The 54,570-nt window shown below is 72.4% G+C and carries 56 protein-coding genes and 3 pseudogenes (2 of these 59 running past the window's edge); 34 read left to right on the top strand and 25 right to left on the bottom strand.

The window, feature by feature from the left end; translation table 11 throughout:
- A protein-coding gene (locus tag AMK26_RS31620) for an SWIM zinc finger family protein (protein WP_073758936.1) crosses the window boundary here: on the bottom strand, positions 1-889 show its 5' portion. 419 nt of this gene lie to the left of the window's left edge; the window shows 889 of its 1,308 coding nt (coding positions 1-889); it begins with the start codon at positions 887-889; its stop codon lies beyond the left edge, outside the window.
- Positions 886-3,816, bottom strand: a complete 2,931-nt coding sequence (locus tag AMK26_RS31615; protein ID WP_073758934.1) for a DEAD/DEAH box helicase — start codon at positions 3,814-3,816, stop codon at positions 886-888. Before AMK26_RS31615 ends, AMK26_RS31620 begins: the two co-directional genes overlap by 4 nt.
- A 259-nt stretch (positions 3,817-4,075) precedes the next feature.
- Between AMK26_RS31615 and AMK26_RS31610 the strand changes: the two genes are divergently transcribed.
- The 4 genes and pseudogenes from AMK26_RS31610 to AMK26_RS31595 all read left to right on the top strand — a co-directional run bounded on the left by AMK26_RS31610 (position 4,076) and on the right by AMK26_RS31595 (position 5,927).
- On the top strand, positions 4,076-5,173 hold the full coding sequence (locus AMK26_RS31610) for a fatty acid desaturase family protein (RefSeq protein WP_073758932.1): 1,098 nt from the start codon (positions 4,076-4,078) through the stop codon (positions 5,171-5,173).
- An 85-nt stretch (positions 5,174-5,258) separates the two neighbouring features.
- Positions 5,259-5,441 carry a hypothetical protein gene (locus tag AMK26_RS31605; RefSeq protein WP_073759351.1) on the top strand — a complete coding sequence of 61 codons (183 nt, stop codon included), beginning with the start codon at positions 5,259-5,261 and terminating at the stop codon, positions 5,439-5,441.
- An 81-nt stretch (positions 5,442-5,522) separates the two neighbouring features.
- Positions 5,523-5,635: pseudogene (locus tag AMK26_RS38170) on the top strand (MOSC domain-containing protein); the annotation flags it as partial.
- 97 nt (positions 5,636-5,732) lie between these two features.
- Positions 5,733-5,927, top strand: coding sequence for a hypothetical protein (locus tag AMK26_RS31595; RefSeq protein WP_073758930.1), 195 nt, complete (start codon positions 5,733-5,735; stop codon positions 5,925-5,927).
- 20 nt (positions 5,928-5,947) lie between these two features.
- Here AMK26_RS31595 and AMK26_RS31590 read toward each other — a convergent pair whose 3' ends face one another.
- From AMK26_RS31590 to AMK26_RS31580, 3 genes are all read right to left on the bottom strand, one after another.
- On the bottom strand, positions 5,948-6,877 hold the full coding sequence (locus AMK26_RS31590; RefSeq protein WP_073758928.1) for a hypothetical protein: 930 nt from the start codon (positions 6,875-6,877) through the stop codon (positions 5,948-5,950).
- Positions 6,878-6,973: 96 nt separating this feature from the next.
- Positions 6,974-7,306: a hypothetical protein gene (locus AMK26_RS31585; protein WP_079277901.1), complete on the bottom strand. Its 333-nt coding sequence runs from the start codon at positions 7,304-7,306 to the stop codon at positions 6,974-6,976.
- 166 nt (positions 7,307-7,472) lie between these two features.
- A complete protein-coding gene (locus tag AMK26_RS31580; RefSeq protein ID WP_073758925.1) occupies positions 7,473-8,072 on the bottom strand; it encodes a class I SAM-dependent methyltransferase in 600 nt (199 codons plus the stop codon).
- A gap of 162 nt (positions 8,073-8,234) precedes the next feature.
- Between AMK26_RS31580 and AMK26_RS31575 the strand changes: the two genes are divergently transcribed.
- The 4 genes from AMK26_RS31575 to AMK26_RS31560 all read left to right on the top strand — a co-directional run bounded on the left by AMK26_RS31575 (position 8,235) and on the right by AMK26_RS31560 (position 12,516).
- Positions 8,235-9,011 (top strand): MHYT domain-containing protein, encoded by a 777-nt coding sequence (locus AMK26_RS31575; RefSeq protein WP_073758923.1) that lies wholly within the window; start codon positions 8,235-8,237, stop codon positions 9,009-9,011.
- Positions 9,012-9,076: 65 nt separating this feature from the next.
- Positions 9,077-11,653, top strand: coding sequence for a sensor histidine kinase (locus AMK26_RS31570; RefSeq protein ID WP_073758921.1), 2,577 nt, complete (start codon positions 9,077-9,079; stop codon positions 11,651-11,653).
- Positions 11,650-12,087, top strand: a complete 438-nt coding sequence (locus tag AMK26_RS31565) for a roadblock/LC7 domain-containing protein (RefSeq protein WP_073758919.1) — start codon at positions 11,650-11,652, stop codon at positions 12,085-12,087. Before AMK26_RS31570 ends, AMK26_RS31565 begins: the two co-directional genes overlap by 4 nt.
- Before the next feature lie 15 nt (positions 12,088-12,102).
- Positions 12,103-12,516 (top strand): DUF742 domain-containing protein, encoded by a 414-nt coding sequence (locus AMK26_RS31560; RefSeq protein ID WP_073758917.1) that lies wholly within the window; start codon positions 12,103-12,105, stop codon positions 12,514-12,516.
- Positions 12,517-12,518: 2 nt separating this feature from the next.
- On the opposite strand, the gene AMK26_RS31555 is transcribed toward AMK26_RS31560, so the two are convergent.
- Positions 12,519-13,187, bottom strand: coding sequence for a dienelactone hydrolase family protein (locus tag AMK26_RS31555; RefSeq protein WP_073758915.1), 669 nt, complete (start codon positions 13,185-13,187; stop codon positions 12,519-12,521).
- 387 nt (positions 13,188-13,574) lie between these two features.
- On the opposite strand from AMK26_RS31555, the gene AMK26_RS31550 reads away from it, so the two are divergent.
- From AMK26_RS31550 to AMK26_RS31540, 3 genes are all read left to right on the top strand, one after another.
- Entirely contained in the window at positions 13,575-14,165 is a 591-nt protein-coding gene (locus tag AMK26_RS31550; protein ID WP_073758913.1) for a GTP-binding protein, read from the top strand.
- 127 nt (positions 14,166-14,292) lie between these two features.
- Entirely contained in the window at positions 14,293-14,706 is a 414-nt protein-coding gene (locus AMK26_RS31545; RefSeq protein ID WP_073758911.1) for a roadblock/LC7 domain-containing protein, read from the top strand.
- 129 nt (positions 14,707-14,835) lie between these two features.
- A complete protein-coding gene (locus AMK26_RS31540; RefSeq protein WP_073758909.1) occupies positions 14,836-15,714 on the top strand; it encodes a DUF6397 family protein in 879 nt (292 codons plus the stop codon).
- Here AMK26_RS31540 and AMK26_RS31535 read toward each other — a convergent pair.
- On the bottom strand, positions 15,711-16,781 hold the full coding sequence (locus tag AMK26_RS31535; protein WP_073758907.1) for a phosphatidylinositol-specific phospholipase C domain-containing protein: 1,071 nt from the start codon (positions 16,779-16,781) through the stop codon (positions 15,711-15,713). The two genes, AMK26_RS31540 and AMK26_RS31535, sit on opposite strands and share 4 nt — an antisense overlap.
- A gap of 320 nt (positions 16,782-17,101) precedes the next feature.
- Between AMK26_RS31535 and AMK26_RS31530 the strand changes: the two genes are divergently transcribed.
- Complete coding sequence (locus AMK26_RS31530; RefSeq protein WP_073759349.1) at positions 17,102-18,667, top strand: ATP-dependent DNA ligase; 1,566 nt, start codon at positions 17,102-17,104, stop codon at positions 18,665-18,667.
- Here the strand turns inward: AMK26_RS31530 and AMK26_RS31525 are convergent.
- Complete coding sequence (locus AMK26_RS31525; protein WP_073758906.1) at positions 18,646-19,176, bottom strand: DUF6328 family protein; 531 nt, start codon at positions 19,174-19,176, stop codon at positions 18,646-18,648. The genes AMK26_RS31530 and AMK26_RS31525 overlap by 22 nt on opposite strands.
- A gap of 624 nt (positions 19,177-19,800) precedes the next feature.
- Here AMK26_RS31525 and AMK26_RS31520 point away from each other — a divergent pair.
- A pseudogene (locus AMK26_RS31520) lies at positions 19,801-20,001 on the top strand (DUF6766 family protein); the annotation flags it as partial.
- A gap of 85 nt (positions 20,002-20,086) precedes the next feature.
- Complete coding sequence (locus AMK26_RS31515; protein ID WP_073758904.1) at positions 20,087-20,800, top strand: HAD family hydrolase; 714 nt, start codon at positions 20,087-20,089, stop codon at positions 20,798-20,800.
- Between the two features lie 16 nt (positions 20,801-20,816).
- On the opposite strand, the gene AMK26_RS31510 is transcribed toward AMK26_RS31515, so the two are convergent.
- Positions 20,817-21,143: a plasmid stabilization protein gene (locus AMK26_RS31510; protein WP_073758902.1), complete on the bottom strand. Its 327-nt coding sequence runs from the start codon at positions 21,141-21,143 to the stop codon at positions 20,817-20,819.
- A gap of 169 nt (positions 21,144-21,312) precedes the next feature.
- Here AMK26_RS31510 and AMK26_RS31505 point away from each other — a divergent pair, with 169 nt between their 5' ends.
- Positions 21,313-21,708, top strand: coding sequence for a hypothetical protein (locus AMK26_RS31505; protein WP_073759347.1), 396 nt, complete (start codon positions 21,313-21,315; stop codon positions 21,706-21,708).
- 41 nt (positions 21,709-21,749) lie between these two features.
- Here AMK26_RS31505 and AMK26_RS31500 read toward each other — a convergent pair whose 3' ends face one another.
- Together AMK26_RS31500 and AMK26_RS31495 are read right to left on the bottom strand one after the other, a co-directional pair.
- Positions 21,750-22,331, bottom strand: coding sequence for an isochorismatase family cysteine hydrolase (locus AMK26_RS31500; protein WP_073758900.1), 582 nt, complete (start codon positions 22,329-22,331; stop codon positions 21,750-21,752).
- Between the two features lie 8 nt (positions 22,332-22,339).
- Positions 22,340-23,311, bottom strand: a complete 972-nt coding sequence (locus tag AMK26_RS31495; protein ID WP_073758898.1) for an LLM class F420-dependent oxidoreductase — start codon at positions 23,309-23,311, stop codon at positions 22,340-22,342.
- A gap of 392 nt (positions 23,312-23,703) precedes the next feature.
- Between AMK26_RS31495 and AMK26_RS31490 the strand changes: the two genes are divergently transcribed.
- The gene (locus AMK26_RS31490; RefSeq protein WP_073758896.1) at positions 23,704-24,141 is read left to right on the top strand and encodes an SRPBCC family protein; all 438 of its coding nucleotides are present in this window, start codon (positions 23,704-23,706) and stop codon (positions 24,139-24,141) included.
- Between the two features lie 53 nt (positions 24,142-24,194).
- Positions 24,195-25,820, top strand: a complete 1,626-nt coding sequence (locus AMK26_RS31485; protein WP_073759345.1) for a phytoene desaturase family protein — start codon at positions 24,195-24,197, stop codon at positions 25,818-25,820.
- Positions 25,821-25,900: 80 nt separating this feature from the next.
- Here the strand turns inward: AMK26_RS31485 and AMK26_RS31480 are convergent, their stop codons facing one another.
- On the bottom strand, positions 25,901-26,803 hold the full coding sequence (locus tag AMK26_RS31480) for a hypothetical protein (protein WP_073758894.1): 903 nt from the start codon (positions 26,801-26,803) through the stop codon (positions 25,901-25,903).
- Between the two features lie 153 nt (positions 26,804-26,956).
- On the opposite strand from AMK26_RS31480, the gene AMK26_RS31475 reads away from it, so the two are divergent.
- Entirely contained in the window at positions 26,957-27,745 is a 789-nt protein-coding gene (locus tag AMK26_RS31475) for a DUF2382 domain-containing protein (protein WP_073758892.1), read from the top strand.
- Positions 27,746-27,940: 195 nt separating this feature from the next.
- Here the strand turns inward: AMK26_RS31475 and AMK26_RS31470 are convergent, their stop codons facing one another.
- A complete protein-coding gene (locus AMK26_RS31470) occupies positions 27,941-28,315 on the bottom strand; it encodes a subtilase-type protease inhibitor (protein WP_241838155.1) in 375 nt (124 codons plus the stop codon).
- A 176-nt stretch (positions 28,316-28,491) separates the two neighbouring features.
- A complete protein-coding gene (locus AMK26_RS36835) occupies positions 28,492-28,755 on the bottom strand; it encodes a hypothetical protein (protein ID WP_143608674.1) in 264 nt (87 codons plus the stop codon).
- A gap of 154 nt (positions 28,756-28,909) precedes the next feature.
- Between AMK26_RS36835 and AMK26_RS31465 the strand changes: the two genes are divergently transcribed.
- Together AMK26_RS31465 and AMK26_RS31460 are read left to right on the top strand one after the other, a co-directional pair.
- A complete protein-coding gene (locus AMK26_RS31465) occupies positions 28,910-29,494 on the top strand; it encodes a carbonic anhydrase (RefSeq protein WP_073758888.1) in 585 nt (194 codons plus the stop codon).
- 83 nt (positions 29,495-29,577) lie between these two features.
- The gene (locus tag AMK26_RS31460; RefSeq protein ID WP_073758886.1) at positions 29,578-31,083 is read left to right on the top strand and encodes a SulP family inorganic anion transporter; all 1,506 of its coding nucleotides are present in this window, start codon (positions 29,578-29,580) and stop codon (positions 31,081-31,083) included.
- On the opposite strand, the gene AMK26_RS31455 is transcribed toward AMK26_RS31460, so the two are convergent.
- A complete protein-coding gene (locus tag AMK26_RS31455) occupies positions 31,056-31,256 on the bottom strand; it encodes a hypothetical protein (RefSeq protein WP_073758884.1) in 201 nt (66 codons plus the stop codon). The genes AMK26_RS31460 and AMK26_RS31455 overlap by 28 nt on opposite strands.
- A gap of 193 nt (positions 31,257-31,449) precedes the next feature.
- Between AMK26_RS31455 and AMK26_RS31450 the strand changes: the two genes are divergently transcribed.
- The 3 genes from AMK26_RS31450 (at position 31,450) to AMK26_RS31440 (ending at position 35,820) form a co-directional block, all read left to right on the top strand.
- Entirely contained in the window at positions 31,450-31,917 is a 468-nt protein-coding gene (locus AMK26_RS31450; protein ID WP_073758882.1) for an SPW repeat protein, read from the top strand.
- A 162-nt stretch (positions 31,918-32,079) separates the two neighbouring features.
- Positions 32,080-33,360 carry an MFS transporter gene (locus tag AMK26_RS31445; protein WP_073759343.1) on the top strand — a complete coding sequence of 427 codons (1,281 nt, stop codon included), beginning with the start codon at positions 32,080-32,082 and terminating at the stop codon, positions 33,358-33,360.
- A gap of 183 nt (positions 33,361-33,543) precedes the next feature.
- Entirely contained in the window at positions 33,544-35,820 is a 2,277-nt protein-coding gene (locus tag AMK26_RS31440; RefSeq protein WP_073758880.1) for a catalase, read from the top strand.
- A 148-nt stretch (positions 35,821-35,968) separates the two neighbouring features.
- On the opposite strand, the gene AMK26_RS31435 is transcribed toward AMK26_RS31440, so the two are convergent.
- Genes AMK26_RS31435 through AMK26_RS31425 form a run of 3 tightly spaced genes read right to left on the bottom strand, consistent with a single transcriptional unit; the run spans position 35,969 to position 38,947 of the window.
- Positions 35,969-36,541, bottom strand: coding sequence for a cupin domain-containing protein (locus AMK26_RS31435; protein WP_073758878.1), 573 nt, complete (start codon positions 36,539-36,541; stop codon positions 35,969-35,971).
- Positions 36,538-37,770: a cytochrome P450 gene (locus AMK26_RS31430; protein WP_073759341.1), complete on the bottom strand. Its 1,233-nt coding sequence runs from the start codon at positions 37,768-37,770 to the stop codon at positions 36,538-36,540. Before AMK26_RS31430 ends, AMK26_RS31435 begins: the two co-directional genes overlap by 4 nt.
- A complete protein-coding gene (locus AMK26_RS31425; protein ID WP_274536140.1) occupies positions 37,763-38,947 on the bottom strand; it encodes a type III polyketide synthase in 1,185 nt (394 codons plus the stop codon). Before AMK26_RS31425 ends, AMK26_RS31430 begins: the two co-directional genes overlap by 8 nt.
- Positions 38,948-39,190: 243 nt before the next feature.
- On the opposite strand from AMK26_RS31425, the gene AMK26_RS31420 reads away from it, so the two are divergent.
- The 4 genes from AMK26_RS31420 (at position 39,191) to AMK26_RS31405 (ending at position 42,119) form a co-directional block, all read left to right on the top strand.
- Positions 39,191-39,445 (top strand): acyl-CoA carboxylase subunit epsilon, encoded by a 255-nt coding sequence (locus tag AMK26_RS31420; protein ID WP_073758874.1) that lies wholly within the window; start codon positions 39,191-39,193, stop codon positions 39,443-39,445.
- Positions 39,446-39,466: 21 nt separating this feature from the next.
- Positions 39,467-39,991, top strand: a complete 525-nt coding sequence (locus AMK26_RS31415) for a metallophosphoesterase family protein (RefSeq protein WP_073759339.1) — start codon at positions 39,467-39,469, stop codon at positions 39,989-39,991.
- A gap of 18 nt (positions 39,992-40,009) precedes the next feature.
- On the top strand, positions 40,010-41,179 hold the full coding sequence (locus tag AMK26_RS31410; protein ID WP_073758873.1) for a hypothetical protein: 1,170 nt from the start codon (positions 40,010-40,012) through the stop codon (positions 41,177-41,179).
- A 127-nt stretch (positions 41,180-41,306) separates the two neighbouring features.
- Entirely contained in the window at positions 41,307-42,119 is an 813-nt protein-coding gene (locus tag AMK26_RS31405; protein WP_073758872.1) for an SAM-dependent methyltransferase, read from the top strand.
- 9 nt (positions 42,120-42,128) lie between these two features.
- Here the strand turns inward: AMK26_RS31405 and AMK26_RS31400 are convergent, their stop codons facing one another.
- Both AMK26_RS31400 and AMK26_RS31395 read right to left on the bottom strand, forming a co-directional pair.
- Positions 42,129-43,031 (bottom strand): helix-turn-helix domain-containing protein, encoded by a 903-nt coding sequence (locus AMK26_RS31400; RefSeq protein WP_073758871.1) that lies wholly within the window; start codon positions 43,029-43,031, stop codon positions 42,129-42,131.
- An 85-nt stretch (positions 43,032-43,116) separates the two neighbouring features.
- Complete coding sequence (locus AMK26_RS31395) at positions 43,117-43,332, bottom strand: DUF397 domain-containing protein (RefSeq protein ID WP_073758870.1); 216 nt, start codon at positions 43,330-43,332, stop codon at positions 43,117-43,119.
- Positions 43,333-43,544: 212 nt separating this feature from the next.
- On the opposite strand from AMK26_RS31395, the gene AMK26_RS31390 reads away from it, so the two are divergent.
- Both AMK26_RS31390 and AMK26_RS31385 read left to right on the top strand, forming a co-directional pair.
- Positions 43,545-44,003 carry an ATP-binding protein gene (locus AMK26_RS31390; RefSeq protein WP_241838154.1) on the top strand — a complete coding sequence of 153 codons (459 nt, stop codon included), beginning with the start codon at positions 43,545-43,547 and terminating at the stop codon, positions 44,001-44,003.
- 428 nt (positions 44,004-44,431) lie between these two features.
- Positions 44,432-44,722 (top strand): hypothetical protein, encoded by a 291-nt coding sequence (locus AMK26_RS31385; RefSeq protein ID WP_073758868.1) that lies wholly within the window; start codon positions 44,432-44,434, stop codon positions 44,720-44,722.
- 21 nt (positions 44,723-44,743) lie between these two features.
- Here the strand turns inward: AMK26_RS31385 and AMK26_RS31380 are convergent, their stop codons facing one another.
- Positions 44,744-45,439 carry a maleylpyruvate isomerase N-terminal domain-containing protein gene (locus AMK26_RS31380; protein WP_073758867.1) on the bottom strand — a complete coding sequence of 232 codons (696 nt, stop codon included), beginning with the start codon at positions 45,437-45,439 and terminating at the stop codon, positions 44,744-44,746.
- Between the two features lie 95 nt (positions 45,440-45,534).
- Between AMK26_RS31380 and AMK26_RS31375 the strand changes: the two genes are divergently transcribed.
- The 3 genes and pseudogenes from AMK26_RS31375 (at position 45,535) to AMK26_RS31365 (ending at position 47,661) form a co-directional block, all read left to right on the top strand.
- Entirely contained in the window at positions 45,535-46,026 is a 492-nt protein-coding gene (locus tag AMK26_RS31375) for a hypothetical protein (protein ID WP_073758866.1), read from the top strand.
- 71 nt (positions 46,027-46,097) lie between these two features.
- Positions 46,098-47,114, top strand: a complete 1,017-nt coding sequence (locus AMK26_RS31370) for a DUF3048 domain-containing protein (RefSeq protein ID WP_073758865.1) — start codon at positions 46,098-46,100, stop codon at positions 47,112-47,114.
- A gap of 65 nt (positions 47,115-47,179) precedes the next feature.
- Positions 47,180-47,661: pseudogene (locus AMK26_RS31365) on the top strand (GNAT family N-acetyltransferase).
- Between the two features lie 118 nt (positions 47,662-47,779).
- Here AMK26_RS31365 and AMK26_RS38165 read toward each other — a convergent pair.
- Positions 47,780-48,184, bottom strand: coding sequence for a helix-turn-helix domain-containing protein (locus tag AMK26_RS38165; protein ID WP_073758864.1), 405 nt, complete (start codon positions 48,182-48,184; stop codon positions 47,780-47,782).
- A 317-nt stretch (positions 48,185-48,501) separates the two neighbouring features.
- Here AMK26_RS38165 and AMK26_RS31355 point away from each other — a divergent pair, with 317 nt between their 5' ends.
- Positions 48,502-49,983 carry an MFS transporter gene (locus AMK26_RS31355; protein ID WP_073759337.1) on the top strand — a complete coding sequence of 494 codons (1,482 nt, stop codon included), beginning with the start codon at positions 48,502-48,504 and terminating at the stop codon, positions 49,981-49,983.
- Between the two features lie 571 nt (positions 49,984-50,554).
- On the top strand, positions 50,555-51,730 hold the full coding sequence (locus AMK26_RS31345; RefSeq protein ID WP_073758862.1) for a MalY/PatB family protein: 1,176 nt from the start codon (positions 50,555-50,557) through the stop codon (positions 51,728-51,730).
- A gap of 8 nt (positions 51,731-51,738) precedes the next feature.
- Here the strand turns inward: AMK26_RS31345 and AMK26_RS31340 are convergent, their stop codons facing one another.
- The 3 genes from AMK26_RS31340 to AMK26_RS31330 all read right to left on the bottom strand — a co-directional run.
- Positions 51,739-53,628 (bottom strand): transglycosylase domain-containing protein, encoded by a 1,890-nt coding sequence (locus AMK26_RS31340; protein WP_241838152.1) that lies wholly within the window; start codon positions 53,626-53,628, stop codon positions 51,739-51,741.
- 85 nt (positions 53,629-53,713) lie between these two features.
- Positions 53,714-53,980, bottom strand: a complete 267-nt coding sequence (locus AMK26_RS31335) for a hypothetical protein (protein WP_073758861.1) — start codon at positions 53,978-53,980, stop codon at positions 53,714-53,716.
- Positions 53,981-54,097: 117 nt separating this feature from the next.
- Positions 54,098-54,570: the 3' portion of a sialidase family protein gene (locus AMK26_RS31330; RefSeq protein ID WP_073758860.1), read on the bottom strand. The gene runs 1,753 nt beyond the window's last position; 473 of the gene's 2,226 nt are visible here — the last part of the coding sequence; its start codon lies beyond the right edge, outside the window; its stop codon occupies positions 54,098-54,100.

Raw genomic sequence — 54,570 nt, 5'->3', positions numbered from 1 at the left:
CGCCCAACGGCACCTCCATGGGCCGGTGCTCGTGGCCGTCCGCGAGCGCGTCCGCCAGCAGCCGGTACGCCCGTGCCGCCGCGTCCGCCGCCAGTAGCTCCAGCGCGGCCGGGTCGACGCCCGGCGCGGGACCGGCCTCCGTGTCCAGCGACGGCGGCTCACCGGGTGCCTCCGGCAGCGGGGGCGGCGCGGGCAGCGGCGGGAGGATGCCCGCCGCGGCGAACGCCTCGTCCGCCCGTACCCCCTCAGGTCCGGGAGCGGCCGTCTCCTGCCCGTCCTGGAGCGCCCGGTCCGCCCGGTCCGCCTTTCCCGCCCGCGCCACACTGCGCACCTGCAACTCGTCCAGCAGCCGCCGCTCCCCGCGGCCCCGCATCAGCAGCAGCACGAAGGGATCCTGGTCCAGCAGCCGCGCCACCTGGTAGCAGAGCGCCGCCGTGTGCGGACAGTGGTCCCACGCGTCACACGTGCACTCGGGTTCCAGGTCGCCGATACCGGGCAGCAGCTCGACGCCCGCCGCCGCCGCGTCCTCCACCAGGTGCGGCGGCATGTCCCGGTCCAGGAGCGCGGCGATATGACCCGCCCGGTCCACGGCCATGTCCAGGAACCGGTCCCACTCCTCCTCGGTCAGCTCCTGCAGCAGCACATCACTGCGCTGCGCGGTGCCGTCCCGGTCCTTCACCACCGCCGTGATCCGCCCGGGGCGCACCGACACCGCGCCCACCGCACCGTCCCGGGCCTGCTTGCGACCCTTCTTCAACTGCTGGAGGTCGAGCGCCGTGTCCTCCAGCGCCTTCAGCCACGCCCGTCCCCACCAGGTCTGCGCGAAACCCCGGCCCCCCGCGGGAGGCAGCGCCGCGAACGTACGCTCCATGTCCTCGTCACGACTCATCGCGCGTCCCCCCGCACCTCTCGCACTCCACGCAGTTCCACCAGTTCCGCCAGTTCGGCGTCGGTCAGTTCGGTCAGCTCGCTCACGGCGTCGCCCTCGCCGGCGCCCAGCACGGAATCGGCCAGTTCCTTCTTGCGCGCGAGCATGCCCGCGATCCGGTCCTCGATCGTGCCTTCCGCGATCAGCCGGTGGACCTGTACCGGCTGGGTCTGGCCGATGCGGTACGCCCGGTCCGTGGCCTGCGCCTCGACGGCCGGGTTCCACCAGCGGTCGTAGTGCACGACATGACCCGCGCGCGTCAGGTTCAGGCCGGTGCCCGCGGCCTTCAACGACAGCAGGAAGACGGGGACTTCGCCGGCCTGGAAGCGGTTCACCATGGCCTCCCGCTCGGCGACCGGAGTGCCGCCGTGCAGGAACTGGGTGCGTACGCCCCGGGCCGCCAGGTGCTGCTCCAGCAGCCGCGCCATCTGTACGTACTGAGTGAACACCAGCACGCTCGCCTCCTCGGCGAGGATGGTGTCGAGCAGCTCGTCCAGCAGCTCCAGTTTTCCGGAGCGGTCGGCGATCCTCGGCCGATCCTCCTTGAGGTACTGCGCCGGGTGGTTGCAGATCTGCTTGAGCGCAGTCAGCAGCTTGACGACGAGGCCCCGGCGTTCCATCCCGTCCGCCTCCGCGATCGCCGTGAGGGTCTCACGTACGACCGCCTCGTACAGGCCCGCCTGTTCGGCGGTCAGCGACACCGCCCGGTCGGTCTCCGTCTTGGGCGGCAGTTCCGGGGCGATCCCCGGGTCGGACTTGCGGCGGCGCAGCAGGAACGGCCGTACCAGGGACGCCAGTCGCCGTGTGACCGCCGGATCGGCGCCGCCCTCCACGGCCTGCGCGTACCGGCTCCGGAAGGTGCCCAGGCGGCCCAGCAGACCCGGTGTCGTCCAGTCGAGGATGGCCCACAGCTCGGAGAGGTTGTTCTCCACGGGGGTACCGGTCAGCGCCACGCGCGCCTTGGCGCCGATGGTGCGCAGCTGCTTCGCGGTCGCCGAGTACGGGTTCTTGACGTGCTGCGCCTCGTCGGCGACCACCAGGCCCCAGCCCACCCGCGCGAGCCGGGCCGCGTCGAGCCGCATCGTCCCGTACGTCGTCAGGACGAACTCACCGTCCGCCAGGTCCTCCAGGTCCCGCCCGGAGCCGTGGAAGCGGCGCACGGGCGTGCCCGGGGCGAACCTCTCCACCTCCCGCTGCCAGTTGCCCATCAGGGACGTCGGGCAGACGACCAGGGTGGGGCCGGCGGCTGACACGTCCGTCTGCCGGTGCAGGTGCAGGGAGATGAGAGTGATGGTCTTGCCGAGGCCCATGTCGTCGGCGAGACAGGCGCCGAGCCCGAGCGAGGTCATCCGGTGCAGCCAGTTCAGACCGCGCACCTGGTAGTCGCGCAGGGTCGCGGCAAGGGCGGCGGGCTGCCCGATCTCCTGCCGGCCCGCTTCCGGCCGGCCGCCCTCGGGGTCGGCGAGCCGGTCACGCAGCGCCTGGAGCCACCCGGACGGCTGTACGTCGACCTGGTGGCCGTCCACCTCGGTGGTGCCGGTCAGTACGGCGCCGAGCGCGTCGATCGGCGTGACCTTGCGGTCCTGGTGGTCCCGCGCGCGCCGTGCTTCCTCCGGGTCGATCAGCACCCACTGGTCGCGCAGCCGCACCACGGGCCGCCCGGCCTCGGCGAGCCGGTCCAGCTCCGCCCGGGTCAGCTCCCGGTCGCCCAGCGCGAAACGCCAGTTGAAGGCGAGGAGCGCGTCGGCGGACAGGAACGACGGCAGGGCCGACCCGCGCCTGCCGTGCCGGTCGCCTTCCGTGTGCTCGTCGGCGTGCGGGTCCTCGTCGGGCGGCCCGATCACGGCACGCGCGGTGAGCGAACGGGCCAACTGCCGGGGCCAGTGCACCTGGACGCCGGTGGCGGCCAGCGCCCGCGCGGCCCCGCCCAGCAGCTCGGTCACCTCCTCGTCGGCCAGGTCGACGGCGTCCGGTACGGAGGCGGACATCAGCGGGGCGAGCGGCGGCCACGCGCGCGCGGCGCGGCGCAGCGCGAGCAGCGCGTCCATCCGGGCGCGCGGCCCGAACCCGTCCCCGGCCGTGCCCGACCACACGTCGGCGGCGTCGGCGACGAGCGCGGGGTTGCTGACGCCGTGCATCTGGAGCACGGCGCGGAAGGCCGGGTCCTGGGCCGTGTCCAGCCCGCGCACCTCGACGCGCAACGACAGCCGTACGCCCGCGTCGTGGCCCGCCGCGACGTCCGCCGCCCAGGCCCGCTGCCCGGGCACGTGCTGCGGCTCGTACGCCGCGAAGGCCGGGCTGCCGGTCGCGAGCGGAGCCGCGGGCGTGCGCGGCAGCGTGTCGGCGACCGCGTCCAGGAAGGACCGCAACAGCCGCTCGGGTTCGGGCAGCAGGACCATGCCGTCCGCCGTGGTGCCCATGGGTACCGCGTGGGCGTCCGGCGGCATGGAGGCGGCGAGCGTGCGCACCCGCTCCAGGTCCTCCGCCGCGAGCGGGCCGGCTCGCCACGCGTCGTGGTCGGTGGCGCTGAGGCCCGGCAACAGCAGTCCACGCGCCACGAGTTGGAGACCGAGCAGGGTGGCGGCGCCCCAGAACGCGGCAGCGGGGGAGGCGTCCACGGCGCGCCCGGCGCGGGTCAGTACGGGCAACGCGTCCCGTACGGGCAGCATCAGCGCGCGTACGGAAGCCGGACGCCCGTCCGGGGTGACGACGGACAACTCCTCGACGGAGCCGCGGCCGTCGCCGGACGGGGGTTCGGCACCGTCGGCGAGCAGGAACGCGAAGCGTCCCGTGCGGGGCGGATCGGCGGGCAGGAAGACGGTGGAGCAGCGGGCGAGTCGGGACACATCGGGAGTCTCGTGGGGCGTTGTTTCCGGAAGCCTGTGCACAGCGCTGACGCATTCCTCAAATTTGACTAGCAGGGAGTCGAAGCGCCGAGGGTACCGGAGGACCCCTGTGTGACGTGGGCGAATGCGCCGTGACATAGCCCACGTCGCGGGCGGGGTGCAGGCAGCACCACCCCAGTACCCTGGGAAGCCCCACCCCGTATCGGGGTGGTGGTGCCATGGCTCTGGGCGATCGCTCATCCGTACGTTCATCAGGTCGGCGCACGTCTGCGCACGAGACCTAATCAGACCCGGAGAAGCCATGCCACAGGCCACCTCTGCCCTCACCATCCCCGCACCCGCACCCCCTCCCACACCCACACCCGCTCTCGCGCCGGAGAAGCGCGGCTCCCGCAGCGAGTTCGCACCCCTGCTCCGTACGGTCAAGGACCAGGGGCTGCTGGAGCGGCGCACCGGCTGGTACGCACGGGGTATCACCGCCAATCTGCTCGCCCTGACGGCTGTCGCCGTCGGCCTGCTGCTGTTCGGGCACTCCTGGTGGTCGCTGCTGCTCGCCCTCCCCCTGGCCGTGCTGTCCGCGCGGGCGGCCTTCTTCGGCCACGACGCCGGGCACTCGCAGATCAGCGCCGACAAGGGCAGGAACCGCCTCATCCAGCTGCTGCACGCCAATCTGCTGCTCGGCATGAGCCAGGAGTGGTGGAACGACAAGCACAACCGGCACCACGCGAATCCGAACCACGAGGAGAAGGACCCGGATGTCGCTCCGGACGTCCTCGTCTTCAACGAGCACCAGGCGGTGGGACGCACCGGCTTCCGCGGCTGGCTGGCCCGCCACCAGGCCTGGCTGTTCTTCCCGCTGACCACGCTCGAAGGCCTCGCCCTGAAGGTGTACGGCTTCCAGGCGCTGTTCTCCAAGGACGGGCCGCGCCAGACCCCGCGCCGGCGCCTGACCGAGGGCGGCCTGCTGATCGCCCACGTCGCCGGATACGTGACCCTGCTGCTGACCACCATGCCGGTGGGCCAGGCGGTCGTCTTCGCGCTGATCCACCAGATGCTGCTCGGCCTGCACCTGGGCATGGCCTTCGCCCCCAACCACAAGGGCATGGAAGTGCCCGACCCGGACGGCGAGCCCTGGGGCCACCTGCGCCGGCAGGTGCTCACCTCCCGCAACATCCGCGGTGCGGCACTGACCGACTGGTTCCTGGGCGGCCTGAACTACCAGGTCGAGCACCACCTCTTCCCCAGCATGCCGCGCCCCCACCTGCGGCTCGCGCAGCCCGCGGTGCGTGCCCACTGCCGCTCCCTCGGCATCCGCTACACGGAGACAGGGCTGGTCGACTCGTACCGCCAGGCACTGGGACACCTCCACCAGGTCGGTACACCGCTTCGCACGGCCTGAGCGGCGGATCCTGGAACCGGCAGGCTCGATCACGCGTTCACACAGAAGGAAGCGGCCGTGGCCGGCCGTGAAGGAGGCGTCGAACATGTCGACAAGGACGAAGATCGTCATCGGGGGAGTGGCCGTGGGCCTTCTCCTGTGGCCGTTGATCGGATTCTGGATGTCCCTGCTGGTGCTGATCGGCGTCCCCGCCGTCGCCTACCTGGCACTGGACCCGAGCCAGCGGCGTCGGCTGCGCCGCGTCAGCCGCAAGGAGCTCGGCCGCTGATCGCCCGCCCGGTGCACGGTGGTCAGGGGACGGCCGGAAGGCGGGAGCCACCCGCGCGCGATCATGGATGATGCGCCCGGCGGCGACGTACACGCGGCGTGACGGTCAAGCACCGGTCCCGCGTGGCACAGGACCCGGCGCAGCCCAGCCTCCGGCAAGTGCACCTCATCCATGAGGAGCTGTGCGAGGAGGTCGAGGTCGAGCTGCCGGCAGGCCCGCACCGCCCCTCGAACGGGTCTGATCAGGGCGTCCGTGGGTACCCGCCCGGGCGGAACACCGGAGGGAGACACCATGGACGACAAGCGGTTCGACGGCGCGGGCGAAGCGGGGCCTGGCGTACCGAGGGACCTGCCCGACGAGCAGGCCGGCAGCGGACCCGACCACTGGGACCCGGATCTGACCGAGGAACCGGACGCCGGCGCTGCCGAGCGGACGCCCGCGGAGGACACGCCCGAGGACGGCGCCCCCGAGGAGCCCACCGCCTGAACGGACGGCGGACGTGCTCGTCAGGCCGGACGTACCGCCATGTCGTCGAGCGCGGCCAGCAGGGCGGGAAGGTTCGGACCGCGACCGATCGGCAGTACCTCGCGGGGCAACTCGTCCAGCAGTACGAAGGCGATGTCGTCGGTCCTGGCCACCACGGACCAGCCGGGCCCGTCCGCCCGCAGCGTCCGCGCCCCACCGGGGGCGAAACCCGACCGGACCCGGCCGGGCGGGGGCGGCACCTCCAGGTAACCGCGCAGCTCCGCCAGAACGCGCCGCAGTGCGCCGTGCCCGTCGTCCCCCGGTGCACCGGATGCCGGCGTACCGGGCGTCCGCTCAGGCTCAGCCGGGGGCCGCGTTCCGGAGAGCCCGCCTTCGGGCAGCCGGTCGCCGGTCGTGCCCTGCCGTTCCGCCAACGCGCCGCCGTCGCCGTCCGCCGGCTTGGCGAAGTCGTCCTCGCCGAGCTGGTCACGCCAGGCCATCCACTGGAGGGCGACCTCGTCCGCGCCCATCCGGCGCTGGGCAGGCCCCCATTCGCCGGGGTCCGGCGGCGTCAGCGGCTTCCGCTCGCCGGGCGCCGTCTCGGGATCGTGCGGCGCGGGCACGTGCGGCGCGGCGACCGCGAGGGCCAGCGGCCAGCCCGGCAGGGCAACGACGACGCTGCGCTCGTCGGGGGACAGGTCGTACTCCATGCCGCAGTCCCAGGAGGCGATCGCCACCGCGACCAGTGACACGTCGTCGATGACGACCGTCCACCGGGCGCCGTCACCGTCCTGGCCGAGCACCAGCCCGTACCCCTCGGCATACGGTTCCAGCCCGAGCGCCGCGCAGGCCTCGGGATAGTCGTCACCGAGCAGGCTCGGGAACTGCGCGGGTGTCAGCAGCACGGCGGTCAGCACGTACAGTGCGTCGTCCTCCGCGTCGCCGACGCCCACCGGTTCCGTCCCGGTCATGGCCGCCTCCCGTCCCGCTCCCAACGTTCGTCGGCGCACCTTAACCAGCGAGTAACCTCCTCGTCGAGGGCCCGTCCGCCCCGGACCACGACGACGTCACGCCGCGGGCAGTCCGAGAAGCCCACGGGCGACGGTCTGCGGGGACTCGTCCCGCTCCCGGGCGAGGGCGATGACCGCCCGGCAGGCCAGTTCGCTCACCCCGAAGGACAGGGCTTCGGGCGACACCCAGCCTTCCGCCTCGTCGATCGCCTCCTGGTCGTCGTCCGCGCACGCCGCCACGTACGCCGCGGCCGCCTCGAAGATGTTGTGCTGACGGCCGCCGTGCCGCCCCGCGCCGGCGCCGTCCTCCCGCTCCGGCGCCGAGCGACTTCCACCGGCCCCGAACCAGGACGTGAAGGAGCTGAAGAACGTGCGGAGTCTGCTGAACACCGGGCCCACCTTCCCCCTGCGCGGCGGCGCGCTCACCGCCGGTCTTCCGACTGTGAACCTCCAACGTAGAGTCCGGCCCTCGACCGCAGAAGGGGAGGGCGAGGGCGGCCGGATGTCCATAGGACCCGCGCGGCGACGTGATGTTCGCGGACGTGCGCCCGACGCGTCAGTCCCGGCGTACGGCGAGGGCGAGGAAACGGTCGTCCTCGTCCGCGTACGAGACCATGTGCCAGCCCGAAGCCGCCAGCAGCGGGCGCAGGTTCGGCTCCGCGCGCAGATCGTCGTCGGTGAGCCGGCGCCCATGGCGGGCGGCCAGCGCCGCGCGGCCCACCGGGTGGAACAGCGCCAGCCGGCCACCCGGTCGTACGACCCGGGCCAGCTCCCGCAGGTCCTCGGCCGGCCGGGCCAGGTGCGAGACGAGCCCCGCCCCGAAGACCGCGTCCAGCGCCCCGTCGCGCAGCGGCAGCCGCCCCACGTCGGCGAGCAGCAGCGCCCCGCTGCCGTCCCGCCCGGCCCGTACCGCGGCTGCCAGCATCGCCGGCGTCAGGTCCGCACCGATGACCGTCCCCCGCGGCCCCACGGCCTCGCGCAGCGGCGGCAGCGCGCGGCCGGTTCCGCAGCCCGCGTCGAGTACGGCGTCGCCCGGGCGCAGCCCCATCTCCGCGACCGCAGCGGCGTACGCCGGACCGTCGTCGGGGAACCGCGCGTCCCAGTCCGCCGCGCGGGCCGTGAAGAAGTCCTGCACATGTGTGTGGTCGTCGGCCATACGGACATGATCCCTCACCGACGTCGCCGACCATACGGTGCACATGTTCGAGCGTGACGCGTGCGTGGAGTGATCGTTCAGGAACCTCTCGCTGTCATATTCCGTCTGCTTTCGAAACGCGCCCCTCGTGTGCGCCCCCTGCCGGTCTAGCGTCCCTGAGCCATGGGACACCTGGACCACGCCACCTTCGGCTGGCTGACCCCCGTGCTGTCGTACGCGATGGCCTGCATCGGCGCCGCCCTCGGGCTGCGCTGCACCGTACGAGCGCTCGAAGCGACCGGAGCCTCCCGCCGCAACTGGCTGCTCACCGCCGCCTCCGCCATCGGTACCGGCATCTGGACCATGCACTTCGTCGCGATGCTCGGCTTCGGCGTCGCCGGCACCGACATCCGCTACGACGTCCCGCTGACCCTCTTCAGCCTGCTCGTCGCCATGCTCGTCGTCGGCGGCGGGGTGTTCGCCGTCGGATACGGCCGGGACCGCGTGCGGGCACTGCTGCTCGGCGGGCTCACCACGGGCCTCGGCGTGGCCAGCATGCACTACCTGGGCATGGCCGCCCTGCGCCTGAACGGGACGGTGGGCTACGACCCGCTCCTGGTCGCGCTGTCCGTCGTCATCGCGGTCGTGGCCGCCACGGCCGCCCTGTGGGCGGCCCTCAACATCACATCGCCCCGCGCGGTCACCGTCGCCTCCCTCGTCATGGGCGCCGCCGTCAGCAGCATGCACTACACCGGCATGCTCGCCGTCCGGGTCGATGTCGTCCCGTCCGCGGGCGAGCTGCCCGGGGCCACGGCGATGCAGTTCATCTTCCCCCTCGCCGTGGGCCTCGGGTCCTATCTGTTCCTCACCTCCGCGTTCGTCGCGCTCTCCCCGACGGCCCGGGAGCGCGCCGACTACGCCTCGGCCGAACGGCCCACCGAACCGGCGGCCGCCTCCTGAACACCCCTTCCCAAGCCCCTCAAGGGGACGCCCCGCCACCAGCCCGCACCCGGAACGAGGAGGCCATGCCAACCCCCCGTACGACCCACGGCCCTACGGCCCGCCCCGGACGGCGGCGGGCGCACGCCGGCCCGCCGGCCACGGCACCGGCAACGCACGCACCACGGGCACCACGTGCGCTACAGGCACCACGGGTACCACGCCGAAACCGGCGGTACCTGCGGCCCAGAACCGTACGCGCCAAGATCATTTCGTTGCTGATGGTGCCCGTCGTGTCCCTCCTGGCTCTGTGGGGCTTCGCCACGGTCACCACCGCACAGGACGTGGCCCGGCTGCGCGAACTGCACCGCGTGGACGAGCGGATACGCGAGCCGGTGGCCGTCGCTGTCACCTCCCTGCAGGCCGAACGCCGCGCCGCCGTACGCCAGGTCGCCGCGCCCCGCACCGGGGCAGCCGCGACCGCCACGGAACTCCAGCAGCAGGCCCGGCGCACGGACGCCGCCGTCGCGAAGCTCCGCCTGGACGACCGGCACACCGTCGCGGACGGAGGCGACCTGCCGGCCGAAGTGTCCGGCCGGATACGGAAGTTCACCGACCAGGTCCAGCGGCTGACCACGCTCCGTAAAGCGGCCCTCGCCCGCACGGCACAGTGGGACACCGTCTACACGAAGTACACCGCCACCATCACGGCGGGCTTCGAGGCGAGCGGCGCCCTCACCGGCATCCAGGACGCCACGAACGGGTCCCACGCGCGCGTGCTCCTCGAACTGTCCCGCGCCGGTGAGATGCTCGCCCGCGAGGACACCCTGCTGACCTCCGCCCACCTCACCGACGACTTCACCGCCCAGCGGCTGCGGCTGTTCACCGGCGCCGTCGAGACCCGCCGTACCCTCCTCCAGTCCGCGACCGCCGACCTTCCCGGCCCCGAACGCGACGCCTGGCACCGGCTCTCCGCACAGCGCGCGTACCGGCAGCTCACGGACGCCGAGAACGCGGTCGCCGCCGCCCCGGCGGGCCGCCGGGCCGCCACCGCCGTTCCCGCCACCGCCTGGGACCGGGACCACACCGCCGTACGGGACGCACTGGCCGCCCTGGAGACCGACGCCCGCCGGGGCGCCGCCGACCGCGCCGAGACCTTCGCCGGCGGCCTCCTGACCCCCTCCGGCGCGGCCGTCCTCCTGGGCCTCGCCGCGGTCGCCGCCTCCCTCGTCATCTCCGTACGCATCGGCCGCGCCCTCGTCGTCGAACTCGTCACCCTCCGCAACACCGCCCTGGAGATCGCCCGCCGCAAACTCCCGCACGCCATGCGGCGGCTGCGCGCCGGCGAAGAGCTCGACATCCACGCCGAAGCGCCGCCGGGACGATCCGCCCACGACGAGATCGGCCAAGTCCGCGAAGCCCTCGGCACCGTGCACCGGGCAGCGCTCAGCGCCGCCGTCGAACGGGCCGAACTCAGCCGCGGCATCTCCGGAGTCTTCGTCAACCTCGCCCGCCGCAGCCAGGTCCTGGTCCACCGGCAGCTGAACCTCCTCGACAGCATGGAACGCCGCGTGGACGACCCGGCCGAGCTCGGCGACCTCTTCCGGCTCGACCACCTGACGACCCGGATGCGCAGACACGCCGAGAGCCTCATCATCCTCTCGGGCGCCGCCCCCGGCCGGGCCTGGCGCACGCCCGTACCGCTCACCAACGTCGTACGGGCGGCGGTCTCCGAAATCGAGGACTACGCGCGCGTGGAGGTACGGCAACTCCCCGAGGCGGCGGTCATCGGGGCCGCCGTCGCGGACCTCACCCACCTCCTCGCCGAACTCGTCGAGAACGCCGCCCAGTTCTCCCCGCCGCACACCAAGGTCCGCGTCACCGGCGAACCCGTCGGCAACGGCTACGCCCTGGAGATCGAGGACCGCGGTCTGGGCATGGGCAAGGAAGCCCTGGAACAGGCCAACCACCGCGTCGAGCACTCCGAGGCCCTCGACCTCTTCGACAGCGACCGCCTCGGCCTGTTCGTGGTCAGCAGGCTCTCCGCACGCCATGACATCAAGGTCCATCTCCGCACCTCCCCCTACGGAGGCACGACAGCCGTGGTCCTGCTGCCCACCGCGCTGCTGCAGAGCGCCCTCCCGGCCGGCCGCGCCGAGGCCCCGGCACCATCCGCACCCACACCGCCACCCGGATACGGCAGGCCCCCGCGCGTCCCCGCGCACGCGCACGCCCGTACGGTCCTCCCCACCCAGCACGAGGAGCCCCCGCCCGCACCCGTCGCCACGCTCCGCCCGCCACCCGCCCCGGCCGCGCCCCCGGCCGTCGACCCCCCTGCCGACCCCGCCTCCTCGGGCCCCGCTTCCTCGGGCCCCGCCCCCGGCCCCACCCCGGGCGGCGACCAGGGCGGCCTGCCCCGCCGCGTACGCCAGGCGCACCTCGTCCCGCAGCTGCGCGAGGCGCCCACGGCGCGCCAGGACCCGGCCGCGGACCCCGATCACGACCCGGCCGCCGGCGAGCCCTCCGGACGCACCCCCGAGCAGGTCAGGGCCCGCATGACGGCCTACCACGACGGCTGGACCCGCGGCGCCGCCGCACCCGGCGCCACCCCCGCCCCGCGCACCCGCATCCGTACCCGTACCGGCGAAGGAGACGAAGGATGATCGAGCACGAGAGGATCGCCCCCCACCGCCCGTCCGGCGAACTGGACTGGCTCCTGGACGATCTCGCCTCGCGCGTACGGGACGTACGCCATGCCGTCGTCCTGTCCAACGACGGCCTCGCGGTCGGCTCCTCCAGTGCGCTCACCCGCGAGGACGCCGAACACCTGGCTGCCGTCGCGTCCGGCTTCCACAGCCTCGCCAAGGGCACGGGCCGCCACTTCAAGGCAGGCGGCGTACGCCAGACAATGGTCGAGATGGACGAGGCGTTCCTGTTCGTGGCCGCCGCCGGCGACGGCTCGTGTCTGGCCGTACTGAGCGCGGCGAACGCCGACATCGGCCTGATCGCGTACGAGATGGCCCGCCTCGTCAAACGTGTGGGTGAACACCTGCGCACCCCGCCGCGCGTCACCACCACCCCGTCCTCCGCCGGCTGACCGGAGACACGCGCCATGACCGAGGACAGCGGCACCGGCCCACAGGTGCGCGGCGTCCACTGGTACGACGCCGACGCCGGGCCCCTCGTCCGCCCGTACGCGATGACCGGAGGCCGTACCAAGCCCGGCCCGAGCAACGTACGGTTCGACCTCATCGCCCTCGTCGTCGTCGACGACAGCCCGCACGGCACCGCCGAGGAATCCCTCCTCGGCCCCGAACACCGTGCCCTTCTCTCCCTGTGCCGTTCCGAGACACAGTCCGTGGCCGAACTGGCCGCCGACGCCGACCTGCCCGTCGGCGTCGTGCGCGTCCTCCTCGGCGACCTCCTGGAAGCCGGTCACGTACGGGTCAGCCGGCCCGTTCCGCCCGCGCAGCTGCCGGACGAACAGATCCTGCGGGAGGTGATCGACGGCCTGAGAGCCCTATAGGATCATCCGTCCGGCCCGCTCTCCGGGCTCATGCGGAGGAACCAGTCCCGTGCGGCGCCCGCGGCTTGCTCCAGCGTCCCGGGTTCCTCGAAGAGATGGGTGGCTCCCGGAATCACACGGAGCGTGCACAGGGCGGACAGTTGCCGCGCCGCCTCTTCGTTCAGCCGCAGCACCTCCTGGTCATGGCCGCCGACGATCAGCAGTACGGGCGCCCGTACGCCGGCGAGTGCGGCGCCCGCGAGATCCGGGCGGCCACCGCGCGACACCACGGCACGGACCCGCTCCGGCCTTTCGGCGGCCGCCACCAGTGCCGCGGCCGCGCCCGTGCTGGCACCGAACAGGCCCACCGGAAGATCGCCGGTGTCCGGCCGGTCCTGGAGCCAGTCCACCGCCGCCGTCATGCGCCGGCCCAGCAGCGGGATGTCGAAGCGCAACTCGGCGGTGACCACGTCCACGCGCTCCTCGTCCCCGGTGAGGAGGTCCATGAGCAGGGTGCCCAGCCCCGCCTCCTGGAGGACCTCGGCCACGGCGCGGTTACGGGGGCTGTGCCGTGAGCTGCCGCTGCCGTGGGCGAAGGCCACCACACCGCGGGCCGCGCCGGGCAGGGCCAGGTCTCCGGCCAGGCCGACCTCACCGACACCGATGGAGACCGCCTCCGAAGCCGTTGCCATGGGTGCCACCTCCCGTGCTCGGTCCTGCGTCGCGCCCGTCGGCCCGGAAGCCGCGCCCGCGCGACCCCCGTACGGTCGTGCCACCGGGTACCCATGCCTCTCGGACGGATGCCCTGGATGGATGCCCTGGACGGATGCCCTGGACGGATGCCCTGGACGGATGCCCCGACCGGAGGGCTCTCCCACGCCGACGGCCGGCCGCCACGCGGAGTCGAATCGCGTACCCATGTGAACATCTCATGGGTCGACAACAGTCACATCGTTCAAAAAGCGATCGCATCGCCCGCGACGGCCGTCCCGGTTGCCATACTGCTGACCTCGCCCAGAACGCATGTACTGGTGCCGGCCTTTTGCCGACCCCGAGCCCACTCCTGAGAGGAGTGATCGATGGCCTCCGAGCGGTCCGACACCACCGCCCTCGCCCTCAAGATTCTGGTCGCCGGCGGTTTCGGGGTCGGCAAGACGACCCTGGTGGGCGCGGTCAGCGAAATCCGGCCCCTCCGTACCGAGGAACAGCTCAGCGAGGCCGGGGAACTGGTCGACGACACCGGGGGAGTGGACCAGAAGACCACCACGACTGTCGCCATGGACTTCGGCCGCATCACCATCCGCTCCGGACTGTCGCTGTATCTCTTCGGTACGCCCGGACAGGACCGCTTCTGGTTCCTCTGGGACGAACTGTCCCAAGGAGCCCTGGGCGCTGTCGTCCTCGCCGACACACGGCGCCTGGAGGCCTGCTTCCCGGCGGTCGACTACTTCGAGCACCGCCACATACCGTTCGTCGTCGCGGTGAACTGCTTCCCCGGGGCGCGGGCCTACGGAGCGCACGAGGTGTCGCGCGCGCTCGACCTCGACCGCGGCACACCGGTCGTCCTGTGCGACGCGCGCGACCGGGACTCCGGCAAGGAAGTCCTGGTACGACTCGTCGAGTACGCGGGACGCATGCACACCGCCCGGATGCTCGACTCGGTCTCGTAGACACGCTGTCCTACGCCGACGGGCCAGGCGGCCGCCCTCGGGCGCCGCACGGGGTGCTTGCCCTGCTCACGTCAGTACGCAAGGCTTACCAGGCAGCGGGGAACCTGCGAAACGGGGAGGACCGGACATGGCTCTGGACAAAGGACTCGACTGGCTCCTGGACGATCTGACGCAGCGGGTGGAACACATCCGGCACGCGCTGGTGCTGTCCAACGACGGCCTGGTCACCGGCGCGAGCACGGGGCTTGCACGGGAGGACGCGGAGCACCTCGCCGCCGTCTCCTCTGGACTGCACAGCCTCGCCCGCGGATCCGGGCGGCACTTCCAGGTGGGCAGGGCACGCCAGACGATGGTGGAGTTCGACGACGCGATGCTCTTCGTCACCGCGGCGGGTGAGGGCAGCTGCCTGTGCGTGCTCAGCGCGGCGGAGGCCGACGTCGGCCAGGTCGCCTACGAGATGACACTCCTCGTCAACCGGGTCGGCGAGCACCTCGCCGTCGCCGCCCGACAGCCCGGCGGTGCGGCGCTCACGGACCGCTGACCGGCCCTGACCCGTCGCTGACCAGCGGCGACCCGCGTCCGGCCGAGGTTTTCCACAGGCCGGACGCGAGGGGCCCCGACCGCGCTACCTTCGTGACGCAACGTAATCGAACCTCACGGGGGAGCCACCATGACGGTCAGGGAAGCAGTCACAGCGCACACCGTCGCCTACGGGCGCGCCGCACACCGACTGGAGCTGAAGAGGAACGAGTTCGGCCTCGCGGTCCAACTGGGTCATGTGCGAACCGTGCCCGGAGCCGACGGAGGGCGACGCCGGGTGGCGGAGGAGGAGATCGAGCGGCTGCGCGCCGCGCCGGACTTCCCCACCGGTCTGCGCGAGCGCGTCCGCACCGTGGGTACGGCGAGTGCCGCCGCACTCGCCTCGATCACCGGTGAGCGTTTCACCAAACTGGCCAGGACCGGGCACTTCAGCCCGGTCACCTTCTACCTCAACCGCTATCGGGCCGTTGTCTGGCTCTATGTGGCCTCCGAAGTGAGGGAGTTCGCCGAACGGCACCCGGAGCTGCTCACCGGCAGACTGCCGGCATCAGTGCGCGCCAAGCTGGACGCGGGGGAGGACGCCCGCCCGCGCAACTGGCGGGCACGCCGTCTCGGGCTCCTGCTGCGCCAGGCCGAGGACCCCTGGGCGGCCGCGGCGGCCATCGCGTCCCTCCTCACCGCCGTCCAGGTGGCCGAGGTGGTCGGCGATCCGTACGAGCGGGCGCACCTCGACCGGCTCCGCCCCGAACCTCCGCACGCACGCCCCGAGTCCCTCGCCGCGCGGGACATCGTCCACCGGCTGCTGCTGGCGGACGACCCGGACGAGATCCTCTGGCATCGGATGAGCCTGTCGCTCGCCCTGGACGAGGCGCGAGCGCACCGGCCGGCTCCCCGCCCGGACGACACCGGCCACCGCCCGCCACGCCCGGAACCCCCGAAGCGCGGCCCCGGCCGCACCGGACTGCTCACCCGGCTGCGGCTGGGCCGGCGGAGGGCGGTGCGCGCCTAGGCCCCGCCCCGGGGCAGCACGGTCGACAACACGCCGGGCAGCGGATACCAGTCGGCCGACACGACGCTGGCGTGCCGCCCGGCAAGCAGGGTGACCCGATCCCGGGCCTGCGCCTCGGTCGGGTTGGTGCCGTCGATGGCTGGTGCCACGTTGTGGGCGTCCGTCATCACCACCAGGTAGTGGCGGCTGTCGTACCACGCGGTGTCGATGGAGCCGCCCGCGTAGGCCGAGGCGTCACCGTCGAAGACGACGAACCAGGGGCGTATGCCGGCGTCCGCGTACCGGGTGCGGGGATCGCCCGCGGCGGCATGGTGCACCGCGGGGAACGCGGCCGCCTCCCGCAGCCGGCCCGCGGCAGCCAGGCTCTTCAGATGCGTGGCGTACTCGCGGTCGGTCCACAAGGTGTCCATCGGGTTGTCCTCCTCGACGGTGCCCGGGATGAGTTCGACCACGAACTTCCCCGCCATCGCCGAGCGAGTGGGCCAGCCGTCCGCCCGTACGGCGGTGTCGAGGTCCGGCCGGCCTCCGGCCAGATCGGCCGGCCGGAACAGCGCGTCGCCCAGCTTGGCGGTCAGCAGTGCGTCCAGCGCGGCGGGACCCCGGCCGTTCCTGGCCTGGAAACCGTCCTTCAACTCGATCTTCAGCAGGATGGGCCGGTGCCCCGGGTGGGCGTCGTGCCACGCCCGGATGTCCGCCAGACACCCGCCGAGGTCCTGGTTCCTGGGCTTGCTGCGCAACTCGCCCGGGTGCGAGGCGTTCTCACAGTTGTTGTCATTACCGAGGGGGTTGCTGTGCGAAACGCGCCACGATCTGCCGAACGCGTTCGTCCACACGTCTATCTCCAGCATTCCCGCACCCGAGTCCAACGCGTCAGCGAAGTAGGGGTACTTCGCCTTCTCGTACGCGTTGTGGACGCCGACCCCGGTGGAGTCGGAATAGGCCAACTGTCCGGGGTCGGCGGACGCGGAATCGGCGGACCAGGCCTGGCCCGTGGTGACCCCGAGGCAGAGAGCCCCGGTCAACACGGCGGACGCGGCCGTCATCGCGGTACGCGGCAACTTCATCATGAGCCCCCTGCTTCAGCCGGCATGTACTGGCATGCGCCAAGTCGAGCGAAGCGTAAGGGAGTTGAGTGAATGAAGGGAGGCCCGGGGTGGGCTGTTCGACCAACACGCCATGCGGCCAAGCGGCGACCAAGCGGCGGCCATGCGGCGGCCATGCGGTCGAGGGAGCCGGTGCGGGCAGGGCACAGCTGGATCTGTGTGGACCAGGCACCGGAACCCGAGGCCGACGCGCCGCTCGCCCGCCGCCGATGCCGGGCGGGCGCCGGGCCGGTATCGGCAGCCGTCCGCGTGCGCTGGGCGCGCGGGGCGTGCACCATGGCCGCATGCAGCTGGCCCGACTCGCGGAGGTCTCCCACCAGGTCGCCGCCACCTCCGCGCGCTCCCGCAAGATCGCCGCCCTGGCCGATCTCTTCTCCGCGACCTCGCCCCAGGAAGCGCCGCTGGTCATCGCGTACCTCGCGGGACGGCTCCCCCAGGGGCGGATCGGCGTCGGCTGGAGCACCCTCAAGGAGCCCGTCCCGCCCGCCGCCGACGCCACGCTGACCGTCGCCGACACCGATGCCGCGCTGACCGCGCTCGCGCAGGTCGCCGGTCCCGGGGCCCAGGCGGAGCGGCAGCGGCTGGTACGGGAGCTGATGGGCGCCGCGACCGCCGCCGAGCAGCAGTTTCTGCTCCGGCTCCTGACCGGCGAGGTCCGGCAAGGGGCGCTGGACGCCATCGCCCTCGAGGGAGTCGCCAAGGCGGCAGCGGCACCGGCCGCCGACGTACGCCGGGCCGTGATGCTCGAGGGCTCGCTGCCCCGCGTCGCCCAGGCGCTGCTCGCCGAGGGCCCGGCCGCGCTGGAGCGGTTCCAGCTGCGGGTGGGCAGCCCCGTGCACCCCATGCTCGCCCACACCGCGAAGAGCGTGGCCGAAGCCATCGCCGCCCTCGGCCCGTGCGTCGTCGAGGAGAAGCTCGACGGCATCCGCGTCCAGGTACACCGCTCGGGCCAGGACGTCCGGCTCTACACCCGGTCGCTCGACGACATCACCGACCGGCTCCCGGAGATCTCGGCCGTCGCGCGTGAGCTGCCGGGAGACCGGTTCGTCCTCGACGGTGAGGTCATCGCCCTCGACGCGGCCGGCCGGCCGGTACCGTTCCAGGACATCGCGTCCCGGGTCGGCTCCCGCGTCGACGTGGCGACCGCCGCTGCGGCGCGGCCCGTGTCACCGGTCTTCTTCGACGTCCTGGCCGCCGACGGCACCGTACTCGTCGACCTGCCCGGCCATCAGCGGCACGCGGCACTGGCCCGCCTCGTACCCGAACCCATGCGGGTACGTCGCACCGTCGTCGAGGACCCCGAAGACCCGGCACAGACGGAGGCGGCCGAGGCCTTCTTCACCGACACCCTCGGGCGCGGCCATGAAGGGGTCATGGTCAAGGCACTCGACGCCCCCTACAACGCGGGCCGCCGCGGCCGCTCGTGGCTGAAGGTGAAGCCCGTGCACACCCTCGACCTCGTCGTCCTCGCCGTCGAGTGGGGTCACGGCCGCCGCACCGGCCTGCTCTCCAACCTCCACCTCGGCGCCCGCGCCGCCGACGGCACGTTCGTGATGCTCGGCAAGACGTTCAAGGGCCTGACCGACGCCATGCTCCGGTGGCAGACGGAGCGGCTGCGCGAGCTGGCCGTCGAGGATGACGGCTTCACCGTCCGCGTCCGCCCCGAACTCGTTGTCGAGATCGCCTACGACGGTCTGCAACGCTCCCCGCGCTACCCGGCCGGAGTCGCCCTCCGCTTCGCCCGGGTGGTCCGCCACCGCCCCGACAAGCCGGCCACCGAAGCCGACACCATCGAGACGGTCCTCGCCGGCCACACGGGCGGCGGCGCTCAGTCGTCCAGGGTGGTGTAGCGGATCCGGGCCCACAGCGGCAGCACGAACCAGCACACCACGTACCAGGTCACCACCCCCGCGACCAGCCACGGCACGAACTCGTCATGGGTGGCGACCCGCAGCACCAGGAACAGCGCCGAGACCAGCGTCGCCAGCAGCAGCACCAGACCGGTGAAGGTCAGCCGCGAGGCCCATACGACGGCCTGCGGCTTGATGCGCCGCCCCGAGACGATGCGGTGGAACGACACCGGACCGATCAACGCCCCGGTCGCCGCGGCGCCCAGCGCCACCGTGGTGATGTAGATGGTCTTGTCGGCGCTCGGCAGCTCCGCGAACCTCGGCGTGAACACCACCGTGAGCAGGAAACCGAAGAGGATCTGCACACCCGTCTGCGCGACGCGTATCTCCTGTATCAGCTCGGCCCAGCGTCTGTCCGCCCGCTCGTCCGGGGTCTCGTTGCGCCCCCGCGCCGTCTCCGCCCGCCCGCCGCCGGTCCCCGGCGTACCCCGCTCTCCGTGCTCAGGCATGGTGCTCCTCCCACGATCCGTCCCGCACTTGTCTTCTAACCCGGGACGTCCGGATCAACCGCCGGCCCCGCGCCCGTACGGCACCCGTAGGAACTCGTCGGGTGTCGGGCAGACGGAACGTGACCCGAGATGCGCGCTGCGCCCATGCTCATACGACACCGACACCGACACCGACACCGACACCGACAACGACACCGGGACCCACACCTCCGGAAGAGCCCTGGGACACCAGGTGCCGAAAGGAGCCGCGCCCACGTGCGTGCCACCGCTCTCGCCGCGCTCCTGGTACCGGCCGCCCTGACGCTCCCCGGCTGCTCGGTCCGCAGGAGGAGATCCGGTCCGTCTCCGCCGCGGCCGCCGCCTTCACGGCCCGCGAGCAGGCCGCGGACAGGGCCGCCGCGCGCGAGTTCCTCGCCCCCGAGACTCGCGAGGAACTCGCCCAGGACCCCGGCCCGACCTGCGCCGCGGGGCTTGCCGAAGCCGGCCGGCCTGCCGAACCCGGGCGACCTCCGCACCACCCAGGTGTACGGCCGCCAGGCGCGCGTCGAGCTCGACCAGGACACGTACTTCCTCACCTCCTTCGCGGACGGCTGGAAGATCAACGCGGCGGGCTGCACCCCCCCGCTGGGAGAGCTGCAGGACCCGGTCCCCTGGTCGGACTGCCTCCTGACGGCGGACTTCTGGAGCCGCACGTTGCAGAACTGGCAGTCCGAGCTGCTCGCCATCGGCTCCATGGCGATCTTCGCCGTCTTCCTGCGCCAGCGCGGCTCACCGGAGTCGAAACCCGTGGGTGCCGCCCACACCTCCACAGGAGTTGAAGGGTGAGGCTGAAGTCGAGGGTGAGACTCAGGTCGGGGGAATGCGGAAAGGACGACAAGTGTGGCCGGCACAGACACAGAACGGAGAAGGTATGACACGCGCGGCGGTGTTCGACGTGGACGGCACCCTTGCCGACACCAACCACCTGCATGTGACCACCTGGTGGGAGGCGTTCCGGCAGGCCGGGCACGAGGTTCCCATGCACGCCGTGCACCGGGCCGTCGGCCTCAGCTCGCACGACCTGATCGCGCACCTGCTCGGCGACGACCGGGACAAGGAGCAGGACGACGTGATCAGCGCGGCCCACAAGACCCTCTACGGGACCTACTTCGACCGGCTGCCCGCCTTCCGGGACGCCGGCCGGCTGCTGAAGGCCCTCGCGGCGGACGGCTGGGCGGTCGTCCTGGCCACCTCGGCCGGGGGAGCCGAGCTGTCCGCACTGCGCCGCGCCATCGACGCGGACGACGCCATCACCGCCACCGCGAGCGCGGACGACGTCGAGGAGGGCAAGCCCGCGCCGGAGCCGGTACGGCACGCACTGGAACTCGCGGGGGCGCCGGCCGGGCGCTCCGTGTTCGTGGGCGACACGGTCTGGGACATGGAGGCCGGCGCCCGGGCGGGCGTCACCTGCGTGGGCCTGCTGTGCGGTGGCATCCCGCGGGCGGACCTGGTGGAGGCGGGGGCCGCCGCGTTCTACGACGACCCCGCCGACCTGCTGGCGCGCCTGGACCGCAGCCCGCTGGGTACGGCCGGTCGCAGGCCCCTGGGTGCGGCCGGCGCGGCCGGCGTCGTGCCGAACGGCTGACGGCGCGCCGGGCGCGTCACTTCCCGAGCTCTCGCTGGAGCTCCGACTTGTTCATGGACGACCGGCCCTGGATGCCCCGCTTCTTGGCCTCCTCGTACAGCTGGTCGTACGTCGGGCCCTTGGTGCCGCTGCTGCCGGATCGCTGGCCGCCCCGCTTCGAGGACGACATGTCCTGCTTGGAGGTCTTACTGGCGGTCTTCGACTCCCCGGAGCGCGCCCGCTCCTTGTTCACCGTACGGGCGGCGATCTCCTCGGACCTCTTCTCGCTCGCGCCGCGCTTCTTGGAGCTTTCCTTGATGTGCTCGTACTGCCGTTCACGCTTGGGGCTGGATCCTGCGGGCATTCGCTCCTCCTGACGTCCCCCCTTGCGGACCCCCCTGCTTCTCCACACCCTCGTACCAGGCACCCACCTCCGCAAACGCGCCGGGGAAGATCCTGATTGGCGGGCCGGAGGCGAGGTATTCGTGCCTGTACGGGGAGTGGACCGGACCCCCAAGGAGGAGTGGAGCGACGTGGAGAGCAACGCAACCAGGAACCACCCCGCGGACTGCGACGTCACCGTGCAGCTCAGCGACTGCGGCCGCCAGGACGCCCAGGCCGTCTTCGACACGCTCGACCGCGTCTTCGCGGGCTGCGACGTGCCCGCACCAGGACCGGAACAGGCCCACGACCACGAGCCCACCGTGTGGATGGCCACGTTCGACAGCTCCGCCCGCTCGGGTGAGCTGCCCGGACCGCCGGACCTCAGCACACCCGTCACGGCGCTGCTGACGGGGGACCACCACGCCGTCGCCGAGGTGGAGAAGGCGCTCGGTGGGCTGTTCGAGGTGCGGTCGTCCTCGTCCGTCTCGGGCGAGCACGAGAAGGAGGCGCGGCTGCTGCTCGCGTCACGCTACGTCACGCACTGACGTCAGGAGTCACGGACGTCAGGAGTCACGGACGTCAGGAGTCACGCCCGGACGGTGGAGGCGAAGTCGATCTCCTTCGCCTCCACCGTCCGGGCGCCCATGTTGCGCCGCATCATCTCCAGGGCGGCCCGCGCCAGCGGCTCGTGGATGTGCGCCACCGCGTCCGTCGGCACGGTGACGTCGATGTGCCGGATGTGCGCGTCGAGCGCCGAGTACAGCACGCACTGCTCGGTCACCTGGCCGCACAGCACCAGGTGACCGACGCCGAGCTGCGACAGCAGGTACGCCAGGGGCGTCTCGTAGAAGACCGAGTGGCGTGCCTTGACCACGAAGAGGGAGGAGCCGTCCGGCCGGATCGGCTCCACCAGTTCGGCGTGCGGCCCGGCCAGTGCCGTTTCGAGGATCTCGCCGTGGTGGGAGCGCCACTCGCCGAAGTTGTCGTTGACGTAGATCACGGGTACGTCGTGCTCTCTGGCCCGCGTCAGCAGGTCCACCAGGACGGGCAGCGTCTCGCGTACGGAGGGCAGCAGCAGCTCGGCGTCCTCGTGTTCGTACGTGTTGATCATGTCGATGACGACGAGCGCGGTCCTGTCGGCATCGGCGTACCGCCCGGTGGTACCCATACGGGGCCTCAGCCGAACGCGTCGCGCAGCGCGGGCAGCAGCGTCTTCGCCGACCACTCCAGGAAGGGCCCTTGCGCGTCGCCACCGATCTGCACCAGGGCGATGTCGGTGAAGCCCGCGTCGGCGTACGGCTTCACCGCGGCCACGAAGGCGTCCGGATCGTCGCCACACGCGATGGACCCGGCGACGTCCTCCGGCCTCACGAACTGGGTGGCGGCGGCGAACGAGTCGGGATGCGGCAGCTCCGAATTGACCTTCCAGCCGCTGCCGAACCACCGGAACTGGTCGTGCGCTCGGCGTACGGCGGCCTCCTTGTCCGGGTCGTAGCAGACGGGCAGCTGGCCCACCCGAGGCTTGCCCTGCCCGCCGTGCCGGTCGAAGGCGTCGAGCAGTTCACCCTTCGGCTCCGTCGCGATGACGAGGTCGGCGAGTCGGCCCGCCAGGGCGCAGGACTGCTCGCCGGAGACCGCGAGGCCGATGGGTGGCGGCTCGTCGGGCAGGTCCCACAGGCGGGCGGACTCCACGTCGAAGTGCGCACCGTGATGGGTGACATGGCCGCCCTCGAAGAGCGCTCGGATGATGCCGAGGGCCTCCTCGAGCATCTCGTGCCGTACGTCGACGGTGGGCCAGCCGCCGCCGACGACATGCTCGTTGAGGTTTTCGCCGGATCCCAGCCCGAGCCGGAACCGGCCCTCGGACAGCAGTTGGAGCGTCGCGGCCTTCTGGGCGACGACGGCCGGGTGGTACCGGAAGGTCGGGCAAGTCACATACGTCATCAGCGGGATGCGTGAGGTCGCCTGCGCGGCCGCTCCGAGCACCGCCCAGGCGTAGGGCGCGTGGCCCTGTGAACGCAGCCAGGGGAAGTAGTGGTCGGACGTCACCGAGAAGTCGAACCCGGCTTCCTCGGCCTGGACGACGTGGTCCACCAGGGCGCGGGGCCCCGCCTGTTCCGTCATCATCGTGTATCCGATTTGCACCATAAACCGGCGAATTCCCCGAAGATCCCGCCGGAAACATCAAAGAAGGGCGGCATCGTCGAGCGCGGGTTGCGCACCAGGTCAGCAAGGGTGAGGCGAGTCACATGAGAGAACGGCGGACCCGAGGAACACCCTTCGATGGTTGACCGTTCATCCATGTGTGGCGCGAAGGGGACCGTGTCCCCGGCTCCCCCCGCCGCGAGGCGACCGCCCTTCGTGACCACGGCGAACGGCCCCGGCTGGATTCCCCCGTCCAGCCGGGGCTCCGTCGTCCGCCCCTGCCGCACCACCCACTCCTCCACACCCTCCACACCCTCCGCGCCCTCCGTTCGCATCGGCCGGATGCGGGTACCCGCCGTGCGTTCGTTCCCGACCGACGGACACCGGAGGCGTCCATGGCCGTACGGCATCAGCTGATCAAGAGGCCCCCCGAAGCGGTATGGGCCGTACTGGGGGACGGGTCGCGCTACAGCGACTGGGTGGTGGGGACGTCATCGTCCCGGCAGAAGGACGGGGACTGGCCGAAGACCGGCTCCACCATCGAGTACACCGTGCGCCTGGGCCCGTACACGGCCGAGGGCGAGACCGTCGTACGGCTCCATGAGCCCCCCAGGTGCCTGGAGCTCGAAGCCAAGATGGGCGCCCTGGGCACGGCCAGGATCGCCATGGAGGTACGCCCCTGGGGCGACGAGACGCTCGTCATCGTCGACGAGCACCCGCTGCGCGGGCCCGGCGGCCTCCTGCACAACGCGGCGGTCGACGCCCTGCTGCAACTGCGCCACCGCGCCATGCTGCCCCGCCTCGCCGACCTGGTCGAAAGGGAGGCCCCGTGACAGCGGAGCCCGCGACGCCCGGCCCCGTCGTGCCGGACGCGGCACCCGACACCGTGCCGGACGCGCTGGTCATCGGCGCCGGCCCCAACGGGCTGGTGGCGGCCAACGTCCTCGCCGACGCGGGCTGGTCGGTCGAGGTCCTCGAAGCCGAGGACGAGCCCGGCGGCGCCGTCCGCAGCGACCGGGGCGTCCACCCCGACTACGTCAGTGACGTGTTCAGCGCCTTCTACCCACTGGCCGCCGCCTCCCCGGTACTGTCTCGCCTCGCCCTCCACGAGGAGGGCCTCCACTGGAGCCACGCGCCGCGCGTCCTGGCGCACCCCCTCACCGACGGGCGGTGCGCGGTGCTGGAGCGCGACCGCACGGCGACGGAGGCCGGACTGGAGCGGTTCGCCCCCGGCGACGCCCTCGCCTGGGAGCACCTGTGCGAGGTGTGGGACCGGATCGGCGAGGACCTCCTGGGCGCGCTCTTCACGCCCTTCCCGCCCGTCCGGGCATCCGCCAGGCTGGCCGCCCGGCTGCGTGCCGCCGGCGGGCTGCGGCTGGCCCGGATGATGCTGCTGCCCGTACGGCGCCTGACGGAGGAGGAGTTCCACGGCGAGGGAGGCCGGCTGCTGCTGGCCGGTAACGCCCTGCACGCTGACCTCGCCCCCGAGGCGGCGGGCAGCGGGGGCTTCGGCTGGCTGATGTCCATGCTCGGCCAGACGTACGGCTTCCCCGCACCCGTCGGCGGGGCGGGGGCACTCAGCGCCGCCCTGGTACGCCGCCTCCAGCGGCGCGGCGGCGTGGTGCGGTGCGGCGAGCGGGTGGTGGAGGTGACCGTCCGCGCAGGGCGCGCGGTGGCGGTCCGTACGGCCGCGGGCGAGACGGTGCCGGTGAACCGGGCCGTCCTCGCCGACGTGGCGGCACCCGCGCTGTACGGGGGCCTCGTCGCCCCCCAGTACCTGCCCTCCCGCCTGCTCGACGACCTGCACCGCTTCCAGTGGGACTGGGCCACCTTCAAGGTGGACTGGGCGCTGTCGGGCCCCGTCCCCTGGACGGCCGGGGAGGCGGCGGCCACCGCCGGCACCGTGCACCTGGCCGACGGCATGGACGAGCTCACCCGGTTCTCGGCCCAGCTCGCCATGCGCGAGGTGCCCGACCGGCCGTTCCTGCTGTTCGGGCAGATGACCACCGCCGACCCGACCCGCTCCCCGGCGGGCACCGAGTCGGCCTGGGCCTACACCCACGTACCGCACCGCGTCCGGCACGACGCGGGTGACGCCGGCATCACCGGCACCTGGGATCCCCGCGAGCAGGAGGCCTTCGCGGACCGCGTCGAGGCCCAGGTCGAACGTTTCGCGCCCGGGTTCCGCTCCCTCGTCCGCGCGCGCCGGATCCTCGCCCCGCCGACCCTGGAGGCGATGAACGCCAACCTGCACGGAGGCGCCATCAACGGGGGCACCACGGCGATCCACCAGCAACTGGTCTTCCGCCCCGTACCCGGTACGGGCCGCCCCGAGACCCCGGTGGAGGGGCTCTACCTCGCCTCCGCGGGCGCCCATCCGGGAGGCGGCGTACACGGCGCGCCCGGCGCGAACGCCGCTCGCGCGGCCCTCCGCAGCTCCCGCCCCCTCCGCCGGGCGCTCGCCCGCGCGCAGACCGCCCTGGCGGGCCACGGTCTCCGCTCCACCTCCTGAAACCGAACAAACCGAAACCGTACGGTGTCCCCGCTCGACTACTCCTGGAGCGGGCCACCAGCGGGGACGAGCCGGGCTCCTCACCGTCCGGCGGCCCGCTCCGCACGGGTGGCCGCGTCCCGGGCACGGTGGCGGGCCTCCCGCGCGCCCCGTTCGGCCTCCTGGAGCCGCCGGCGCGCGGCGCGTACGGCGTCGTCCGCCGTCCGCCGGAGCCGCTCGGCCTCCGTCAACTCCTCGGCCAGGGCCTCCACTCGCCGTCCCGCCTCCCGGAACTCCTCCTCGGCACGTTCCTCGTCGGCCTCGGCCCGGTCGCGCTCCTCCTCCCGTGCGCGGGCCTCCTCCTCGGCGCGCCGCAGCTCCTCCCGCAGCTCGCGAGCCCGCCGTTCCCGCTCCCGCCGCTGCTCCTCGCTGCGCCGCTCCTCCTCCTTACGCGGCTCCTCCGCCGCTCGCCGGTCCGTACGCCGCTCCGCGTCCCGCCAGCCCGCCGGGGCCGGGACGTCCGTGAGCGCCGCGGTGAAGCCCACCGGCGCGCTCAGCGGCTTCACCAGCCGCCCCGCCGCCCACTCCTCGGCCGCCGCGGGGTCCGCCAGGACGGCGTGCAAGGTCGCCTCCACCTCGTACTGGACGTCCTCGCCGACCGGCTGACCGGCGTCCGCCGCCAGTTGCCGTGCCTGCCGGGCGAGGGCGGTCACCAGGACGTGCTGCTGCCGGCTGAGCGCACGGAGCCGCTCACCGTCCAGTTCCTGGTGCGCGCGGCGCAGACCCTCGCCGAGCGCGGCCAGCGCCCGGGCCTCCTCCGGCTGCTCCCGTACGAGCAGATTGCTCGCCCACGCCGCCAGCGTCGGCCGGCGCAGCGCCCGGACGGCATCGGCGAGCGCCCGGTCGCCGGCCTTGCGGGCCTCGGCGGCGCGCGCGTTCCGGGCCGCGGTGAAACGGTCGGGGCGCAGCCCGTACAGCTCATCGGTGACGCTCTCCAGATCCACGGCTCTCCCGGATGGCACGGCCTGTCAGCACATCGCCCCCTCCATTTGAGTTATGCCCTGTTTATAGCGTTCGGAGTGGTTTTCGCCCTGGAGGCGGTGGTCACCCGCACTGGGAGACCTCGAAAGCAACGAAGAGAACCCGAAGGAGGATGCATGATCACCCAGGCACAGATCCCGGCCGTGCTCGACCACCCGGTGTACGACACGGCCGGCGACAAGATCGGCGAAGCCAAGCATGTGTTCGTTGACGATGTGACGGGTCGGCCCGACTGGGTCAGCGTCAAGACCGGATACTTCGGTGGCGGCGAATCCTTCGTCCCGATCCACGAGGCGACCGTCGTCGAGGACCACCTGGAGGTCCCGTACCCCAAGGGCAAGGTCAAGGAAGCCCCGAACGTCGATGTCGACGCGGGTGGCCATCTGTCGGCCGCCGAGGAGCGGCGCCTCTACGACTACTACGGCATCCGCTGGGACGCCGCCCGGGGCCAGGCAGGCCGGCCCGGCGGTGGCGACGGCGACGCAGGCCGGGCTCGCCGGCCCGCCGGAGGCCGCACCGGTGACGACGCGATGACCCGTTCCGAGGAGCAGATGCACGTCGGAGTGGAGCAGCGTGAGGCCGGCAAGGCCCGGCTCCGCAAGTACGTCGTCACGGAAGAGGTCCAGCAGACCATCCCGCTGCGACACGAGGAAGTCACCCTCGAGCGTGAGCCGGTCACCGAGGCCAACCGCGACGCCGCCCTGTCCGGTCCGGAGATCTCCGAGGCCGAACACGAGGTGACGCTGCACGCCGAGGAGCCGGTGGTCGAGACCCGGGTCACTCCCGTGGAGCGCGTACGTCTGGAGACCGAGGAGGTCACCGATCAGGAGACCGTACGAGGCCAGGTCCGCAAGGAACGGATCGAGGCCGATCTGCCCGACAAGGAGACCGGAACCGACCGCTGACCCCCGGCGGACCCGCCCCGCTCCCGTAGGAGCGGGGTTGCGCATGTCCGGTGTCCCGCGCGCCGTTGGCCGTGTTCATGGCCGGACTTCGTATACAAGCGGCACCGTGTGGCGAAGGTGGCACGGCGAGGCCCGCACGGCCGGTCGTGCGGCCGTGCGGGCCGGGGAGGGCGCGGAGGAGGGCGGTGTCCGGGCTCAGAAGGAGAAGACGCTCGAACCCTCCGACTGCATGACGCAGGAATTCGCGTACATTCGCTCGAAGTTCACGCGCCGGCCTTCCCAGGTGCCCTGTGCGGTGACGACGACCGGGTCGTAGATTTTGATGCAGGGGCGGGTTCCCTCACCGCCCAGCTTGTCGAAACTTCCCTCGACCGACCGCAGTTCGGCGCATGCCCGCTGCGGTGCCGGGTGTGTCCCACCGGCGGTCGGAGTACAGGTGAGCGTCACCGCCCGGGTGGGTACCGCGGTGGCGGCGGTCTCGCCCTGGGCGACCGTGAGCACCAGGGCCGTCGGTGCGTAGAGCCGCGGCTCGGGCGCGGCGGCCTTCGCGGCGGCCCCCGTGACGGTCATGGGCCCGAGGACCCCCGCTGTGGCCAGACCGCAAACGATGGCGCGCCTTACCAGTGTCCGCATGGCATGAAACCTCTCAACTCGATTCCGGTTCGTTCGGTGCGGTGCGGCAGCCACATTGCCGCGCCCGTCCTGTTGATGCACATTCAGCGGCGCTTTTCGGTTTGGTCTGTTATTCAAGCGGTGACGTGAAACGTATTCTCGACGGAGAGCGTGCGGCGATGATCCCCTCGTTCCATCAGGGCTTTATGGCGTGCCGGAAATGGTTCAAAGATGCACGATGCGTAGAAACGTGCGAACGGTCGCCGGTCAACACGGCTGAAACGTGATGGCAACGTGCGGGGTTGGGATCCGGCCTGCCGTCCCGGCGTGCCGACGCAAAAGGACCTTTCATCAGAAGGTAATGTCCTGGCAAAGTTGACGAAGCTGCTGTGGTGCATGATCGTTAGTGCACCGCACCACGGTGTCGTACCCGGCAGCGCCGCGGACACCCCGTGGTTCGTCACCCACGCCCCCCACACGCACATCCGACAATGACCCGACCACACCGCGCCCCCCGGCCCCCACGGCTCGGAGCGCAGGAGGCAGGCCGCCATGAAGTCCCTCATCGACAACGCTCGTACGTTCGCCACCCGCGTCGCCGGACAGTCGGACGAGTTCCGCCGTCTCGCCGCCGGACAAGCGCCCGAGGCGCTGTTCATCACCTGCTCCGACTCCCGGGTGATCCCGTCGCTCATCACCGGCGCCCGCCCGGGCGAGCTCTTCGAACTCCGCACCGCCGGCAATGTGGTGCCCCGTTACGACGAGGCCCGGCCCAGTGCCGAGACCGCCACCGTCGAGTACGCGCTGCGCGTCCTCGGTGTCCGCCACATCGTCGTGTGCGGCCACTCCCACTGCGGCGCCGTCGGCGCCCTCGTACGGGGCGACGACCTTTCCGCCCTCCCCGCCGTGCGCGGCTGGCTCACCCACTCGGTACCGGAGCCGCCGGACACCAAGGACCTCGCGCAGGCCGTGCGCCGTCACGCCGTGGCCCAGCTGGACACACTCCGCGGCTACCCGGCCGTGCGGGAGCTTCTCGCGAACGGGGAACTGACGCTCCACGCCTGGTACTACGAGGTCGACACCGGCGTCGTCAGCGCCCACCACCCGGAGCCGGAGGGCGAGTTCAGGCCTCTGTGAGGCGGCCACAGCGCGCTCGTGTCCCCCTCCGTCCGTCCGCCGTCCCCCGGGGCGGCGGACCGCACCGCTAGGAACTCACCCTCATGCTTTCCCCCTTGAAGGACCGCACTGTGCTGCGCCGCGACATACTCGCGTCGCTCGTCGTCTTCCTCGTGGCCCTGCCCCTGTGCGTGGGCATTGCCGTCGCCTCCGGCGTACCCGCCGAACTCGGACTGGTCACCGGCATCGTCGGCGGACTCGTCGTGGGCGCCCTGCCCGGAAGCTCCCTCCAGGTCAGCGGCCCCGCCGCGGGCCTGACCGTCCTCGTGTACCAGGCCGTCCAGGAGTTCGGCCTGCCCGCGCTCGGTGCCATCGTCCTGATATCCGGGCTGCTTCAACTGATCCTCGGCGCACTGAAGTTCGGCCGCTGGTTCCGGGCCATCTCCGTCGCCGTCGTCCAGGGCATGCTCGCGGGCATAGGCCTGGTCCTCGTGCTGGGGCAGGTGTACGCGATGGCCGACACCGACCAGCCGTCCGGCGGCCTCGGCAAGCTCGCCGGCCTGCCCGAACTGGCCGGCTCCGTCCTCTCCGGCGGCACGGCGCTCACCGCGTTCCTCGTCGGCGCCGGGACCGTGGCCGTCCTGGTCCTGTGGCCACGGCTCCCGGCCCGTGCCCGGGTGGTCCCCGGCCCGCTCGTCGCGGTGGCCCTCGCCACCGCCGTGACCGTCCTGTTCGAGCTGCCGGTCGCCAAGGTCGAGGTGCGGGGGCTGCTGGAAGCCGTCCAGCCCCCCGGCCTCGGCGAGTTCGGGGACATGGCGACGGTGGCGGCGATCGGCACCGTCCTCGCCTTCACCCTGATCGCCTCGGCCGAAAGCCTGTTCAGCGCGGCCGCGGTGGACCGCATGCACGACGGGCCGCGCACCGACTACGACAAGGAGCTGATGGCCCAGGGCGTCGGCAACACCATCTGCGGCGCGCTCGGCGCCCTGCCCATGACGGCCGTCATCGTCCGCAGCGCGGCGAACGTCCAGGCCGGGGCGCGCACCTCGCTCTCGCGCGTCCTGCACGGACTGTGGCTGCTGCTGTTCGTCGCCCTGCTGCCCGCCGCGATCGGCGTCATCCCGCTCGCCGCGCTCGCCGGCGTCCTGGTGCACGCCGGCTGCAAGCTCGTACCCGTCAAGGACCTGGTCCCGCTGTGGCGCGAGCACCGCGGCGAGGCCGTGATACTCGGCGTCACCGCCGTGGCGATCCTCGTCACCAACCTCTTCGAGGGTGTGCTGCTGGGCCTGCTGCTCGCGGTGTGCAAGACCGCCTGGGAGACGTCCCACCTCCACGTCGAGGTACGGGAGCTCACCGGTGGCCGCCTGGTCGCGACCATCACCGGCAACGCGACCTTCCTCCGGCTGCCGAGGATCCTCGAGGAGCTGGAGAACCTGCCGCAGGACCGGCCCATCGAGCTCGACCTGTCCGGGCTGCGCCACCTCGACCACGCGTGCCGCGTCGCCCTGGAGAACTGGGCGCTGCGCCACAACGACGCCGGTACGGAACCCGTACGGATGCTGCCTCCCGAGGGAGTCCCGGTTCAGGCGTCGTCGGTGTCCAGCACGTAGTCGACGACGGACGCGGGCGTCAGCCGGTCGTTCTTGACGATCGCGACGCTGTCGCTCCCGGTGCCGGAACCGGCGCCGGGAGCGGCCTCGCGCTCGGCGGCCTGGGCGGTCGCGGCACCGGCGGTGAGCAGGACGCCGGTGGCCGCGGCCATGGCGGTGGCACGGAAGTTCATGCTTGCCCTCTCGTTTCGTTACGTCGTGGTCAAGGGGTCCTGATGATCAACGAATCCGCGTCGGAGAAGTGTCGGGCGGTGTTCGCGTCACTATGACGCGGCCCCCTCGCCCTCCTGTTGACCGGAATGCCGTCAAAGGAGTTATATGGGGGATAAAGGGCAGATAAAGTCTTCCACAGGAGGCGGGCCCGCAATGACCACCCACCCGAGCATCGAGCAACACCCCGATCTGGCCGAGATGCGCTCTCGGTTCGAACGGGCGACCAGCACCCCCCGTGGCCAGGCGATCGAGACCCTCGGCCTTCTCACGGGTCTCTACCTGGCGGCCTCGCCATGGATCGCCGGCTTCAGCGGCCTGACGGCTCTGGCCGTCTGCAACCTGATCACCGGTGTCGCCTACGCCCTGTGCATGGGCGGGTTCACCTCGGCGTACGAGCGGACCCACGCCATGGCCTGGGCCGCGTGCGCCATCGGCGCATGGACGATCGTCTCTCCCTGGGTCGTCGCCGGGAACGTCGACACGACCCGCACCGTGGTCAACAACGTCATCGTCGGCGCCGTGGCTCTGCTGCTCGGCCTGGCCATGGCCGCGGCGGCGATGGCCGAACGCCGATCCGGTCGCACCCGCGGCCGCGGTGGCCCCGGCCCCGCCATGGAGTGACTGAGCCGACACGCTCGACCCGGAAGGCCCCGACGCCCCTGGCGCCGGGGCCTTTCCGGTGCCTGACGCGCCCGCCGGCGCCGGTCGCCCCCGCGCCCGCCGACACGAAGACGTCACACCACGCACGTGTGCGGGGCGGCCGACGCGGGGATGGCCGTGATCATGACACAGACATTAGCCCCGGCCCGCCGCCCCGCCCGGCAACTGCTCGCCGCCTCCGTGGGCAACGCCGTCGAGTGGTACGACTGGTACGCCTACACCTTCCTCGCCACCTACATCGCCGGCCAGATCTTCCCCAAGGGCTCCGGAAACTCGCTCGTCCCCCTGCTGTCCACCTTCGCCGTCTTCGCGGTCGGCTTCTTCATGCGGCCCGTCGGCGGGCTGCTCATGGGCGCGGTCGCCGACCGGCACGGCCGGCGCGCCGCGCTGACCTTCACCATCCTCCTGATGGGCGGCAGCAGCCTCCTGGTCGGCCTGACGCCGACGTACGCCGCCGCCGGCGTCCTCGCCCCGGTGGTGCTGGTCGTCGCACGGCTCCTGCAAGGCCTCTCCGTGGGCGGTGAGTTCGCCGCCTCCACCACCTTCCTCGTGGAGTCCGCCGGGCCCGGCAGACGCGGCCTGTTCTCCAGCTTCCAGTACGTCTCCACCACCATCGGCCAGCTCGCCGCCTCCGGGATCGCCGCCGCCCTCGTCAGCGGCCTCGGCGAGCGGCAGATGGACGGCTGGGGCTGGCGCGTCCCGTTCCTCCTGGGAGCCGTCCTCAGCCTCGTCGGCTTCTGGATCCGGCGCGGCGCCGAGGAAACCCTCCAGCACACCCCCGCCCGCGCCGACGAGCCCCGCCCCGGGCTCTTCGACGCACTGCGCCGCCACCCGCGCGAATCGCTGCTGATCTGCGGCATCACGGCCGGCGGCACCATCGCGTACTACACCTGGACCTCCTACCTGCCCACGTACGCCGAACTCAACGCCGGTGTCGACAAGGCCGACGCGCTGCTCGCCGGTACCCTCTCGCTCGGCTTCTTCGCGCTGCTCCAGCCGCTGGGCGGTCTGCTGTCGGACCGCTACGGCCGCAAGCCGCTGCTCCTCTTCTTCGGTGTCGGCTTCGCCCTGCTCAGCGTGGTCCTGCTGCGCTCGATCGGCGACTCCTTCGGCTCGCTGCTGCTGGTCCAGTGCGCCGGCATGGTCCTGCTCACCGGGTTCACCTCGATCTCGGCCGCCGTCAACGCGGAGATCTTCCCCGCGCGCGTACGCGCCGCCGGCATCGGATTCCCGTACTCGCTCACCGTGGCCCTCTTCGGCGGAACGGCGCCCTACGTGGGCACCCTCTTCAAGGAGGTGGGCCATCCGGGGCTGTTCCCCTGGTACGTGTCAGTCCTGTGCCTGGTGTCCGCCGCCGTATACCTGCGGCTGCCCGAGACCGCCCACAAGGAACTGGACCGCTGACGACCGGGGCCATCTGCCGTTCGAACGCATGACCAAAGTCCGTGCTTCCCTCAACGACATGGGGGTACCTGCGCAGCCATGACCACCGTGTGCCGATGGGCGGATGTCTCGGGCCCTTCCGTTTTGGCCCATCCCGTGGCGGTCATGGCTGTGGAGTCCCTGTCCCAGAGCACGGAGGAAACGATGCCGAAACCCAATCCCCTGAAAGCGGCCGCCGAGAAGGTGACCGAAGCCGTACGCGGCGACGGCGGCCCCGCCGGCGACATCCCCGGCGCGCCTGCCCCCGAGCCCGCACAGCTCGACGAGCCGACCGAGGTCCGCGGCCCGCTGCCGCCCAAGCCGGACCAGAGCGGCCCGGAGACGTACAGCCCCACCGGCCAGGCCACTGGGGCGGAACAGCCGCGGATGGCGCAGGGCGACCCGTACCTGACCACCGCCCAGGGCGCCCGGCTCTACGAGAGCGACAAGTCCCTCAAGGCCGGCAGCAGGGGCCCCGTCCTGCTCCAGGACCACCACCTGCGCGAGAAGATCACACACTTCGACCACGAGCGCATCCCGGAGCGGGTGGTCCACGCCCGCGGCGCCGCCGCCCACGGCGTTTTCCAGGGATACGGGACGGCCGCCAAGGTCACCAAGGCGGCGTTCCTCGGCAAGGACGTCCGGACGCCGGTGTTCACCCGCTTCTCGACCGTGCTCGGCTCGCGCGGCTCGTCGGACACCGTGCGCGACACCCGCGGTTTCGCGACGAAGTTCTACACCACCGAGGGCACCTTCGACCTGGTCGCCAACAACATCCCGGTGTTCTTCATCCAGGACGCCATCAAGTTCCCCGACATCATCCACGCCGGGAAGCCCCACCCCGACCGGGAGATCCCGCAGGCCCAGAGCGCCCACGACACCTTCTGGGACTTCGTCACCCTCCACACCGAGGCCACCCACCACACGTTGTGGAACATGTCCGACCGGGGCATCCCCCGCTCCTTCCGGATGATGGAAGGCTTCGGCGTCCACACCTTCCGCCTCGTCAACGAGGAGGGCACGACCACCCTGGTCAAGTTCCACTGGAAGCCGAAGCTCGGTGTGCACTCCCTGGTCTGGGAGGAAGCGCAGATGATCAACGGCATGGACCCGGACTTCCACCGCAGGGACCTCGCGGATGCCATCGAGGCCGGGGCGTACCCCCAGTGGGAGCTGGGCATCCAGACCTTCCCGGACACCCCCGAGCAGACCTTCGAGGGCATCGACCTGCTGGACCCCACCAACATCGTCCCCGAGGAGCTGGCCCCCGTACAGCCGATCGGCCTGCTGACCCTCAACGCCAACCCGTCCAACTTCTTCGCCGAGACCGAACAGGTCGCCTTCCACCCCGGCCACCTCGTCCCCGGGATCGACATCACCGACGACCCGCTGCTGGCCGGCCGGCTCTTCTCCTACCTCGACACCCAGATCAGCCGGCTCGGCGGACCCAACTTCGCCCAGATCCCGATCAACCGCCCCCACGCCCCGGTCAACGACATGACCCGCGACGGCATGCACCAGACGGCCGTGCACACCGGCGTCGCCCCTTACCGCCCCAACTCCCTGGACGGCGGCTGCCCGTTCACGGCGGGCGCCGACACCGGCGCGTACATCGAGGTGCCGCTGGAGATGCCGGCCGCGAAGAAGGTCCGCGAGGCTCCCGCCTCCTTCTCCGACCACTTCAGCCAGCCCCGCCGCTTCTGGCTCAGCATGACCCCGCCGGAGCGCGAGCACATCGCGGCCGCCTACACCTTCGAACTGGGCAAGTGCTACGAGCAGGCCATCAAGGAACGCGGGCTGAAGGTCCTCGCCAACATCGATCCGGAGCTGTGCGAGAAGGTCGCCGCCGGGCTCGGCCTGCCCGCCCCCAAGGCCACCGAACCCCTCGCCATGGTGGAGCCCAGCCCCGCCCTGTCCCAGATCGGCGAGACCTGGCCCACCGACGGCCGGATCATCGGCATCGTCGCCGACGACAACGGCGAACTGGACGCCGTACGGGTGGTACGCCAGACCGTGCTCGACGCGGGCATGGTGCCGCTCGTGATCGCCCCGGCCGGCGGCGAACTGGGCACGGACGGCGACCCGGTCGCCGTGCAGCGGACCTTCGCCACCGCCCGGTCGGTGGAGTTCGACGCCCTGCTCGTGGCGGGCCTGCCCGGCCACGGCGCCGACGCCTACGGCGCCCGGGACGCCCGGGCCGCGGACGCCGAGCAGCCCCTGGCCACCACCGACCCGCGCGTGCTGCTGATGGTCTCCGAGGCGTTCCGGCACGCCAAGGCCATCGGCGGCTGGGCGGGTGCCGAGAGCGTCCTGGAGGCGGCCGGCGTACCGGCCGGGGCCACGGGCGTGGTGACCGGCGACAGCGGCGAGAGGGTCCTCGCGCAGATCACCGAACTCCTCGGCCGCCACCGCGTCTGGGACCGCTTCCCGGCCGCCGCGTAAGGCCGCGCCCGCGTCGGCCACGCGCGACGCCGACGCCCCCCGGGGGGCGCGAGGCCACGCGCGACGCCTCGCGGGCGCGTAACGCCACGCGCGACGACTCGCGGGCGTACGCCACGAGCGCCGGGAGCCGCGTGAGGCGCCCCGGCGCTCACGGCTCCCGGTGCGCGTCGTGCCGCAGCGGCGTGATCTGCTCGATGTCGTAGCGTGCGCGCAGCGCGGCGATCGCCGCGTGGTCCGGGGGCCCGCCCCGGTCGAGGATCTCGATGAGCTCCTCGAAGTACCGCTCGTGGTCCGGAGGCGGGGACGCCTGGAAGAACATCCTGGCGGGCCTGTCCGTACGGTTGGCGAAGGCGTGCGGACAGCCCGGCGGGACCACGATCACCGTGCCCGGTGTCGCCCGGACCGTACGCCGCCCGGACGGCGACTCCCAGTGCCGCCAGTCCTCGGCCGTCCGCACCCGCGGCTCGAACGCCAGGACGTCCAGCTCACCCTCCAGGATGTAGAACAGCTCCTCGCTCCGGGCGTGCACATGGGCGCCCACGTCGAAACCGGGCTTCACCACCACCTCGAAACTCGACGCCGCCCGGGAGTGCTCACCCGTCACCTTGAAGGTGACCTCCTGGGCCGGCGACCGCAGCGTACGGCCGTGGCCCTTCGGCACCAGCAGCCCGTCGGGGGCGTCGGCCAGCAGCGAGGCCGGCGCCCCCTGATGCGCGGTCACCAGGTCACCGGAAGGGACTGCGGCCCGCGGATGAGTGCGCCGCGGCGGAAGGGGACCGCGTGGACCGGGACGGCGAGGCGCAGGCCGGGGAACCGGTCCGCGAAGGCGTCCACCAGGAGTTCGGACTCCATCCGGGCGAGCATCGCGCCCACGCAGAAGTGCGGCCCGTACCCGAACGCCACATGCGGGTTGGGGCTCCGGTCGAAGTCCAGCGTCTCCGGGTGGGGGAACACGTCCGGATCCCGGTTCGCCGCCAGGTACGAGACGTAGACCGGCTCACCGGCCCGGATCCGTACCCCCGCCACCGTCACGTCCTCCAGGGCGATCCGGGACAGGCCGACCGCGCTGCGGTGCGGGATGTAGCGCAGCAGCTCGTCGATGGCGCGCGGGCGGACGGCCGGCTCGGCGCGCAGCCGCGCCATGAGCTCGGGGCGGGTGAGCAGGATGAAGAGCATGTTGCCGCAGTTGTTGGTGACCGCCTCGCCGCCGATCTGGATCAGCAGCGCCAGCCCCACCGCCTCCGACGGCGTGATCTCACCGTTGGCCACGGCCGTCCCCAGCAGCCCGATGACGCTCTCCTCGTCGGTGCCGTCGCCGCCGTCACCGTCACGCGGCTGGCTCAGCAGGTCGGCGAAGTAGGCGCACATGTCCTCCTTCGCCCGCTGGCTGCGCTCGACACCGTGCGCGGAGGACAGGATCAGGTTCGTCCACTCGTGCATCCGCGGCCGGTCGATCGCGGGCACGCCCATCAGCTCGCACACCACGGCCAGCGGGAACGGACCCAGCAGCCGCTCGGTGAAGTCGGCCGGCGGGCCGTCGGTCAGCACCTCGTCGACCAGCTCCTCCAGCAGCTGCCGGGCCCGGTCGCGCAGCCGCTCCACACCCCGCGTGGTGAACGCGGGCGCCACCGCCCGGCGCAGTCGCGTGTGGTCGGGCGGATCCTCGAACCCGACCGCCCCGTCGACCGGGATGAAGTGCGGCGCGAGGCGGGTGACGTCGTTCTCCACGACCAGCTTCCGGCTGAAACGCGGGTCGTTCGTCACCGCCCTGACGTCGTCGTAGCGCGTCACGAGCCACGCCCAGCCCTCGCCGTTGGGCAGCTTGATCCGGCTGACCGGGCCCTCGCGCATCAGCTCCGCGAGCACCGGGTCGAAATCCACCCCGAACAGGTCGAGCGCGGGCCAGTGGCGTACGGGCGGCAGTGGGGCGGTGGTCGTCGTCTCATCCAACACGGGTCGGCTCCTCCACCAGAGCACGGTCGGGTACGTCCTTGAGCACGCGGGCGGTGACGCGTTCGGGTACGCGGTCGGCGATGGTCCAGCGGCCCAGTGACATCTCGGCCGTGATGCCCGGTCCGAAACCCGCGAGCAGGCCGCGCGCGGTGTGGTGCGCGCTTCCCTCGTCGAACAGCCGCCGCAGCGCGTCCAGGACGACGGCGCTGGCGATGTTCCCGTACTCGGTCAGCGTCGCCCGGCTGAAGCGGAACGCCTCCGACGGCACGCCCAGGAACTTGCTCAGGTCGTCCAGGATCCTCGGACCGCCCGCGTGGATGATGTAGAAGTCCAGGTCGGAGGCGTCCCAGCCGTGCTGCCCCGCCAGCTCCTTGAGGGCCGGAGCCAGCGGCTCCATGGTGCCCGGCACCCGCTTGTCGAGCTTGAAGTGGAAGCCGGTGGCGCGTACGTCGTACGCGATCCAGTCCTCCGTCTCGGGCACCAGGTACGAGCCGTTGCGCTCCAGCGTCACTCCCGTACCGCCCTGGCCCCGCACCACCGCGGCCGCGAGACCGTCGCCGAACAGCCCGTTGGACAGCAGGTTGCCGACGCCGAGGTCGGTCGGCTGGTAGCACAGCGAGCAGAACTCGCACGCCACGATGAGCGCGTTCGCCTCCGGGTAGGCGGTGCAGAAGTCGTGCGCCCGGTTGATCGCCGCGCCACCCGCCGCGCAGCCGAGCTGGGCGATGGGGACCTGACGGGTGTCGCTGCGGAAGCCCATGGTGTTGATCAGCCACGCCGTGAGCGACGGCATCATGAAGCCCGTGCACGAGACGTAGATGATCACGTCGATGTCCGCGGCGGTGAGTTCCGCGTCCTCCAGAGCCTGGTTGATGACGGCGGGCACCCGGGCCTTGGCCTCGGCCTCGTAAATCTGATTGCGTATCTCGAAGCCGTCGTGCCGGAGCGTCTCCTCGATCGGCCGCAGCAGGTGCCGCTTGCGTACGCCGGTGTTCTCCATCAGCCGCAGGGCGAGTTGCAGCTGGGGGTGGTCCGCGTGGATGGTCCGCGCCAGATCGAGCGTCTGCTCCATGGTGATCACGTGCTCGGGGACGGAGACCGCGGGTCTGCACAACGTGGCCATGACGTAAGCCCTTTCGTCGCGTTTGCACTCAAAGGATCCGGGACCGGCGATCGTCGCGCGCGTCGAGGAAAACACGTCCTGTTACGTCAAACCGGTGACGCGGCACCCCTCGGGGCCGGGCTCACCGCGGACGCCCGCGGGCGTCCGCCGACCGGGCGGCGCAACCATGGGCGGCGAACCGGCGGGCGTCGGTTCACCCGCACGGAGTACATGGCCCGGCGCGGTCGGCCGTTCCACCACCGCCGGAACACGGGCAGGTGTCCTCCCCCGTTCGCCCGAACGGGGGAGCAGTGGATGCCCCGGGAAGACGAGGCGGCCGACCATGAGGGAGTGCCCCTCCACTTCCGTATCGTTCACGGCCGCCCGACCGCCACCGAAGTCGCCGCCCTCACCACCGTACTGACCGCACTCGCGTGCCGGACCGCGTCGGCGGAGCGGCCCGGAGGCGGTACGGCACCACGCCGCGCGGACTGGGACCGCGGCTGGCTGGCCCACCCGCCCCCCGGATCGTGGCGCGCCCGCCTCGGCCTCCCGCCCCGGCACCATTGAGGGGTGAAGGCGACCCACGACCTGCGACTGCTCCTGACCTCCGACACCCACCTGCCCAAACGCGCCAGGCGACTGCCCGCCGAGCTGCTGGCGGGCATCGAGGCCGCCGACGTGGTGCTGCACGCCGGCGACTGGGTGGACGTAGCGACACTCGACCTGCTGGAGTCCCGCGCCACCCGGCTGCTGGGCGTCCACGGCAACAACGACGGCCCCGAGCTGCGCGCCCGGCTGCCCGAAGTGGCCCGCGCCGAACTGGGCGGCGTGCGGTTCGGGATCGTCCACGAGACGGGCCCCGCGCAAGGCCGCGAACGCCGGTGCGAAGAGCGGTTCCCCGACCTGGACGTCCTGGTGTTCGGGCACAGCCACATCCCCTGGGACAGCACGGCACCCGGCGGCCTCCGGCTGCTCAACCCCGGCTCGCCCACCGACCGCCGCCGCCAGCCGTACTGCACGTACATGACCGCGTTCGTCACCGGCGGCCGGCTCGCCGAGGTCCGCCTCCACCGCCTCCCTCCCCGCCACCCGGTGCCGCCCGCCCCCCACTAGAGCGGATACGGTTCTGGTGTGGTGATCGACACGGAGGACGCGGCCGGGACGGCGCTGCTGCTGGCGGCCGCCCCCGTCGGCAAGGGGCGGCTGATCGACGCGGTGGGCGTGCTTCCCGCGCTCGCCGCCGTACCCCCGGGCGCGCTGACCGGCACGGCGGCCGCGACACTGGTCGAGCTGGCGGACCCGCTCGACCCGCAGGCCGTGCTCACCCGGCTCCGCGCCGCCGTCGCCGCGCCTGGCCCGCTCTCGCTCTACATCGCCGGGCAGCTCCACCTCGACCACCGGCAGCGCCTCCCGCACCTGGCCCTGGCCCGTACGTCACCCGCCACCCTCCGCTACACCGCCCTGCCCTGGCACTGGATCGCCGGTGAGCTCAGGCTCCGCCGCCCCGGCACGACCACGGTCGTCCTCGACCTGGTCGCCGACGACCCGACCTGGCAGCAACTCGCCACGGACGGGGGCCTGCTCACGCTCTGCCACGGAGTACGCGTGTACGGCCGCGTCGTCCCCTCACCCGGGCGCCGTACGATCGCGAGCCCGGACTACCTCAAGGCGTGCGCCGCCATCTGGCGCAGCGGGGCGCGCCCCCCGCTCGCCGCCCTGCACGAACAGGCCGCCGCCCAGGCCGCCGCGCAGGCCCCCGCGCAGAGCGCTCCGCACGCCGCGCTGGTGTTCGCCGCCGGCTTCCCGCCCGCGCCCGTACCCTCCGCACGCCAGGAGAGCGCCACCGGCCGGCCCGCTCCCGGCACCGATCCGCTGCCGTCGATCCTCGCCGCCGCCGCGTCCGGCCGCCACGGTGAAGCGGCGGCCGCCGCCGCGGCCTGGGAGCAGCACGCCCACCGGACCTACGGTTCCGGCTCGCCCCAGGCCATCCACTGGCTGGAGGTACGCGCCGACCTCGCCCGCCTCGCCGGGGACCCGGCGGCCAGCTGCCGGCTGTGGATGGTGGCCGCCGAGGCCAGGCTGGCGCGGCAGCAGACCCGGGACGACCCCGAGGTGGAAGGCGCCGTCGACCGCGCCCACCACCAGTGGGAACAGCTCCGCGACCCGGACACCGCCCGCGCCCTCGCGCCGGCCCTGATCGCGCTGCGCCGACGGGTGCCCGGCCGGCAGCGCGGAGCGCTCCAGGTGCTGCAACGCCGGCTCGAACGCTGGCACGACACCGGCGAAGGTGTCATGCGCTGACACGATGGCCGAAAGACGTCCACTCGGCCCCGCTTCCACGGCCATTCCTCATACCGGCGCCCCCGCTCTCCCTAGCATGTGCCTCTCGTACGACCCACCTGACGGCACCCGAGCGGATGAGGACTGGATGGCACGCGAGTTGTGGAGCCCTGACGCCATCGACACGACCGTGCCCAGCGTGGCGCGCATGTACGACTACTTCCTGGGGGGCAGCGACAACTACGAGTCCGACCGCGCGGCGTGCGAGCTCCTGCTGAAGCAGGTGCCCAGTACGAAGGCGCTGGCGGTGAACAACCGGCACTTCCTGCGGCGCGTCGTACGCGTGCTCGCCGCGGAGTACGGAATCCGCCAATTCATCGACCACGGATCGGGCCTGCCCACCCAGGACAACGTCCACCAGGTCGCCCAGGCCGTCGACCCCGCCGCCGCCGTGGTGTACGTCGACAACGACCCCATCGTGCTGGCGCACGGCCGCGCCCTCCTGGACGAGAACGACCGGACGGCCGTCATCCAGGCCGACATGCGCGACACCGGGGGCATCTTCGACCACGAGGAGACCAGGAGGCTGATCGACTTCAGCCGGCCCGTCGCCGCCCTGTTCGTGTCGGTCCTGCACTGCATCCCGGACGAGGACGACCCGGGCGCGCTGGTCCGGAGGGTCGCCGAACGCCTTGTACCGGGCAGCTTCCTCGTCGTGTGCCAGCTCGTCAGCGACCGCCCCGAGATCCGCACCTTCGTGACCGACTTCATGGCGGAGGCCACCGACGGACACTGGGGCCGGGTGCGCGAGGAGCACGAGGTGGCCGCCTTCCTCGACGGTCTGGAGATCCTCGAACCGGGGCTGGTGGAAGTGTCGACATGGCGTCCCGACAACGACCTCGCACCCGTCCAGCAGACCGACGAATGGGTCGAGTGGGGTGGCGTCGCCCGGATCGGGTAGGCGTTTCGCTCAGTAGCGCTCGATGCGCTCGTGCAGCAGCGTGAGCGAGTCCGCCGGGGTGAGAGCACAGGCCCCCAGCCTGTCGAGCATGTCGCGGTACTGCTCGACGGTCTGGGGTTTCTGGCTGAAGGTGCTGTCCGTCAGGTGCTCGATGTAGACCGCGTCCCTGAGGTCACCGAGCGCGAAGCGCAGATACGTCACGCCCGTGCCCACACCCACGGACGCGGTCACGTCCAACGGCGCGATCTGCACGGTGACGCGGGATCGCCGCATCATCACGGCGAGGTGCTCCAGCTGTTCGCGCATCACCCGGTGTCCGCCGACCGTGCGCATCAGGACCGACTCGTCGAGCACCGCCCACAGCCGCGGCGCGTCCGGCTGGTCGAGCTGCCGCTGCCTCTCCTGCCGCAGGTCCACCCGGCGCCCGACGTCGTGGGGGAGGAGGCGGGCGGGCCCCGACTCGATCACCGCACGCGCGTAGGCGGGCGTCTGCAGTAGGCCCGGCACATAGAACGGCTCGTACGTGCGGATGATCGCGGCCGCTCCTTCCAGGGCGACCAGCGGCGTGAAGAAATCCGACAGGACGTCATGGAAGGAGCTCCACCAGTCCGGCCGACGGGACTGGGCGACCAACCGCTGGAACTCCGCCAACAGTTCGTCGTCCTCCACCCCGTACAGCCGCAACAGCGCCTCGGCGTCGGCCGGTTTGCACCCGTGGCGGCCCAGTTCCAGCCGGCTCGTCTTCGAGCGGGAGAAGCCGAGGCGGACATCGACGTCCGCGGGGTCGAGCCCGGCACTCACGCGCAGTTCGCGCAGCTTGCCGCCCAGGATCAGCTTCAGGGCGGTCGGGTTGTTCTCGACCGCCCCCAGGGGCCGGACGAACAACGACGGGCTCCGTTCCGTTGCAGCCATCGGGGCGCTCCTGCTCTGTGAGGACACGACAGTATCCAGCACGCGGCGAGGCGGGCCAGACAGTGAGTCGCTCCGGTGGCCCGATTCAGTCCAGTACGGAGTCGAAGTCGCCGTCCCGGGCTCCCGCGACGAAGGCCGCGATCTCCTCACGGGTGTAGATCAGCGCGGGCCCGAGCGGGTCCCGGGAGTTGCGGACGGCGATGCGGCCACCGGGGAGCGCGGCCAATTCGACGCAGTTTCCCGTGGCGTTGCTGTGACTGCTCTTGGTCCATGTCACCGAGCTCAGTGCTCCGGCCTGCATACCGTTGAAAAACTCCACACCCACCAACCCCTGCCGTTTCGTTCAGGTGTTCCCGCCATCCTTGAATGCAATCCCAGATGCAATTGCATTTTGGCGACGCGGCCGACGATACTCGTTCCAGATCGGCTGCCGCAGCGTCGAACACCGAAGCCTGCAGGGGGACATGCCCAGTGACGGCTCATATGTCGGCCTTATCGCGTACGGATGCCGCGTTGCCGCGTGACGAGAGTCTGGACGGCTTCGCCGCCTGCGGGCTCGGCGGGTGTCCACGGAGCGCGGGGCAGGCGCGGCGGTTCGTCAGGGCCACCCTGACCTCGTGGGCGCTGCCGTCGCTGGTGCCGGACATGACACTGGTCGTCAGTGAATTGGTGACCAACGCCGTCCAGCACGCACTTTCCCCGTCCTCTGCCCCGCCTTCCTCCCCGTCCTCTTCACCACCCCCGGAACATCCCGTGTGGCTGGGCCTCTTCCGGTACCCCGGCGTCGTGGTGTGCGCCGTCTCCGACCCGAGCCCCGAACCGCCACGGCCGCGCGACGCCGGCGACGCCGCGGGGAGCGGCCGGGGCCTCGCCCTCGTCGGCGCCCTGAGCGAGTCCTGGTCCTGGGACCGGGCGCCGGTACGGGGCAAGACGGTCTGGGCGACCCTCTCCCTGCCCGGCGACTCCGCCTGACCCCTTCACGCAGCCGGCCCGCACGGCGCCCGGCGCGCGTACGGGCCTGCCGGCTCACGTCAGTCCTGGACGGCGACGGACGCGTACTCGGCGATGACCTTCTCCAGGGATGTGCGACAGGGCGCTGTCGCCCTTGACCGCCGTGCAGTTCTCCGCGCACCGCTGGTTCTGCCTGTCGACTCCGCGGTCGCCCATGGCGGCGGCCGTCGGCGCGGACATGCCGGGGACGGCGGCGGCGACACCTGCCGTGGCCGGACCTTCTTGATCATGTTCGTCCTTCATCGTCGGGACACCCGGATCTCCGGGTTCCTTTGCGTAACAGGCCGCCCCCACCGCGTAGCGGCCCCGCAGATGAGCGAACCGTGAGTTCACCCTTTTGCCGCAGCCGGGCGGAATGACCGCGAGCGCGAGCGGTCACACATGGCTGCATGAACCATTCCGCAGCGGACGAGCGGGTCGTCGAACGGCTCGTACCGGCATGGCTGGAGGAGGCGGCGCGGCATGACGCGCGGGCTGCCGAGGAGGCACGGGAGGAGTGGCGGCGGCGCAGGCTGTCCGCCGACGCCGCCCGGGAGCTGGCCGACTGGGTGACGGCCCGGGTCACCGACACCGGCTTCAACGCGGACGAGGGACCCGCACCGGACGTGCCCGTACGCGTCAGCGTCGCCGACAAGACGGCCGTCCACCGCTGGCTCGCCGCGCAGGGGCACGACGTGTGACGGACGGCCCGGCCGGAGAGGTCATCCGAACAGGGGGAAGCGCGGCGCGTCCGGGCCGAGAACGGCGCGCTCGGCGGGAGTGAGGGCGGCCCGGCCGGTGGCCGCGCGGGCGTAGTGCGCGTCGTCCCACGGCACCGGGACGGGCCGCCCCAGCAGCCCGTCGAGCGTGCGCCGGACCTCGGCCAGCCCTTCCGGAGAAGGCCCCGGCAGGTCGGTGAGTGAGACGCCGAGGTCCAGATGATGGATGGTGGCCTCCACCGCGAGCGTACGCAGCAGATCGCCAGCGCGCAGGACATGCCCCTGGGTGGCCACGGGCTGCCGTGGATCGACGTGGTCGGCGGCGTGCAGCGCGGCCGCCACCGTCTCCAGGTACAGCTCGCGCAGTTGCCCGAAGTGCAGGAACATCCCGGCGACGGTCCGCGTGAACCGGCGGCCCTGTGCCGCCCGCTCCCTGCCCGCCGCGTCCTGCTGCCGCCAGTCCGCCCAGTAGGTGACGGCGTCCCGGTCGGGCTCGGCGCCGGTGGGCAGGTGCAGGGCGTTCAGGGCGCGCTGCGCATCGGTCAGGCAGTGGAACACCAGGTCGCGCGCGGCCCAGCCGGTGCATCCGGTCGGTGCCCACGACCGCTCGTCGTCGATTTCCCGGACGGCCGCCGCGAACGCTCCGTACGCCGCGCGCAGCACCTCGCCCGGGAGCGTCAGGTGGTCGGCATCGGTCATGGCCTCCAGTGTGCTGGCCCCCGCGTCGGTTTGGTGTGTACCTGACGCTAGAGTGCGGTGTTTCATCCATTGGCGTACGGAGGAGGGGGCGGCGCATGAGTGCGCAACTGCGGGAGGCCGCGAGCGAGTTGGCGGGAGTGCTGTGGCGGGAGCACACCGTCTACCGTGAGCGGTCCGGGGGCGTGGTCATCCGTGGCGAGCACGTCAAGCGCTGGATCAGCCTCGCCCCCGCCGGGGGCCGCGACGAGATACTCCTCCGGGCGGGCCGCATCCTCGACGGCGGAACCACCGCCCCGGCCCGCTCGGAAGCCGTGATGCCGCTGTCCGTCGGCACGGCGGAGCTCGCCGCCGCGTGCCGGCGCCTGCTCGCCGAGACCGCTGCCGAAGCCGCAGTCGCCGACGCCGCCGGCCCCGCGGCGACGCCGCGCGGCGCCGGGCGCAAGGCGGCGGCACGGCCCCGGCGGCAGAACAAGCCCGCCCGGTCCGGGGGGAAGGGGAGACACACGGGTGTCGGCTCCTGGGTCGTCCTGCTGTGCCTCGCCGGTGTGGTCGCGTACCACTTCTGGAGCATCGGGGCGACGCCCTGAAGTGACCCGGCTCCGGCTCTGTTCCGGCACTGCTTTTCGTGGTCCACTTGAGGCAGGCAGGAGCAGGACCGATGGGTGCCAGGCGCAAGTCGGTACTGGCCGGTGCAGCCGTCGCCGTGGTGGTGTCCGCGGCCATGACCGCCGGCCTTTACGCATGCTCGGGACCCGGTCCCGAGCCCCAGCCGCCGCCGAGCGCGACCACGCCACCCCCGCCCGTCCCGTCCAGCCCCACCCGGCAGGGCGTGTCGCCCTTCACAGGGCTCCGGGCCGAGCCCGCCCCGGTGCTCACCGTCAAGATCGACAACGTCCGCCCGGCGCGGCCCCACACCGGCCTCGGCGCGGCCGACATCGTCTACGTCGAGCAGGTCGAGGCCGGGCAGAGCCGGCTCCTCGCCGTCTACTCCTCGCAGCTGCCCCGCACGGTGGGGCCGGTACGCAGCGCCCGCGAATCCGACCTGGAACTGCTGCGGCAGTTCGGCCGCCCCGCCCTCGCCTACTCCGGAGAGCAGTCCGCGCTCCGCCCCCTGATCGATGCCGCCCCGCTGTTCGCCCTGACACCCAGCGACGTCCCCCGGGCGTACTTCCGCGGCCAGGACCGCCCGGCCCCGCACAACCTGTACGTCAGGCCCGAACGCGCCCTGGCCGCCGTCCCGAAGGCCGACAAGGCCAAGGACATCGGCTTCCGGTTCGGCGCGGCGCCCGCGGGCGGCAGGCAGGTGAACGAGCACACCGTGCGCTACCCGGCGGCACGCTTCACCTTCACCTGGTCGGACAGCGCCCGGCGATGGCTCGTGGCCATGGACGGGGCGCCCGCCCGCACCACGGACGGCGGGCAGGCGGCGGCCCGGACGGTCGTGGTGCAGAACGTCGACGTCCGGCCCTCGCGGTTCCGGGACCGGGGCGGAAACGTCACCCCGTACACCGAGACCGTGGGATCCGGCACCGCGCTCGTCCTCCGCGACGGCAGGAGCCACGACGCACGGTGGAACCGGCCGGCGGCCACCGGCGGCACCACCTTCACCACACCCGCCGGACAGCCCCTCACCTTCGCGACCGGACAGGTCTGGGTGGTCCTCATCGGCCGGTGACAGCCGTGGCACCCCTCAACCTGACCGGCGGTCGGCCCGCGCGGGGCGACTTGTAGGGTGCGGACATGTCATCCGCACGGCGCCTGAAGAAGGTCACCCCGGACAACGTCGACGCCGCCTGCCGGCTGCGCATACGCCCCGACCAGGAAGGACTCGTCGCACCGGTCGTCCGGTCACTCGCCGAGGCGTACGTACAGCCCGACATCGCCTGATCCTCGACGGTGCCGAACCGGTCGGCTTCGTCATGGGCTTCTTCGGCGTCCGGTTCGACCCCGACGACGCGGACGACCGCCTCCGCAACGGAATCTGGCGCCTCAACATCGCCGCCGGCCACCAGGGCATGGGGTACGGGCGCTTCGCGGTGGAGACCGTGTGCGAGGAGATCCGCCGGCGCGGCGGAACCCGTGCGACGGTGGCCTGGGTCCCGGGCGACCACGGCCCCGAACGCTTCCACCACCGGCTCGGCTTCCGCCGCACCGGAGAGCTCAGCGGCGACCAGGCCGTCGGCGAACTGGACCTCACGGGGACTCAGATCGCCGCGGCGTGACCGGGTGGCCGGACGAGCCCCGCCCAACCGGCCTACTTCGGCGAGGACTTCGGCCACTGGGCCGCCCAGGAGGACGGCGGCACCGCCGCGCACCGGTGCCAACGTCCACCCGGACGCGCTAGGCGGCGAGCCCCAGCCGGGCCTGCCGCGTACTCGGCCGCGACGCGCCGGCCACCCTCACCCGCCGGACGCCGGTCTCGCTCACGGCGGAACCGTCGCTCACCGGGGCGACGGCGCGCCGTCCGGCCGGCTGTGCCCGGCCCGTACGCGCGAGACGGGCGAGGTCCGCCTGGGCCAGCGCGAGGAGATCGGCCAGTCCGAGGCCGAGGGCGCGAGCGGCGGCCGCGAGGACCTCCGACGACGCCTCCTTGCGGCCGCGCTCCAGCTCGGAGAGATAGGGCATCGAGATCCGGGCCGCGCCGGCCACGTCCTTCAGCGTCCGTTCCTGCGCGAGGCGTTCGCGGCGCAGCACGTCACCGACGATGTGCCGCCAGAGCGGCTCTTTGGATACGTCGTTGTTCACCCCTTCAGCGTAAGGGTGTTGATCGCCCGGCGGCGCGCCCTTGCGACGAGGCACGGAACACCAGGGGAGAGCGTGTGGTGACGTACCGATCCGGAACCGGGCGGTCCGGCACGGAGTCGGCACGTCACGGCGGACGGTTCGCGTGATCGACTGGTCCGGCTCATCCTCCGGCCTTACGGTCGAATAGTGAACGAAACCGTCTACTGACGCTCCGGAACCGTCCGCTGACCCTCCGGTGAGGGATGCGCCTCATGACCAGACCGCAGCCGACCCCCGTACCGCAGAGCGCCACCCCGCAGCGGGGCGGCGGCAACGCGATGGCGCTGCTGGTCATCGCCTCGTGTCAGCTGATGGTGGTCCTCGACATCACCATCGTGAACATCGCCCTGCCGCACATCCAGAGCTCGCTGCACTTCTCGACCACGAACCTCTCCTGGGTGGTCAACGCCTACACGCTCACCTTCGGCGGCCTGCTGCTGCTCGGTGGCCGCGCGGGCGACATCCTCGGCCGCCGCCGGGTGTTCATCTTCGGTGTGCTGCTGTTCGTCCTCGCCTCGCTGCTCGGCGGACTTGCCCAGAACTCCGGACAACTCCTCGCCGCGCGTGCCCTCCAGGGCGTCGGCGGCGCCATCGCCTCCCCGACGTCCCTGGCCCTGATCAGCACGACGTTCAAGGAGGGGCCGGAGCGCAACCGGGCGTTCGGCGTGTTCGCCGCCGTCTCCGCCGGCGGCAGCGCCATCGGGCTGCTCGCGGGCGGCGTCCTCGTCGAATGGCTCGACTGGCGCTGGGTGCTGTTCGTCAACGTACCGATCGGGCTGCTCATCGCCCTCGCGACGCCGAAGTGGATCAAGGAGTCCGAACGCCACCCCGGGAACTTCGACGTCACCGGAGCGCTGACCTCCACCCTCGGCATGGTCCTGCTCGTCTACGGGTTCATCCGCGCGGCGCAGGACGGCTGGAGCGACCCGCTCACCGTGGCGTCCTTCGGCGTCGCCGTGGTGATCCTCGCGGTGTTCGTCTTCGTGGAGCGGCGCTCCAGGCAGCCGATCACGCCCCTGCACATGTTCGCCGACCGCAACCGTGCGGGCACGTACGCGATCATGCTCAGCCTCGCCGCCGCGATGTTCGGCATGTTCTTCTTCCTCACGCTCTTCGTGCAGAACGTGCTGGACTTCAGCCCGCTCAGAGCCGGCCTGGCGTTCCTCCCGGTCAGCGCCATCATCGCGGTCGGCGCCGGCCTCGCCTCCCAGCTCCTGCCCCGGTACGGACCGAAGCCCTTCATGGTGACCGGAGGGCTGCTCGCGGCGGCGGGCCTGGCCTGGCTGACCCTGACCGATGTGCACTCCACCTACCTCGGCAGTGTGCTGGGACCGATGCTCGTCTTCGGCCTCGGCATGGGGATGGAGTTCGTCTCGCTGACCCTGATGGCGCTGTCCGACGTCCCCGTCCAGGAGACGGGCGCGGCATCCGGCCTCCTCAACGCCACCCAGCAGGTGGGCGGTTCGCTCGGCCTGTCCATCCTGGTCACGATGTTCGGTACGGCGAGCGCCAACGAGGCGAAGAAGCAGGTGCCCGCCTTCCTCTCGCAGGCCAGCCCGGCGGAACGGCTGCGGTTCCAGCGCACCGGAGAGCTGCCGCCACCGTGGGCCGATCACGTCCTGACGTCCGGAGTCTCCGCCGCCTTCGTCGTCGCGGCGATCTTCACCGCCGTCGCGGCACTCGTCGCCCTGCTGGTCATCCAGGTGCGCCCCTCCGACATCGAGCGCCTCAAGGGAGGGATGGGACCGGGCGGGGCGTGACTCACCTCCCGTACATGCCGTGGCACAGCGCTGTGATGGCCGGGTCCGTGACTCCCTGGGACGCACGGCACACGTCGTCCATGCCGTACGTCGGCCGTGGCGGCACCGGGACGTGCGGGGCCGGCCGCTCCGGTCGTGGCCGCGGCCGCTGAGGCCTGTCCGCCGGGGCGGGAGCCCTCCGCGGGGGCGGCTCCGGCACGGCCCACGCGCGCGCCGGCCGCTCAGCCGTACGGCGGTCGTGCCGCACCGGCACGCGGGACGGCCCGGACAGCGGGCCGATGGTGGCGAGTTCCTCACGCGGCGGGGGCTCGGGCGGCCGGCGCCAGTGGACGGGAGGGGGCACGGGATCGCCCGCCGGCGCCCATTGCTTCGGCTGGGGCGGCGCGGCGGCCGTGCGCGGCACGGACACACATCCCGTGGCCCCGAGGAGGACGGCGAGAGCGAGGGGTACGATCCGGCGCATCCCCCCACCTTCCCGCAGACCACCGCCGCCCCGGCGCCGTTCGGGGGCCGGACCACCGGCACGAGTGACCCGGGCGGATCCGCCGCCCGACGCCTAGAATCGCCGGGCATGGAGCAGATACCGCACGGCTCGCCCGACGACCCGAACCCGCTCCGGCACCTCTCCCTGGAGCAACTGCGCCGCCGTACCAGCGTGAAGTGGCGTACGTACCCCGACGACGTGCTGCCCCTGTGGGTGGCGGAGATGGACGTCCCGCTCGCCGGGCCGGTGGCACGGGCGCTCACCGACGCGATCGCCATCGGGGACACCGGCTACCCGGCCGGGACGGGCTACGCCGAGGCGCTGGCGTCGTTCGCGAGCGAGCGGTGGGGCTGGGACACACTCGCGGTGGACCGTACCCGGCTCGTGCCCGACGTGATGCTGGGCATCGTCGAAGTACTGAAGCTGATCACCGGCCCCGGTGACGCGGTCGTGGTCAACTGCCCCGTCTACAACCCCTTCTACCTGTTCGTGGAGCACATGCCGCGCCAGGTCGTGGAGGCACCGCTCGACGCGCGGGGGCGGATCGACCTGATGGTCCTGGAAGACGCGTTCCGGCAGGCCGTCGCCGGCGGGCGCCGCGCGGCGTACCTGCTGTGCAGCCCGCACAACCCCACCGGCACCGTGCACACCGCCGGCGAACTGGCGGCCGTGGCGGCGCTCGCCGACCGCCATGGCGTACGCGTCGTCGCCGACGAGATCCACGCCCCCGTCGTGTCCCGCGCGGCGCGGTTCGTGCCGTACCTGAGCGTGCCGGGAGCCGAGACCGGCTTCTCGCTGATGTCCGCGTCCAAGGGCTGGAACCTGGCCGGCCTCAAGGCCGCCCTCGCGGTGGCGGGACCGGCCGCCGCCGGCGACCTGGCGCGGATGCCGCCCGAGGTCGGCCACGGGCCCAGCCACCTCGGCGTCATCGCCCACACCGCCGCGCTCCGGGACGGCGGCGACTGGCTCGACGCCGTACTGGACGGGCTGGACGACAATCGGCGCCTCCTCGTCGACCTCCTGGCCAAGCACCTGCCCGGCGTACGCCACATCCCCGGTGACGGTACGTACCTGGCGTGGCTGGACTGCCGGGCGCTCGGCCTGGGCGACGACCCGGCCGCCGTCTTCCTCGACCGCGCCCGTGTCGCGCTCCACCCCGGCCCGCCCTGCGGAACCGGCGGCGCCGGCCACGCCCGCCTCAACCTCGCCACCTCCCCCGAGGTGATCACCGAAGCGGTACGCCGCATGGCCGGCGCGCTGTGAGGCCGCCGCTACCCGGCCTCGCGTGACGCCGGGGAACCGGTCATGTAGGACGACCAGACCCGCAGCGGCAGGAAGTCGGCCCGGTCGGTCTCGCTTCCGCCCACACCGTTCATGGGCAGCAGCCCGTCCGTACCGGGCCTGCTGCGGAAGACCGTGACGGCGGTGGACAGTCGCCCGGTGTAGCCGACGAACCAGGACGCGGGGACCCGGTCCTCGTCACCGGTGCGCCCCGCGGCGACGGGGGAGAGGGTACGGATGGCGTCCGGGGCCATGGCGTCGACGGCCACGTCCCGCAGCGCGTCCGAGACCTCACGCGCCACCTCCGCGTCCAGCGCCCGCCGGGCTGCCGGCCGCTCCAGCCCCTCCAGCGGCGTGCCCAGGTGGCTCACCGCGGTGACGGAGTACGGGTCGGCCTGCCGCCCGCCGGCGGCGAACGTCGCGTACGCGCCCGCCATCCGGATCGCGCTGGGGGTCGACGTACCGGTGGGGAAGGACGGCTCCAGGGGCGCCATGCTCAGCGGCAACAGGCCGGAGCCGACCGCGAGGTCCCGCACCTTCTCCAGCCCGACCGCCTCGCCCAGCCGGCGGTAGACCCCGCTGTCGCCACGGACCAGCGCCCGGCGCAGCGCGAGCGGCGCGTCGTCGACGGAACCGGCCCCCTGCTGGAGGGCCGTCGCCAGGACGAACGGGGTGAAGGCCGAGCCCACCGGCACACCGGCCGTGTCGGCGTTGTTGGCGAAGTGCTCGGTGGCGTCCGAGCCTCCGTACAGCGCCAGCACCGCCCCGTCGCCCGGGCGGACCGACGCGGCGCCGACCTCCACCTCCCGGTCGGCGATCCGGCGCGCCGGGTCGAGCGACGTCTGCCGGACCTGCTCCACGGTCGTGCGCAACCGCTCCACCTCCCGCTTGTCGAAGGTGGTACGGATCCGGTAACCGCCGCGCCCCAGCTGCTCGGTCGTCAGCCCGGTGCGGTTCTTGATGTCCTTGTTGGCCACGTCCACCAGATAGCCGGTCTGGCCGGAGAGGTTGGTGGAGACCGACGCCGGCCGGGGCTCGGGGAAGACGGTGTACTTGGCCCGCTCCGCCTTCGACAGGTACCCGAGCTCCACCTGCCGGTCCAGGACGTAGCCCCACCGCTGCACGGCCCGGCGGTGGTGGGCCGCGCTCAGCGAGGGGTCGTACAGCTCACCGCCCTTGAGCAGCGCGGCCAGCAGGGCGCTGCGCGGGGGATCGAGGTCCTTGGCGTCCATGCCGTAGTACGCCACCGCCGCGGCCTGCACACCGTAGGCGTTCCGGCCGAACCAGCTGGTGTTGAGGTACCCCTGGAGGATCTCCTGCTTGGACAGCGATCTCGACAGCTTGACCGCCAGGCACAGCTCGCGCAGCTTGCGGTCCAGGGTCTGTTCCGGTGTCAGGTACGTGTTCTTCACGTACTGCTGCGTGATGGTGGAACCGCCCTGCACCTCCTGGCCGCGCGCCATGTTCACCACGGCCCTGGCCAGCCCGCGCACCGAGAAGCCGGGGTCGCTGTAGAAGGTGGCGTTCTCGGTGGCGATCACGGCGTTCTGCAGTGACGGCGGGATGTCGGACAGGGGCACGTTCTGCCGGTTGACCGGCCCGACACTCACCATCTGGGTGCCGTCCGCCCAGTAGTACACATTGGCCTCGGCGCGCGCGGAGGCGTTCACGTCCGTGATCTGCACCGTGGAGTAGACATGGCCCACCAGCGTGGCCAGTGCGCCCAAGGAGAGCAGCGCGACGCCGAGCAACTGCCGCCACGACGGGACCCACCGGAGGGCTCCCCGCCGCCCCCGGCGTGGATAGTCGATGCGGAACCGGCGGCCTTCTCCCGGCAGCCCGCGCGGAACCCACGCCTTGCGCCCCCCTCGACCCAGCACGGCTGATCGCCCCCCTTTCTGTACGGGTGACCTTGCTGTCCCCTACTACGGGACATGACGGTCACCCGTTCAGGTGGGGGAGGACTCAGCCACCGACGGGCAGGCCCGCCGGCAGGCCACCCGCGGGCAGGCCGCCGAGCAGGCTGCCACCGACCGGAAGCGGCGAGGCCTGGTGCCCGGGTGAGTCGGGCGACGTGCTGAGCGGCCCCGTGCTGTTGAGGTCGGTCACGACGGGCGCACCGACGGATGCGGGCGGCTGCTCCCCGGCCACGGCGGGGGTGGCGACCGCGACGCTCGCGCCGGCGATGGAGGCGCATACGGCGACCAGACGGACGCGGGGATGACGAGGCATGAGGTGCTCCTGGTGTGTGAGGGGAGGAAGTGCCGCATGCACGGCTGGAATGTGCAACGAATCCACCCCCGCCGACGACACGGTCCACCCCTCCACGGCCCCGGGACACCGGCCGGCTCAGGGGACGGTCAGTTCGTAGAACCCCCTGCCGAAGGTGGCCGCGACCAGGCGGTGATGGCCGGCGTCGTACTCGATGTCGTCGACCGGGACCGCGGGCATGCCCCGGCCGAGGCGCGACCAGTGGCGCCCGCCCGACGCGGAGGCCGCGGAGGCGAAGACGCCCTGGTCGGTGCCCACGGACAGCATGCTGCCCCGCCCGATGACCAGGTCGTTGACGGGTGCGTCGGGAAGGTTGCCGGACAGGTCCCTCCACCGCTTGCCGCCGTCCGTGCTGCCGTACACATGGGCGATCCGGGAGCCGGCACGGTACCCGGAGTGGGTGGTGTAGACGCGGTCGGGGTCGGCCGGGTCGACGACGACACGGGTCACCCAGGGGCGGCCCTCGGCGAGCTTCGTCCACGTCCCGCCCAGGTCCCTGGTGACCCAGACACGGCCGTCGTCGGTGCCGGCGTACACGGTCCGGCCGTCGC

The sequence above is a fragment of the Streptomyces sp. CB03234 genome (assembly GCF_001905885.1).
In the GTDB taxonomy this organism is placed as follows: Bacteria; Actinomycetota; Actinomycetes; order Streptomycetales; family Streptomycetaceae; genus Streptomyces.
This window is presented reverse-complemented; position numbering and strand designations above follow the sequence as displayed.

What these genes read in the sequence shown, in the direction of transcription:
- AMK26_RS31395 (WP_073758870.1), bottom strand. Translation starts at nt 43,332, where the DNA reads ATGCAGGCCGGAGCACTGAGCTCGGTGACATGGACCAAGAGCAGTCAC.
- AMK26_RS31565 (WP_073758919.1), top strand. Translation starts at nt 11,650, where the DNA reads ATGATCGAGCACGAGAGGATCGCCCCCCACCGCCCGTCCGGCGAACTG.
- AMK26_RS31525 (WP_073758906.1), bottom strand. Translation starts at nt 19,176, where the DNA reads ATGCCTGAGCACGGAGAGCGGGGTACGCCGGGGACCGGCGGCGGGCGG.
- AMK26_RS36835 (WP_143608674.1), bottom strand. Translation starts at nt 28,755, where the DNA reads ATGCACCACAGCAGCTTCGTCAACTTTGCCAGGACATTACCTTCTGAT.
- AMK26_RS31490 (WP_073758896.1), top strand. Translation starts at nt 23,704, where the DNA reads ATGGCCGTACGGCATCAGCTGATCAAGAGGCCCCCCGAAGCGGTATGG.
- AMK26_RS31575 (WP_073758923.1), top strand. Translation starts at nt 8,235, where the DNA reads ATGGGACACCTGGACCACGCCACCTTCGGCTGGCTGACCCCCGTGCTG.
- AMK26_RS31375 (WP_073758866.1), top strand. Translation starts at nt 45,535, where the DNA reads ATGAGTGCGCAACTGCGGGAGGCCGCGAGCGAGTTGGCGGGAGTGCTG.
- AMK26_RS31540 (WP_073758909.1), top strand. Translation starts at nt 14,836, where the DNA reads ATGACGGTCAGGGAAGCAGTCACAGCGCACACCGTCGCCTACGGGCGC.
- AMK26_RS31450 (WP_073758882.1), top strand. Translation starts at nt 31,450, where the DNA reads ATGACCACCCACCCGAGCATCGAGCAACACCCCGATCTGGCCGAGATG.
- AMK26_RS31385 (WP_073758868.1), top strand. Translation starts at nt 44,432, where the DNA reads ATGAACCATTCCGCAGCGGACGAGCGGGTCGTCGAACGGCTCGTACCG.
- AMK26_RS31345 (WP_073758862.1), top strand. Translation starts at nt 50,555, where the DNA reads ATGGAGCAGATACCGCACGGCTCGCCCGACGACCCGAACCCGCTCCGG.
- AMK26_RS31380 (WP_073758867.1), bottom strand. Translation starts at nt 45,439, where the DNA reads ATGACCGATGCCGACCACCTGACGCTCCCGGGCGAGGTGCTGCGCGCG.
- AMK26_RS31590 (WP_073758928.1), bottom strand. Translation starts at nt 6,877, where the DNA reads ATGACCGGGACGGAACCGGTGGGCGTCGGCGACGCGGAGGACGACGCA.
- AMK26_RS31495 (WP_073758898.1), bottom strand. Translation starts at nt 23,311, where the DNA reads ATGGTGCAAATCGGATACACGATGATGACGGAACAGGCGGGGCCCCGC.
- AMK26_RS31535 (WP_073758907.1), bottom strand. Translation starts at nt 16,781, where the DNA reads ATGATGAAGTTGCCGCGTACCGCGATGACGGCCGCGTCCGCCGTGTTG.
- AMK26_RS31475 (WP_073758892.1), top strand. Translation starts at nt 26,957, where the DNA reads ATGATCACCCAGGCACAGATCCCGGCCGTGCTCGACCACCCGGTGTAC.
- AMK26_RS31515 (WP_073758904.1), top strand. Translation starts at nt 20,087, where the DNA reads ATGACACGCGCGGCGGTGTTCGACGTGGACGGCACCCTTGCCGACACC.
- AMK26_RS31595 (WP_073758930.1), top strand. Translation starts at nt 5,733, where the DNA reads ATGGACGACAAGCGGTTCGACGGCGCGGGCGAAGCGGGGCCTGGCGTA.
- AMK26_RS31550 (WP_073758913.1), top strand. Translation starts at nt 13,575, where the DNA reads ATGGCCTCCGAGCGGTCCGACACCACCGCCCTCGCCCTCAAGATTCTG.
- AMK26_RS31500 (WP_073758900.1), bottom strand. Translation starts at nt 22,331, where the DNA reads ATGGGTACCACCGGGCGGTACGCCGATGCCGACAGGACCGCGCTCGTC.
- AMK26_RS31355 (WP_073759337.1), top strand. Translation starts at nt 48,502, where the DNA reads ATGGCGCTGCTGGTCATCGCCTCGTGTCAGCTGATGGTGGTCCTCGAC.
- AMK26_RS31470 (WP_241838155.1), bottom strand. Translation starts at nt 28,315, where the DNA reads ATGACCGTCACGGGGGCCGCCGCGAAGGCCGCCGCGCCCGAGCCGCGG.
- AMK26_RS31560 (WP_073758917.1), top strand. Translation starts at nt 12,103, where the DNA reads ATGACCGAGGACAGCGGCACCGGCCCACAGGTGCGCGGCGTCCACTGG.
- AMK26_RS31605 (WP_073759351.1), top strand. Translation starts at nt 5,259, where the DNA reads ATGTCGACAAGGACGAAGATCGTCATCGGGGGAGTGGCCGTGGGCCTT.
- AMK26_RS31510 (WP_073758902.1), bottom strand. Translation starts at nt 21,143, where the DNA reads ATGCCCGCAGGATCCAGCCCCAAGCGTGAACGGCAGTACGAGCACATC.
- AMK26_RS31610 (WP_073758932.1), top strand. Translation starts at nt 4,076, where the DNA reads ATGCCACAGGCCACCTCTGCCCTCACCATCCCCGCACCCGCACCCCCT.
- AMK26_RS31545 (WP_073758911.1), top strand. Translation starts at nt 14,293, where the DNA reads ATGGCTCTGGACAAAGGACTCGACTGGCTCCTGGACGATCTGACGCAG.
- AMK26_RS31555 (WP_073758915.1), bottom strand. Translation starts at nt 13,187, where the DNA reads ATGGCAACGGCTTCGGAGGCGGTCTCCATCGGTGTCGGTGAGGTCGGC.
- AMK26_RS31445 (WP_073759343.1), top strand. Translation starts at nt 32,080, where the DNA reads ATGACACAGACATTAGCCCCGGCCCGCCGCCCCGCCCGGCAACTGCTC.
- AMK26_RS31455 (WP_073758884.1), bottom strand. Translation starts at nt 31,256, where the DNA reads ATGAACTTCCGTGCCACCGCCATGGCCGCGGCCACCGGCGTCCTGCTC.
- AMK26_RS31370 (WP_073758865.1), top strand. Translation starts at nt 46,098, where the DNA reads ATGGGTGCCAGGCGCAAGTCGGTACTGGCCGGTGCAGCCGTCGCCGTG.
- AMK26_RS31400 (WP_073758871.1), bottom strand. Translation starts at nt 43,031, where the DNA reads ATGGCTGCAACGGAACGGAGCCCGTCGTTGTTCGTCCGGCCCCTGGGG.
- AMK26_RS31465 (WP_073758888.1), top strand. Translation starts at nt 28,910, where the DNA reads ATGAAGTCCCTCATCGACAACGCTCGTACGTTCGCCACCCGCGTCGCC.
- AMK26_RS31405 (WP_073758872.1), top strand. Translation starts at nt 41,307, where the DNA reads ATGGCACGCGAGTTGTGGAGCCCTGACGCCATCGACACGACCGTGCCC.
- AMK26_RS31460 (WP_073758886.1), top strand. Translation starts at nt 29,578, where the DNA reads ATGCTTTCCCCCTTGAAGGACCGCACTGTGCTGCGCCGCGACATACTC.
- AMK26_RS31530 (WP_073759349.1), top strand. Translation starts at nt 17,102, where the DNA reads ATGCAGCTGGCCCGACTCGCGGAGGTCTCCCACCAGGTCGCCGCCACC.
- AMK26_RS31335 (WP_073758861.1), bottom strand. Translation starts at nt 53,980, where the DNA reads ATGCCTCGTCATCCCCGCGTCCGTCTGGTCGCCGTATGCGCCTCCATC.
- AMK26_RS31440 (WP_073758880.1), top strand. Translation starts at nt 33,544, where the DNA reads ATGCCGAAACCCAATCCCCTGAAAGCGGCCGCCGAGAAGGTGACCGAA.
- AMK26_RS31570 (WP_073758921.1), top strand. Translation starts at nt 9,077, where the DNA reads ATGCCAACCCCCCGTACGACCCACGGCCCTACGGCCCGCCCCGGACGG.
- AMK26_RS31580 (WP_073758925.1), bottom strand. Translation starts at nt 8,072, where the DNA reads ATGGCCGACGACCACACACATGTGCAGGACTTCTTCACGGCCCGCGCG.
- AMK26_RS31420 (WP_073758874.1), top strand. Translation starts at nt 39,191, where the DNA reads ATGCCCCGGGAAGACGAGGCGGCCGACCATGAGGGAGTGCCCCTCCAC.